This window comes from Arthrobacter sp. B2a2-09, assembly GCF_027587375.1.
Lineage (GTDB): Bacteria > Actinomycetota > Actinomycetes > Actinomycetales > Micrococcaceae > Arthrobacter.
In genome coordinates, this window is the sequence record NZ_JAMXIC010000032.1 from 1 (window position 1) to 45435 (window position 45435).

Genomic DNA, 45435 nt, shown 5'->3' on the forward strand with positions numbered 1-45435 from the left:
GCCAGCCAATGTCGAGTAAATGACACATGACTTTTAGGGTCAGGTTATTCGCAAAACGCGGGTGCGTGAACCGGGCTGGGCGCGCCGTAGGATGTCGCTATGGCGACTCTGGGTGAGATCTGGCACTACACGACGGCGACGGGTCTGTCTGGGATCCTGTCGGAGCATGTGCTCTGGGCGAGCTCCGCGGCCTTCATGAATGACCACCGGGAGCTTCGAACTGGGCCCGCCGTCTTGGCGAAGCAGCTAGATGACCTGCATGGTCTTGTCGATGACGAGAACTTTCAAGGCTTTCTCCGACTTGCTCGGGGGATGGGGACGATTGATCAAACCCTCTCGTTTGTAGCGTGTGCTTGCCATGAACGAGACAGTCTGACAATGTGGCGCAACTATACGGACGAAGTCGGATTTGCCGTTCGCCTAGATCCCGCGCGCCCGCTTTTTCTTCGTAGGCAGCGATCCATGAGCGATGTGCTCTTTCCGTCTGACGAGAAGCTCCTGGGAGACGTGGCCGGTTCGGCGGCGATTCTTGGCCTGATGGCGGACAACTTCGACGAAAGCCCCCGCGAATGGCAAGACGCCATTTACAGCAAAAGGGAGCAAGATAGTCTCGCGCGGGAGTGTTTGCAGCTAGTGCGCGCCTACGCTAAGGATCCCGGGCAGCAAACCGCCGAGGACGCCCAGACCATTACCAACGTGATGCTCGAATTCAATCGAACGCTGCAAAGGTTTAAAGATGAAGCTTTCAAGCATGAACAGGAACGGCGTGTCGTGTTTCCAGTTCCGCAGCCTCTGTCTCGATGTTTTACCAAGTTTCGAACGAGCAAATACGGCATCGTCCCGTATGTTGAACTCGGACTCCCGGCCGAGGAGCCCGAGGGAGCAGGCGCGGCACTTCCGCGACCTATGCAGAATCTCCCCATCTTGCAAATAGCCGTCGGTCCAACGCCGTACCCAGACCAGGCGGTCGCGGGTGTTAGGCAACTCCTAATCTCGTTTGGGTACGGAGACGTCGACGTTGTTTCAAGCAAAATTCCATTCCGGAGTTAGGCGCGGCGACCGAGGTTTGCCGCCAGGAAGCACCGGACGTCATGCAAAGTGTCTTCCACTGCTAGCTTGACGCGGGCCTGCGGTCCAACGTCACCAAGTAGTCAATCTCCGAGGCTTGGACAACAAGTCGGTCGAAAGGATCTAGTCCTTCCAAGCTGTTGTCATCTTTAAGGCGATAGCTAAGCGGCTTTCGAAGGATTAGCTGGCGGTCGCCGTTTTCTTCTGCGACATCGGAATGTGCGTCGTGCTCGCCTTGGACCCAGATTCCACTCTTTAGCTGGATGCCAACGATGACGTCGTCATCTAACTCCTCGGGTGTCAGTACTCTGTCCCAAGCCGTATTGTCCTGAACGTCCCCGCCGCTACCTACCCAGAGCAACCGTCTGACGCCGTCAAAGATAAATCTCGAGGCGGCGGCCCAGGCAACGACGCTACCGAGCGCTAGAAATATGACCATCCAAACGATGACGGCGCGGGGTCGGGCGTCGAACGCTTTGGCCGGATCGGCCACGAAGGCCACTAGTGAATCAATGGGCAGACGCCATACAAGACTGATACCGAGGTAGGAAAGAAGAACCACCATTGCCGCACCAACGCTTGCGAAAATGACCGTCGCAGTTTCACGAAAGACTGAGCGGCCGCGTCGCGGCAGGTGAGTTTCGACCCGACTTAGGAATATGAGCCCCGGGATGAGGAAGAAAGGATAAAGCAGAGCGGCAATGGCGGAGACTGGCATACAGTGTTTCTACCACTTGGAGAGTACCGGGGAGCGCCATGGCACGAGAACAGAAGGTATCAAAAAAGGCGTCGGACCGAAGAGGTTGGGCCCTTAAGTATAAGAAGAAGGGTGCGACACCGGAGAAGATTGTCGAGATCGAAGGGAAGCCGTCCGTTATCGGCACCATCTTGACCCAAAACGGGGTTGTCGTGATCCGCGACGCGAAGGGCCGAGAGGTTGATCCTGAGACGTTAGGGGATGATCTAAGTCGCTACGTCGTTATCAAGCGGCCTGACACGCGAGTGGAGAAAGAATATCGTCGCAAGACGGTCAGGACTGAAGAAGACCCAAAGCACCCAAACGTACCAAAGCTAAGCGGACTGAAAACGGCCAAGCCCTCGCGACGAGATCGGCAACCTGCCGAAATAGAGCCTAAGACCCCCAAGGGCAAGCCAGCCAAAAAGGGCTGGTTCAAATGACTCGAAGCACTAGAAGTATCCTGGCTACATGACCGAGAAGGATGCCCCAAAATCGGGGCGCGAGTTGTACCAGATCGTCCTGGCCGTTGAAGAGTTGCTCGGCGGCGAGCTATCGGGCGACGAGCTCGCGGAACTCGTGAACGCCGCCGACCCTCCGAGCGAGGAAAAGCGCATCCGGTAACAATAAAAAGCCGCCCTGGGTTTGTCCCAGGGCGGCTTTCCTTTGCATCGATCTAAGCGGCGTCGACGAGTTCTCGCTGTGCCACGAGCGCCTTGTGGAGGTGGCGGGCGATCGCCTGAGCCAGCGCTGTAGGAACAGCGTTGCCAATCTGTCGAGCTATCTCGATTTTGGAGCCCTCGAAGATGAAGCTATCGGGGAAGCCCTGAAGTCGGGCCGCCTCGCGGTGGGTGATGGGCCGGTGTGCCTCAGGGTGGAGGTAGCGGCCCTTCTCAGGCTTGAAGAACTCCGTCCGGATGGTCGGCGACGGGCGTTCCCACCACAGCCGCCCCATGACGTCCGTTGTGCCGGTCGGCTTCTCGGCCCAGCACCGGGGGAGTAGGTCCGGCCGGTTGCGGGCGAGGTCGAACCTGTTCCCGCCCTCGGGAATCGCCATGTACCGCTCTAGGCTCGTGGGCCTTGGGTTCCTCTTCAGGTGGAGCTCCTGCCGGTCACCCGCGAGCCCCTCGACTACTACCGGCTCGACGGCTGTCGGGTACTCGGGCAAGTCGCCTATAGCGTCGCGCACGGTCACGTAAGGCGTCCCGCTGGCGGCGTTAGGGCCGTGCGTTACGGGCGGCGGCCATTCAACCTCTTCGGCGTTGCGGACGGCCATGAAGATGCCTCGGATGCGGCGCTGAGGGGCGCCATAGTCGGCGGCGTTCAGCGGGCCGTAGTTAAATGCGTACTGTTTCAGCACGGGGTCAGTTTCCATGGCCTCTAGGAGGGCCATGAACTGCGCCGACTTCTGAAACTCGGGTACGTTCTCGATGATGAATGCCGCCGGTTGAACTTGGCGGACAGCCCGAAGGTACTGCTGCCAAAGCTCGTTGAGCTCGGCGCGGGAGGCGTCGTCACGGTCGCGGCCCAGGGGCGAGAAGCCCTGGCAGGGGGGACCGCCGATAATTACGTCGGCTTCTGGGAACGTCTTCACGTCGGTCACTGAGCCAGTTTCCATCTCGCAGCCGAAGTGGCGCTCATATGTGTTTGCGGCGGCCTTGTCGATCTCGACCGCGAAGATCGGCATGAAGCCGAGCTCGGCCTGCTCGAAGCCGAGAGATAGTCCTCCGGCGCCTGCGAATAAGTCAATTGTGCGAATGTCCATGATGTCCTTCCCGGTCGCAATCCTATCGTTACGGTGGGGTGAGACATTCCTGCTGGGCGGTGTGTCCGTTTCGGTGGATGTTCGCCTTTAATGAAATGCTCAAGCCATGCCCGCACCGTTCGCCGCCCAGCTATGCGGTTTCCGCCTCGATAAGCAAGGGAATCTGACTCGATACCCGAACACATCTGATGCGGGCGACGTTGGATCGGTGGAGCTTGGTAAGGCGCTCTTAGAAGAACTCGGAGTGCCGGATGACCAGCCGGGAGGGAATGACCCCGGCGCTAGGCTGGAAGAGGCAATTCAAGGTCATCTACAGCCGCTGCGGACTGACCTCGTTATTCGGCGGTCACGCTCGGCGCTGGAGTTTGAGCAGTACGCACATCTGCGGGTTTTTCCTGAGTTCAAGGAAGGACACATAAATGCCGGGACAACGATCGAGCAGCTGCGGAAAATCGCCGAGAAGCTTCCAGCGTCGGCGCCGACGACAAGGCTTCTAGCAAGCCTGGACTCGGCGGCGACAAAGTTCGCCGAGCAGGACAGAATCAGCGAACGGCTGAAGCTCTACATGCCGGAGGAATCGCTGCTCAAACTTGATCTGACTTGCGCCACTGAGGAGGAGGGTAAGGAGTCCGTACTTCGCCTTGGCCTTTCGTCGAAGTGGACCCTCCGCACCGACCGCGCTCAGGACTGTGTTTCTCAGGGTTCAAAGCTGGCGTCCCAGCGCCGGGGTCCGATGCCGCACTATGCCGTCATTACGATGGAGCCGCGTCCGGCCATGCTGAAGATTCTTGCTGACGGCTCGGGCTCAGTGGACTTTGTCTACCACTTGGACCTGCCAGCACTGATTCGTGCCATGGAAAAAGTCCGGAGCAAGAAGCGTGGGAAGTGGAGCCCTGGCATTACCTTCGAGCGATTGCTCAATCAGGGCAGAATCCGAGATTACGACGACTTGGTCGGCGCGGTGCAGTCGCTTCCTCTGACTGTCCCTCCTTCGGTACCGGAGGGCGCCATCGCTTCGGCCGAGGAGGAAGCCGGACGGAGCGGCGAGGTAATAGGAGACGCCGAGAGACCGTTGTTCTAGCGGTATCGCAGAAACGCAGAGAGGCCCCACTCGCGGCTTGGGAATGAGTTCCTGAGCTTAGGAGGGCCTCTCGTCTTGGACGTCTCGCGCGAGGCGCCTTACGCTTCGATCATGCGCTCTTCGTGGCAAGGGCAGATCGGGGCGCCGAAGTCGGCGAGCCACTGGCGGGTCATGCGGGCTTTGTAGCCGGAGCCATCGGCGCACTCAACTTTCATCATGCGAGTGGTCTGCTTCTTCGGGCCGTCGGCCCCCTGGGCGCCGGAGGAGATCGCCGCGTGAGGGTACTCGCCGAGCTCCGCCGCGATCTCTTCGAGCTTCGCCTTCAGGTCGTCGCCAGCGACGGTCGCCGTCATCTTGCCAGTGAGGCCGAGGGCCTTTGCGATCTTCGCGAAGCGGCCCTTGTGGCCACTCGCGCAATCGTCGATCGCGTGAATCAACTCGTGGGCCAAGACGTCCAGTACGCGGACCGCGTCGTCCAGGACCGGGGAGATAAAGAGCTGAGAGACGGAGTCGGCGGCGACCTTCGTCGACCAGCACTGGCCGATAACCGAATTCTTCCGGCCGTTGCCGCCGGGCCAGCCCACGGAGACGCGGACGGCGGGAACGGTCTCGCCGAGCTCCTCGAAGAGCGGGGTCAGGGCCTCGACGGAGGCGACGAGCCATTCTTCGCGGGTCTGGAACTTTGCGGTCACTGTGGACTCCTTCAGTAGGTCTAGCGGGCTTGTGTAAACAGTTTAAGTCACGAAAAGCGCCTTACGCAAGTCGCCATGCGTAATGACGTATGCAGCCTTGCCGAGGTCCCGTTCGAAGTGACGAAGGGCGCGCGTATGGTCGTCGCGCTGGCTCGTGGTCCAGGCCCGGCCGGGGAAGTGGCGGCGGAGGGTTTCGGGGTCGACGCCGTCCGTCCTGGAGATCTCCGCGAAGCTCCAGCCCTCCTCTAGACGGGCCTCGATCCAGGCGAGCCGCTCCGGCGCCAGGAAGTGATCGCGGGAGAGGCCGAGCTCGCGCCGGACGCGGCCGACGGTCCGCTCGTTGACGCCGAAGTGAGCAGCAAGGCGGGCTAGGGTCCAGCCCTGGCCGTCGAGCCTGGCGAACTCGTCGCGGTCGACCCGTTGCCGGGCGGCCATTATGCGGCCGCCTGGTCGGTCTGGCCGCCGTTCCGGAGGCAGTCGCAAGCCTGGAGGCCGGAGGGTGCCTTCTGCTCCCGGAGGAGCTCCAGGGCGGCCGCGTGGCGGGCTCCCGACGTGAGCTCCTGGCGCTCGTCGGCCTGGGCGGCCTTCTCGCAAGTCGCCGCGGAGTGAAGGAGTCGCTGGACGAAGGGTGCCCGCTGGCGCCCGTAGCCGGTGAATCCGAGCTTCTTCGCCGTGACGTAGCCGCCGTGGCGGACGCCCTCGACGTGACGAAGAACCGCCGCCCAGCCGTCGAAGTTCTCCAGGACGCGAGCCGGGCGCGTCGGCGTGGGCTTCTTGATCGCCAGGAAGCGGCCGCCGGCGTCGACCGCCCAGACGGAGGCCGCGAGCGGGCCGTCGCTCCAGACGGTCGCGGCGACGCCGTCGAGCTCGACGAGGGCGCCAGCCTTCCAGGGCTTCGGATCGAAGGGCATCGGATCTTTGCGGGTAGCCATTGTGGCGAGTCCTTTCAGGGAGTGAGGGGGAGGGGCCGGAGCCCCTCCCGAGGAGGGCTAGAGGCTTGCGTCAGCCGGGATCTTGTAGTGCGGGTACTTCCGGTGTTCCTTGATCTTCGCGGCGAACTTCTTTTCGAGGATCGCCTTGGCGGAGTAGCCGTCGACGGCGGCGGCGATCGCCTCGGCAATCTCGCGCGCGGCGGCCAGGTCCTTAGCGGCAAGGTCGTCCAGGTGGGCGCGGTGAGCTTCGTCCTGGGCGACCATGAAACGGCGGCCAACGTAGGTGTCGATCTCCCAGCCGATCTGATTCTCGGCGCCGCGCTGGCTCTTGTAGACCTTGCGACCGACGACGATCTGGGCGGCCTTTGCGGCTTCGCGCTTCGCGGCCTTCTCGGCGGCCTCCTGGGCGCGAGCCTCGCGCTCGGCGACGTGGATAGGGAGCATGGACTTCTTGGCGACCGGCGCGGAGGGGAAGCAGACCGTGCAAGCGGCCTCTCCGGCGAGCTCGACGATCTCGACCTCCTCCGCGCCGGAGTATTCCGGCATGAGGCCCGCCTGAGTGGTCCAGCGGAGCGTCGAGCAACCGAAGCCCTTGTGAAGGTGGCCGCCAGGGACCAGGACGAAGCGGGTCCAGTTGCCAGCGGCGGCGATAGCTTCGAGCGGAGCGGCTTCGGCCTTGGCGTTATCGAGCTCGTCCTGTGCGGCGGCGAGCTCGGCGGTGAGCCGGAAGGGGCGACCGCGCTTGGCCGTGTCCTCCTGAATTTTGACATAGGACCGGACGCGGTCCTCGGCTTTGGCGGTCTTCCACCATGCATCGACGAGGAGGGCGTCGGTCGTCTTGGCGATCTTGCGGAGGGCTTCAGCGGCGGTCAATGTGACTCCTTCAGTCGGTAAGGCTTTGTTGTGTAAACAGCCTAAGTAACGCAAGGCGACTTACGCAAGTCGGCTTGCGCGGGAGAGGGCGATTAGGAGCTCCGCGCAATAACTCAAAAGAGTTGACTAACGATTGGACTAATTGGCGGCGGCCATCGTATCCTCGATACATGAACAGCCGCCGCCTTTCGATAGTCGCTTTACGCGACGCCCAGAGCTTGACGCATTTTGCCGAGTGCTCCGGCGCGGACTCGCTGAGTCTTCGGGCGGGAGAGGCCGAGGCGGTGGCCGACTTCGGCGTCCGGAACGGGCTCGTAATCCTCGAAGCCATAGGACAGGCGGCAGACCGCGCGCTCCAGGTCATCGACCGCCATAAAGGCCAGGTCGACCAGGACGGCGTCCTCAGCGTCGGCGGCCGGGTCGCCGAAGAGCGAGCGGACCTGGATCTCGCGGCCCTGGCCGGTGGACTCGCCGACTCCGTCGTCCTGGATAGCCTCCAGGCCGTCGACGTTGCGAATCGCGGAGAGGATCGCGAGGAAGGTCTCCGACTTCATTTCCCGCGAAGGAGCCAGGAGCGCGGCCGCCTCGGTGTCGCCGTTAGCGTCGCGAAGGATCCGGAAAAAGCGCTTCATGCTCGTATCCGGGATTGTGAAGCCAGAGGCATCCTGGGCGTGAGCGGCGACGGCGTTTTTGATGTGACCGGCCGCGATCGCCGCGAGGCGGTCATGAGTCAGCGGGTCGAACTTCTGGATCGCTTCCAATAGGCCCATGACGGCGGACTGGCGGACGTCCTCCAGGTCGGACGCCTGGGCGCCCGCCGTCTGAGCTCGTACGAAGCCCTTCAGGCTATTACGGAGCGCCGGGGCGTAGGCGTAGAAGAGCTCAATCTTCGCGGCCTCGTCGCCTAGCTGGGCAGCGGCCAGGAGATCCCGCTCCTCCTCCATGGAGAAACGCTTCTCGGCGCGGCGGTCGAAGATATCGGCGATTACGGAGGTGAAAGAAGGCATGATAAGAGACCTTTCGTAAGGCGCCTTTCGTGGCGCTAAGAGGGGGATTTTTGTTGCCGATTAAAGGCAACGGGATCGACTCTATGCCGCGAAAGACGCCTTACGCAAATCCGTAAGGCGTCTTTCGTGGGTCAGGCGCGTTTATACGTCGTCGCCATTCCAGGAAGCGATCGCAAGGTCCAGCTTTTGACGGGCGGCGGCCGTGGCCTCCGTGTTGGCGGCGAGGGTCGCGTGAGCCTCCTCGACGGCTTGGCGGACGGCCAGACGGCGCTCGTCGAGAACGGTAGCCAGCGTGGGGTCGCCATGGCCGCCCTTCGCCCGCTCCGTCGTGTCCTCTCGGGGCTTTGGGACCGGCGCGGCCGTCCATTGGATCTCTTCAGCGTCAGCCAGCGAGCGGGCCAGGGAGAGGCTCGCGACGGCGAAGACGCGGACGGCGGAGGGGAGGGAGGTCGTCATATTTTTTTCGTCTTTCGTGGGGAGGGTTGTTTCAGAGGAACTAAGCCGCGTCCAGGTGAGCCGGGACGCCGTAACCGGAGCCCCAGGACTTCCCGTAAACCTCTGGATCCGAGGTAATCGGGATGCTGTAGAAGGTCGAGCCCATGATTCGGCCGATCTCCTGGATCACTTCCGCCGCCTCCTTCTCAGGAGCCGAGCCGATCAATTCGTCGTGAATCGGGAGGAGAAGGTGATCTCCCAGGCCCGCGTCGAAAATGTCGACGATCGCCTGGGCGAGGAGATCGCGGGCCGTCGACTGGACGACGTAGTTAGTCGCCGCGTAAAGCCGATCCTTGTCGAGCGGAAGGTGACGGCCGGAGACGGTGATTACTTCCTTCTTGCCGTACTCCGCCCGCTTCTGGAGCCGCTGGCCGTAACGCTTGATCCCTGGGAACGTCGCGTCATACGCTGACATAGCAGGCCGGATCGAGTCCTGGCTCGCGCCGGTCTGCCTGGACACGGTAGCGACGCCGCCGCCGTAGACCTTGCCGAAGCCGATCGACTTCGAGATCTTCCTTTGCATCTTCGTGAAGTCCGGGCCGAAGACCTTCGCCGCCGTGAAGTCGTGAAGGTCGACGCCGGACTTGATCGCCTCGACGAGCGTCGGGTCCTGGCAGAGCGCCGCGAGGACGCGCATTTCTACCTGGGAGTAGTCGCTCGCGATTATGAGCTCGCCGGGGTCGGCGATCACGGCGCGGCGGATCTTCCAGTCTCCCGAGGGGAGTTGCTGGAGCGGCGGCCGGGAGATCGACATACGCGCCGTTCGGGCCTGGAGGCCGCCGATCGAGGCGTGAAGCCGGTCGTTACCGTCCCGGAGATCCAGGAAGGCGTCGACGTAGCTCGTCTGCCACTTGCTCGCGCGCTTCGCCCGGAGGACGGCGTCGGCCAGCGGGTTAGGGTCGCGGGCCTCGATCCGCTCCCATTCGCGATCCAGGTCCGCAAGAGGCATAAGGACCTCTTTGTCGACCTTCTCCTTCCCGGACGCCGTCGTCTCCGTCAGCGTCTCGCCCATGCCCTTCAGGGCGGCCGCGACTTGGTCGGTCGAGTTGATGTTCGCCACGCCGTAGCGGGCCGATACCTTCGAGTAGTGCTCGTGCTCCTGGATCAACTCGGCGCGGAGTTGCTCGATGTAGGCGACGTCAAGCTTTAGGCCCTTGCGCTGCATGATCGCGAGGAGGCTCTGGAGGTGGTGCTCAAACTTCGAGAGGTCGCTCAGGCCGAGCTCTTTGATTAGCGGCGCGAGCTCGTAGAAGAGGCGGGTCGCAAGGATCACGTCGAGGCCCGCGTAACGGACATAGAGCTCGTGGTCGATCGGGATATTTGCGAAGCCGTAGGGCATGTGCGGCCGCTTGCCGACGCGCTGGGCGTAGGCATCGGACGTCTCCGGCGTGACGGTCTTCTTCCAGTCGTTATAGAGCTTCAGGAAGATCGCCGCGAGGCCGTTCTGAGTGTCCGGGGCTTGGTCGTCGACGTAGATCTCGCAGAGCTCTTTCAGGTGCAAGCCGGCCCCTCCTTCGGACTTCATCCGAGGGTCGAGAAGGTGGGCGAAGACGCGCGTATCGAAGACGCGGTCGGCGAGCTCCTCGATCTTCACGCCGACATGCTCGTCGACGACCAGGAGGTCGAAGGGGGCGTTATGGGCGACGAAGGCGCGAGGCTGGCGGAGGGTCCGCTCGATCACGTCGCCGAAGAGATCCTCGCGGAGGACCCAGGCTTCGCGCGTGTTGCCGAACTGAGCGAGGCGGCACTTATAGCCAGGGGAGAAGATATCGAGGCCGGTCGTCTCCGTGTCGAAGCCCAGGACCTTGTCGCCCTGGGCGAGGAAGGCGTCGAAGCCTGGGAGATCCTGGCGGCGCTCCGGGAAGAAGATCCGGCACTCGTCGCCGCCGATCGTGTGAGTGAGGGAGATCAAGGCGTGATCCTTTCGAGGGTGTGTAAACGGGAGTGGCCGGTGAGGGAGTCGAACCCTCCGCCGCGCGGAACTTGCGAATTTCATGGGGACGCGAGAAGACGCCAGCCAGGCAACAATTTGTTGTGTGGTGGTGTGGGGGTGCGCAGCGGCCTAATTACCGGCCTGGAGCCCGCCCCGCCCGGAATAGTCACGGAGGGGGCGGGCGGTCTTTCAGTTAGCGGTCGCAAGCGTCGGGCGCGCCGGTCCAGTGGACCAGGCGGCACCGATCGCAGACGTATTCGCGCGGCGCGAGCTCGACGTCGCCGATTTCGTCTTCCATAGCGTCTCCTTAGAGGACTGAGTCGAGATCCGCGCCGGAGAGGGCGGGAAGCTCTGATGATTTGTTGTCACCTTTGGAGAGGGCCAGGAAGCCGTCTCCTGCTCGCCCAGGAAGCGGAACATCTTCCGGGGCGTCGTGATCCGGGACGTTGTCCGTCTGGCGGGCGCGTCGGACGCCGTCGAAGGCGACGCCCTTATTTGTCTTCCGCTTCGTGAGCCCGCGCTCTTCCAGGGCGCCGAAGAAGGTCCGGCGAGTCCAGACTTCGCGCTGGGGGAGGTTCTCCTCGTCGGCCCAGGCCAGGTAAGCGTCGAAGAGGACCTTTCCGTCGACGCGACCGGCCTCGTCGTCGAAGACGAATTGACCAGGCAGGAAGCCCGCGAGGGCGTCGGACGTCTCGCGGTATTCCTTCGTCGAGCTCTTGATGATCTCCGGGTCCTGGAGTCCGCCCGCGTACCATTCACGAGCGCCTCGAACCGCCCAGGCGAAGATCCCTGGAGCCTCCGCCAGGAGCTTGTCGCCCAGGCGGTGATCGCGCTCTTCGGGCTTGAAGTAGCGCTCCCACGGGATCAGCTTCACGCGGCGCCAGAGGCCCTCGTCCTGGCCTTTGAAGCTGGGCTTGAAGTTGGTCGCCAGCATGAGGAGGAAGGTCGGCCGGAACTCGAAGAACTCCTTCCGCATGAAGCGGGCGGAGATCAGGTCGCGGCCGGTGACGCGCTTCAGGATCGCCTCAGACATTGGCTTACCCTGCTCACCTTCGGCGGCCATGACGAGACGGCCGCCCTTCAGGGCCGCGATATCGTTCGGGATGCCGCCCGATCCCCGATCCTCGAAGGTTGAGAAAGGAGTCGTCACGGTGAGCTCGCGGAAGACCTCCGTCAGCGTGTCCGTGAGGACCGACTTACCGTTCGCCCCAGTGCCCCAGAGGACCGCGAAGCATTGCTCCGTGGTGTGTCCGGTGATCCCGTAGCCGACGAGGCGGCGCATGTAGTCCGGGAGGGCGCGGTGAGCTGGGAAGACCTCCTTCAGGAATGCTTCCCAGCGCGGGGCCTTCGCGTTCGGGTCGTAGTCGATCTCCATCCGGCGAGTCAGGAGAAGCGCCGGATCGTGGGGGAGAAGGTCGCCCGTCCGGAGGTCGACGACGCCGTTACGGCACGCCAAAAGATCCGGATGCTTATCGAAGTCGCCGACACGAGCCGGGACGCCCTGGACGGCCTGGAGCTCGCGAAGCATGGAGTCCATCCCGCGCGAGGTCTGGACGTGGGCGGCGTAGCGGTTCAGGCGGGCCGCCCGCTTCTTGTCCTTCTGGGAGACGCCCTCGTCCTCCTGGCCGGAGACGGCGTTAGACGCCTCGCGAGCCAGGTTACGGACCAGGTCCGCGACGCCCTGGGCGTGAGTCCTAACGGCCTGTTGCTCGTCCTTCCGCCAGACGCCGTCCTCGAGGAGGAAGAAGCCCATCTCCTCCGTGTACCGGACGCCGGAGCCCAGGCTCTCGACGTAGTCGCGGAGGTAGCGGGCGCCCCCGAGGTCCGTCAGCGAGTACCGCTCTTCGTCCCAGGCCAGGAGGGCGGCCGTTCGGGACTTCACGACTTGGGCCTCGGCGATCGCCCGGATCGCTTCGGCGTAGAAGCGGGAGGGGTCGCGGTCGCGCCAGTCGGTGAGGTCCATCCCGTCCGGGAGATCCAGGACCTTCACGCGGATATCGCGGGAGACGAGGGCTTCGGCCAGGACGGCGGAGAAGCGGCGACCGGCCGGGTCTCCGTCTCCGGCGATCACGACTTCGCGGCCCTTGACCATGTCGGCGAGGGAATCAATCACGGCCGGGTTAGCGGCCAGACCGGCGCCGCGGATTCCTACCGTGTCGAAGCCCAGGGCAGCCGACGACGTCAGCGCGTCGCCGGGGCCTTCCGTAACGATGATCTCGTCGAAGCCAGCGGAGCCAGGGAAGAAGCCGATCTTCGCCCAGGAGGCGCCGTCGGGAGACTTCGGGCCGAGCCAGCGGACGGCCGCGTCCTTGTCGAGGGCGCGGGCCTGGAAGCCACGAGCGACGCCGTCCTTATCGCAGAAGGGGACGACGAGGCGGGGACCGCCGCCGAGATCCTCCGCGTAGCCGAGGCCCAGGCGTCCAGCGGCCGAAGCGTCGATCCCGAAGCGCGTAAACGCATACTCCTGTGCGGCCTTACCGGCATCCTCGTCCCAGTAAAGGGCGAAGTATCCGTCCAACTTCACGGCCAGGGCCGCGACTTCGGCAGGGGAGGCCGGGACGTCCTGGGAGGTCGCCCGCTTCTCCAGGTCGACGTCGCCCGCCGTCATGGTTGCCAGGTCCTTCATGGTCAGGCCCAGGGCCTTGACGACGGCGGTCGTCTCGCAACCGGCGCGGCACCGGAGGAGGACCTTACCGGCGTCCGAGACGGTGAGGCGGAGGCTCTGCTTCGAGTCCTTGTGGGCGGGGCAGTGGACGAGGTAGCCGTCCGGCGTAGCCTCGACGTCGTCGAGCTTCGTCAGGAGATCGGAAAGGGTCACGAGGGAGCTCCGTTTCAGTAGTGGGGAAGTGGTTCAGAAAGGGAGAGGGCCAGGAGCTCCGGCTTTGCTCAGATAACTTTTTGGAATTACCGGTCGGTAAAGTTCGGGCGTCAAGCGCTTGCCGATATCGTTGAAGGCGCAACGAAGTGAAAAAGCCCGCCCCTAGGGGCGGGCGAAGAGTTATGGGGCAAGATGGAATTTGACGAGCCAACGACAGCGGCACATCCGGTAATCGAAGCGATCGGCGCGGACGATATCTTCGCCATATCGGAGGAGGAGGCGACGTATGTCCTCCTCCCCCGACTTGGGATAGGGCTAGGCGAGTCCCACGCGGTCTTCGCTGACGGGTCTTACGCGACTTGGGTTCCCGCGCGCCTAGCGGGGATACTCCCGCCGCTCGTCTTCGGCGCTCTCCCGCTCATGGACGCTCTGGACCTCGTCGCGAGCATGTAGCGCCAGAAGCGCCTCCGCCCGACGGAGACGAAGCAGGAGCCGCGCGAAAGTCGCGACAGTCATAACGGCGTAACCGTCGCCGACAGATCGCCGGACCCGCTTCACAAAGGCCACGCCGTAGGATTCTCCGGCGCGGCCTTTCTGCTTTTCGGCGCCGTCCAGGCCGAGGCGGATCGCCTCCTCCCAGGATTTGTAATTCTTCGCCTGGGCGACGAAGGGCGAGATACCGTGAATATCGCCAGAATCCAGGAAGCCCTCTTGTGCCACGCGGCGCGGAGCCAGTCCGTAGCGCCCCTCGAAGAAGCCGCCGAGGGAGCGGACCAGGTCCGTCTCCCACTTCGTGCCCTTTTGCTTCGCCGCGCTCATGAGTCACCCCTGTAGCTCCGCAGGACACGGCCGCCCTTGGTGACGACGTCCGTGTAAACGGCCGGCTCAGGCTCCGGCCAGAGATCCTTCGAGCGGAAGGGGCTCTTCGGCTCGTCGGCCGGGATCTCCTCGACGCCGTCGGCGATAACGGGGAGCCAGAGGATCGAGAGGCCCTCGCCGAGCTCCTCCGTTCTGGGGCCTTGCTCCGCGTAGAAATAGGGGAGCTCCTCGCCGTCCAGGCTCACAGTGAGCGCCTGGCGGTCGACGATCGCGTGAGGGATGCTCTTCTGGATCATTCGCCAGCCTCCGCCTTCACGCGGGCGGCGAAGGCTTCCAGGAGATCCGGGCGGAAGCCGGTCCACTCGTCGCCGAAGGAGGTCATGACGACGGGCGCCTGGGAGTAGCCGAGGGAGCGTATCCAGTCGGCGGTCTCTTCGTTCTCGGGGAGTGCGAGGTCGATCTCGCGGAAAGGGACGCCCATCTTGCCGAGCGTCGCCTTCGTCGGGCGGCACTGGACGCAGCCGGGGGTCGTGTAAACGGTAATTTCAGCCATGATGTAAACGCTCTTTCAGGTACGGGAAAGCCCCCGCCCCTGGATCGTCGTCCAGGAGCAGGGGCTAGAGGGTGCTGCTTGCGGGAGAGGCTAGGCCGCCTTGAGGGTGACCTTCGCGGCGATGATCGCAGCGAGGATGCCCGCCAGGACGACGAGGACCAACACGAGCGCCAGCGGGACCAGCGGCAGGAGGCAGACCCAGAGAGGGACCATTGCCAGGATGCCGACGCCCTTCAGGACGACGAGCACGAGGGCGGCCAGGGACAGGAAGAGAATTGGCAAAGCGGGCATTATTCGGCGGCTCCCTTGATGATGAGGTTCGGTTTCGTGTAGGCGACTGTTTGCCCGGCGCGCGGCCCCTTCTTCACGACGAAGGAAACAGGTTCGAGCTCCAGGACGGCCTTCGTCGGGCCGTTGATCTCCGCGAGCTCGCCCTCGACGTCATACGCCGCGAGATCCGAAGCCAGGCTCCAAGAGCCGGTCTGGAACTTGAAGATGCCGAGATCGGGCTGTTCGGCCAGGCGGAAGTAAACCTCGATCTGAGGGACCGGGCCGATGCCGTCCTGGCCTTTCTTCTTCCGCTCCTGGAAGGAGAGATCCGCGTCCGGGTCCGGCGTGCCGTCTTCCATGACCTCGCCGTCAGACTTGGAGATCATCTTGCCGTTGCGGCCCCAGAGGATCATGGCCGAGCGGAGGGCCTTCGGGCCTTCCATGATGATCTCGACCTCGCGGGTCGCGGTGAAGACTTCCAAGTTGTCCTCGCCCTTCGCGTCCCATTCCTGAGGAGCGTCGCCACCCAGAATGTCGAAGACGGCGTTAGCGACCTCCGGGTCGCCGGTCGTCACGCGCCAGTCGTCCAGGGCGGCCGGGCGGCCGTTCAACTGATGCCCGGAGCGGAAGCGGCCGACGACGTCGTCCGCGAAGCGCTGGCGCGGCTTCGGCTGATTTTCGGGGTCGTTACCAAAGATTTTCAGTCCCATAATTCGGGCTCCTCGTGTGCTTGGACCGGCCGCGCTTCGGCGGCGGGTCCGGGGTGTTTCGGACAGAGGAGGAGAGGGCCGGGGGGCTTCCGCTGCTCACTTCCAGGCAAAGAAAAAGAGCCCCTCTCCCAGGACGGGAGAGAGGCTCTTCAGGTGGGGCTATGGCGCCGGGTCCGGGAGCTCCAGGACCGCGAAGCGGGACTTGTCGCCGACGCAGAAATTCCGCTCGAAAGCCGCTTGACGGTCGGCGCGAGCTTGCGCCGCCTCGCGGGTAGGGAAGTCCTCTTGATTGAGGACTATCGCCCGCTCGCCCTCCAGGGGGACGCCGCGAGGCTCGATCATGACGGCGATAAAGCCGCTCATGACGCCGTTACCGGCTTCGAGATCCCAGCGGGGCGCGAGAGCGCCGGACCAGGGAAAGAGGCCGCCTTCGAGACTTCCTTCGGCCAGCGGTAGGCCGAGAGGCACGAGGCGATCTTCCCGGAGCGGCGGGCGCCCATATGGGGGAGGATCTCCGCCATAATGGCCGCCGCCCGGACTCCGGAGATCTCCGTATGCCAGGTGGGCTGATTCGGGGCCGGACGAAGCGAGAGCCGGATCGAGGCGTCCATGAGGGAGGCCGCGCGGCCGACGACGTCGCGGTCTGTCATGCCCAGGCGGATACGCGGATACTTCCCACGATGGGCGTCGAAGGAGCCCTCGCCCTCCAGGAGTCCGGCGAGCCAGAGGAGATCCTCTCGTGAGCCGTGGACGGCCTTCGGTGTCACTTGCTTATCTCCTCGTACTTGTAGTTACGGACGTTCGTAGCCTCGCGCTCGACGTCGTCACGGCCGGGAGTGTCGTCCCAGTGTGAGAAGCCCTTCAGGGCCTCGATCGCCGCCTGGCGGTCGCCGTCCTGGAAGTCGCCCAGGGCGTAGCTACTGCCGTCGCCGAAGTACGTACACGAGCAACCGGACTCGGAGAGCCAGAAGAAGCGCCGGGCGTCGGGCTTGTAGTAGACCGCGATAGCGCCCCACTCCCAGCCGCCAGCGTGGAGGCTGGCGACCGGGACGAGGCCCTCAGATTCGATCAGGGCGTGGAGTCTCACGACTAGGCTCCCGTCCGCTGGGCGCGGGGAGTCCGGCGCTTCGGGCCGCTCTCGAAGCCTTCAGCCGGGCCGGAGAAGATCTCTCGGCCGACGATCGTCCCCTTGATCTCCTTCTCGTAGCGGAAGACCTCGCGAAGGTGAAGGAAGACGTCGAACATAGCTTCGTCGCAGCGGACAGGGACCAGCTTCCAGCCTTCGGGTCGGATGTGAAGGACGGCGCCGCCGTCGGCTTCAGGCATAGGGACTCGGCCGCCGTCCGCCCGGATAATCGAGTCCGCGAAGCGGTACGCCGCAAGCTGGATCCCGACTTCTTCGTGAATCCCAGAGCGGGTCGTCTTGTTGTCGATCCAGACTCGCTCGCCCTGGATCGTCGCGAAGGCGTCGAAGCTACCGGCGTAGCCGTGCTTGTCGCTCCAGACCGTCTCTTCCATGAAGTGGTACTCAGGCTGGGCGACGTCCAGGAACTCGCTGAAGTGCCGGACGAAAGGCTCCAGGTCCGGATGGACGCGGCCGACGGACTCATTCCGGGCGAGCTTCTCGAAGAGGTCGTGAGCGGCGGTTCCGATATCGGCGGCCTTGCGGGTCGTGCGATCCGGCGCCTTCTTCAGGTGATCGACGGCGGCCGACGGGTCGCGCAGGACCATATTGACGAGCGTTCCGGGGTCGGCGACTGCCTCTTCGGCGACCATCTTCGCGGCCCAGTAGCGGAGGAACTCCTTCGGGAGCATCCCGACTACAGAAGTAACGCCGGGGACCTTGATCGCGCCGTCTTCGGGGCTGACATAGAAGCGGGCTCCGCCGCGTTTGATTGTGTTTACTTTGGGTGTCGTCACGAGGACGGCCTCCTTCAGTCGTTCGTATGGGGACGAAGGAGGAGAGGGCCGGAGCGGCCGGTTTGCTCAGGGAATAACAAAGCCCCAGGAGGATTTCCTGGGGCTGTGACGAAGTGACGGCTCTAGCGTCACTTCGCTTTAGTTGTTAAGAGAGAGAGATCCTAGAGAGTAAATACAAAGTGACGTTCATTCCGTCACTTTGTCACTCAAAGATCACTTCCGGCGTGAGCTCGCTACGGCGTGGAGATCGTGTAAACGATCTTGAAGGCTCTCTAAAGACTCGCGGATCTTCTTCCGCGTCGCCGCGTCCTGCCCGGCGACCGCCTCTAGCGGGATACGTGCGACCGCCGCCTCCATCATTCCGACGGCGACCTGCATATCGTTGGCGTCCGTGATCTCAGCGCCCCCGTTACCGAAGAAATTGAGGACCTCGCTATGACGTCCGCGCTTCTCTACGGAGCGTTGCTTCGGGCTCGACGAGCGGAGGCCCAAGCCCTCGATCGTGTCGGCGTCCATCCGCTCGCGGACGATATTCCCGACGTGGTAGCGGATCGCCGCCTGGACAGTAGGGAGCTCCTCGGCTTGGACGCTAGCAAGGCGCATAGTCTCGCGGACCCATGTCCGGTAAGCGTGTGTCCTTCCCAGCCAGTCCGGCTCGCCCTGGGGTGTGAAGAAGTGCTCGCGGGCGTCGACAAAAGCGGTCGCGACGGCGCGGAGGTTACTGGTCCGTTCGCCTTCGGGGCCGGATCTATAGGCTCGGAGTGAATTAATAGCAACGATCTGAGCATCGTTTAGGGAAGTCATGTAGTGACAATACGCCACGCGCGGCGCCTCACGCTAGATTCTGGACAAAAAGAAAGGCCCGTCACTCTTCGAGTGTCGAAGAGCAACGGGCCTTTGAATTAGGGGGAGGTCTTTCCAGCGGAGAAATTAGCCAGAAAGACGCCGCCGAAGTGGCAGCTTAGAGCGGTGAAGTCGTCGAGGGTAGAGGCGTTATAAAACGTCATGTCCTCGCAATATTCGTCGAGCGAAGTCTCGCATTGATGGGCGGGACCGGTCGGCTCCTGGGAGGGCCGGACGATCCGGACGACGATCCCGCCGAGCTCGCGGATCTTGTCGGCTTCGTTGGGGAATCGAACGTCGGTCACGACGACGGGGCCGTCGGTCGCCTGGATCTTCTCGACGGCCATGCGGACCCAGAAGCCTTCGTCGAGCTTGCGGATCGAGTCCGTCCCGAACGCTTCCAGAATCCGTCGCACTTCGGGGACATAGTCCTTAGCGGCCTCCCAGCCGATCGTCTCGATCACGTCCGAGAGGCGGACGTCCTTCTGAGGCGCAAGCTGGCCGGGGAGCGCCGGTCGACCGACAAAGGGGTCGAGAGCGAGCGCGGCCTGGCGAAGCGGGTCGGCGAAGGCAACGCGGGTAAAGCCGTGAGCCTCGATCAAGGCGGCGCCGAAGGTGTCTTTGCCGGAGCGCTTCTTGCCGATAAGGCCGACGATAGGGGCTGAAGTCATTTGAGGATCTCCTCTTTCATTTGGGTTAGGACGAGTGAGGAGAGGACCAGGAAGCGCGGGACTGCTCAGGGCAAAAAGAAAAGCCCCTCGGCCGGAGCCGAGGGGCGTATCTAGTAATCTCGCCCTATGGACTTTCTTGCGGTCGTAGGGGGCTGGATCGGGGCGGCGCTCAGCGTTCTCAGCGCGTTTTGGCAATGGATCGCGCTAGGCGTCGTGCTGGCCGTGGTTGGGCTAGTTGTTCGCCGGGTTGAGAAGCGGTGGGACGAGCACAAAGCTGCTGAGCGGATTCGCAAGGCCGAGCGTGAGAAGGCCGCAGCGAGCGAGAAGAAGGCTCGGGACTGGAGCGACTTCCTTCGCCTGGAGACAGGGCGAAATATGACCCGCTGGCACGTCACTAAAGACGAAAGCGATCCGTATGTATGGGTGCTGACTAACGGATGGCGGGATCAGGCTAGGCACGTGTGCGTCGGCGTATATCCGGACGGCCTAAATAAGGCCGACAACCTCTCGTTTGAAGTAGGCCACGTGGAAAGCCTGGGCGAAGTCCGCGTGCGAATAAGCGATCCCGCCCAGGCCGAAAGTACCTTTTTTGCCCTCTCTTGGAGCGACACCTCGCCGACGGAACAATTCCAGACGTTGTCGCTGGCGGGCGCCGTCCAGCGTTAAGCCGTCGGCGCCCCGCGCGGCTCGACGCTATGCGGCGTGCTTCGGACCGTCGGGATTAGGGAGGACCGGATCGGCGACCGGAGTCACCTTTCCGCGACTCCAGACGACGAGAACTGCCGTCCCGACGAGATCGACCGCGCCGCCGATCGCCGTCTCCGCCTCCTGGGCGATCGGGAAGACTCCCAGGACAACCAGGGCGTGCAGTAGGGCGGTCACGGCGGCGACGATCGCGCCACGGACTAAGAGAGGCTCGCGAGTGAGCATAGGTGGCCTTTCGGTTAGAGGTTGATCCGCTGGCCTGGGAAGATCAGGTTCGGATTGATTCCGGGGTTACGCCGGAGGACGTGGTCCAGCGAGACGCCGAACTGGACAGCGATCCCGCCCAGGGTGTCGTTTGCCTCGACGATGCAATAGGGCGGCAGGCCGGACGGGGCCGCCTTCGGGAGCTCGATCCGCTGGCCGGGGAAGATCAAGTTCGGGTTGATCCCAGGGTTAGCGGCGATCAGGGCCGGGAGGGAGACGCCGAACTGGACGGCGATCCCGCCCAGGGTGTCGTTAGCCTCGACGATGCAATACGGCGGGAGCCCAGCCGGAGCCGGAGCCGGGGCGGGCTTCGGCGCTGGAGCCGGAGCGGCGGAGCCCAGGGCGCGAGCCTCACGGTCGACGCGGGCGAGATCCCAAATGCCGGGACAAGCGGTAGCGCTCCACTCGCGGTGAGCCTTCAGGGGAAGTCCGGCGCCGTAGTTGTCCCGAAGGAACTTCACGAGCCAGGCCACGGTCGCATAGTCGCCGTCCGTCGCTTCAGGGTGACACTCGATGTGGATCGAGGTTGCGTTCCCGTAGGCGTTGCCAGCCGCCCAGGCGGCGTCGGCGGGGGAGACGAGGCAGTGAATCCGGCCTTCAGAGACGACGAAATGAGCGCTCGTGTTGCGGTTGCGGTTCACGAAGAAGTCGACGACTCCGTCGTGAGTCTGGCCGAAACTTCCCCAGTGGTGAATTGTGATCGACTCGATCCGGCGAGGCGTGCCGCCGAAGGTGGCAGCGACGTCGCCCGCTGCTGTGAACTCAGTGTCATTGAGGGATTCGTCGATGTAGTACAAGCGTGCTCCTTCTGTTTTCGGGCATGAAAAAGGCCCCGCCGTGACGACGGGGCCTCCTTCGAGGGTGTTAGTTGATGATTCGGTCTAGGAACGGGATCACGGCAAGGGCCAGGAGAGCGGCGCCGGAGACGGTCGCCCAGAGACCGCGAGGCGACACAGTCGGCCGGGCCTCCAGGGCGCGGATCCGGTCCTCGTGGTCGTCGACCTCCTTCGCCGTCGCCTTGATGTCCGCGCCGTGCTGAGTCAGGGCCACGTCGACCTTGCCCTCTAGGCGTGTAAACGCGAGGAGGAGCGAAGTCTCGGCCGACGCCGAGCTCGGGGCCTCCGTGGTGTTGTGAATGATCGTCTCGGGCACTTGGGCCTTCCGGAAGTTGTAGGAGAGTATGGCGCCCGGTGAAAGGCGCCCTACGTGACTGGCTAAGTCTGGTTACGTCCCATGTCGCGCAGGACCAGGCGGCGGGTGGAGACAGCGATAGCGCCAGTTCCAACGGCTCGGGCGGCGCACGCCTTCAGGTTGTACGTTCCCGAGGTCGGCGCTTGCCACGCATAGCGGGCGGTATCGGTCTTACCGGACGCGGCGAGGGGGGCGGTCCAGTAGGTTTGAGAGTTTTCTACGTCCGTCCCGTTTGAGGATAGGTCGCCGGTAGAGCTCTGCCGCAGGGCGATTGCAATCGGGATGTTAGTAGCGGACACGCTCGAAGTGAACGTATACGTCGCTTCGTACCATCGGCCCGCTTCGAGGTCGGCGACTACATGGTCCATCATCAGCCAAGTACCGTCGCTTACGTTGTTTGCTCCGTTGTTGTAGTTGCGCTTCAGGACCCCTCGCGGCGACGGCTCAGCAAGCCTCCAGAGAGATCCCGTCCACTCTTCGAGCGTGCCGTTAGTGTCCAGGCGCTTTACCTGTGCGTCAGGAGCGGTAATCTCGTCGCGCTCCGAGGCGTTGCGGACGGGGATCGGCGCGCCGCGAAGGGCGGTGTAGCGCCACACCTGAGTGATCGTTACCTTCGCGTCGGCAGCATTGGCCGCGCCCGCCTGGACGAGGGCCTCGGCGAGGACGTAGGCCCCGGCTGGAAGGTCAGCGTAAGGCTTCGTCGGGCTAGCTGCAGCGGTGCCCTTCCAGACGGCGAGCGAGGCAGTGTTGACGGCGTCGCCCTTGTCGAGATCGCTCTGTTTTACGTAGATCAGGTCGTAACGGGAGCCAGTGCCGGGCGCCGCGTCGGTCGCGACGTTGCTCGTGCCGGTTAGGGTGAACATGTAGACGCCCTCATTCGCCGCCCGGTTGACTACCGGAGTGCAGGGCCCGACGTTGTAGCTCATGCTCGACGCCGAGCCGGTCACGAGGCTGGCGACCTTCTGGTCTAGCAGACCGTTTCGCGGGGCGCCCAGGGCATTCTCGGCGACCATTGAGGCCAGCACGAGCCGGCCCTCGATCGGGGTCGTCCCAACGTTGCCGTTGTTTCGGATAAAGAGGCCGCGGTTAGCGGTCATTCGGGGCTCCTTCTGGGAGTGCGATCGTGTACGGCGTCGGCGGAGGCGCGACGGCGGGGGCGCCGCTCGCGGAGACGCGGGGAGTCACTGGCCGGGGCGGTGGACGGTAGCTAGAGTCAAGCGCCGAAACGGCAGCTTCGAGGGCCTCGATCCTGGCGTCCTGGGCCTTGACGACGTCGAGGAGGGCAACCGAGAGGAGGTCGTACCGGATACCGTCGATCTCGCTCTCGTACCACTGGACGATCTCGGGCACGTTCTCGGCGACCTGCTCAGCGATCAGGCCGTACTCGCTCGTGGCGCCTCGAATCAGATTCGGCGGCCCGATCAGACGATCTCCGGTTTCGGATTCTGACGGATAGACGAGCTCGTCGTTTCGGTCATAGATCACGGGCTGAAGTGCCAGCACGTCGGCGGCGTCGGCGTCATGCGCCACGATGTTGCGCTTATACCGGGCCGATGAAGTGTTGCGGCCAAACTGATTGCCCGCGCCGTTGCCTACCCAGACCGCGTAAAAGCTCGTACCGGGAACGTTTTGGTTGTATGCCTGCCACGAGCCTTGCGCGAGAGTCGCTTCGGGGACCACGCCGGAGATTTGGTTGCCGGTGTGCGTGTGGCCGGACGGCGCATAGGTCGCGGGCTTGTTTGAGATATTGCCCCAGTCGACGTTTCCGCCGCCGACTTGGACCCAAGAGCCGTTGTATTTGACCTCGACGCCGTAGGACCCTGGCTTCGAGTTGCTCAGTGGGCCGAAGCGGGCCACGGCCGCGCCGGAGTCGTCATAAGCGACGACCGCGCCGTCCGTGGTGTTGATTGAGACGCGGGTCCCGCCGTCGCTATCCAGGACGCGGAGGCCGTCCCCTCCGGAGATTGAGGCGTTGCGGAGGGTCGCCCCGCGTTCGAGCGTAGCGACCTGGCCTTTCAGCGCCTTTATCTCCGCCATGAGGGCGGCCAGAGGGTCGGACTCGACCGCTCGACGTGGGATGCCGTCAAGATCCATTAGAGCCTCCCTTGAATAGGTGCGACGGTGAGTTTTACGGTTTCGGTGTGATCGCCGTCGACCGCCATAATGCGGACGCGATAGGCGCCCTTCTCGATCAGCGGGTGGCCTGGGCCGACGTTGATCTGAGCCCACTCGCCGGGAAGGTACTGCCCCAGACGGGGGCGTTGGTCGGCGCGGACTTGAAGACTCCATTGATCCCAGGGAGCCAGGGAGTCGGCGACGAGGCGATCGGCGACGGCGCCGAGAATGGTCATGTCCTCGACGTCCTTAGCGGCAATGTCCGTCTCCGTCCAGGGGAAGCCGAGGTCGACGACTGACGTGTTGGTCTGCCAGGCCAGGAACATGTTTTGCTCCTGGCCGTTACCGGGGACCCAGGCGCGGGCGGCCATGCCGGTTGCGTCGCGCTTGACGCCGAGCTTCACGACTCCGGACCCGTCGACGGCGGTATCCCATATCCAGTCGGGGCCAGGCTGGACTAGGAGAGGCTGGGCCGGGGTGCCGGTCTCCAGTACCCACTCGACGACCGTCGGGTCGTCGCCCTTGAACTGAGGCCGGAAACGAATATCCGGCCCGTTCTGGACTTCGGTCAGTTGCCGGAGCCGTTCGCCGATGTTGCCGAGGTCATAGCCCATGTAGTTGCGCTCTGAGGTTCCGGCGACAAGCGGCGGAAGAACAATGTTCAGCGCTCCGGCGTTAGATCCGTCAGGGCGTGTAAACGGGTTGTTCTGAATGCTGATTCGAACCAGTTCGCGGGCGATCGAGCCGAGCGAAAGATTCGCCAGCCGGATCTTCGAGGCCCCAGGGGCGACCCATCCGTTAGCGGCCGCCCCCGCCCAGAAGGCCGGAGCGTCTTTAGCCGCGCCGGGAGAATTGCCCTGGAGCGCCTTCCTCACGTCGAAGATGGACCATAGGCCGGACGCCGTCAGGGCCAGCTCCTCTTTGTCCGCGTCGTAGTCCTGTTGCCAGATCGGACCGCATTCAAGAATCTGCCCGTCGTAGGAGATCCCAACGCTCTGACGGAGCGCCATAGTCGCCATTCGGACGTCGAGGTTCCGGAGCTCTTTCGCCGTGATCTTTAGCGAGACTTGCAGAGGGCCAGGGCCATTTAGCCGCATTCCCCAGGAGACTTTCGAGGGCGGGAAGAACGCCGTTACCTTGCCGGTGACGGTGTTGCATAGAAAGGCTTGGTAGCCGGTGTTCTCTACCACCATGCGGGACTCATTTCTAGGGTTAGCGAGGCGTTGGCATTGCCTGGGGACTCGAAGAGGTAGGTCTGTCGGGTCCGGCCTGGGAGGCAGGTCCACTCGCGGCGAGTCAGGTACGCCGAGCGATCGGCGTAGCCGTCCAGAAGGACGGAGCCGTCGGAGGCGTCGATTACGAGGGTCTGGCCCGCCGCGACCGTTCCGGAGTAGACCAGGCGTGCGCCGGAGGTTGGCTCAGTGATCGTGAAGCCTGGGGCGTAGCCTGAGACCTTGAAGAGCGGCGCCGTATCGGCCGTACCGGCGTTTTCAAGCGTCACGGTGCCAGGCGTACCGGCCTCGCCGAAGTCGAGGACTCCGGCCGTCGCGCCCGCGAAGAGGTCGAACGCGAGCCCGCCGCCTGGGGCGGCCGCCAGGGTCGAAGCCGCAGCGGGGACGCCGTACTTACGAGGGTCAGGGGCGACCATGTCGACGACGAAGATAATGTCGACGTTGCCGTCCCAGTCGACCGTCGGCTTTCCGGTGAGGTAGACAGTCGCCGTGCGGCGGCCGAGATCCGCGTCGTCGACAACGAAAGTTCCGGCCGTCCCGTCCGCGAGAGCGGCGTTGAGGGTGTCTGTCATGTGCGCGGCTTCAGCGCGGGTCTCGCTGAAGATATGCCCGCTCACAGTGATAAGGCGCTCCTCCCGCCAGCCGCGCTCGGAAAATGAACCGTGCGCCCAGAGGCGGTCGGTCCCGTTCCGGCGCGTGCCTGGGGCGGAGTGCCAGCCCTCCAGGCCCGTAAGGACTTGGTTAGTCCCAGGCTGGAGGGCCAGCATTTCGCCGGTCGTGAGCGTCAGAGACGCCGCCGTCGTGGCGAGGGTACTTAGGGCCGTCATTATCGACCGACCCCCGCTCGAAGGAGCTTCCTAGCTGCTAGTTCTGCCACGGTCTCCTCGCTCATAGGTGTGTTGAAGTGGTTTTCTTGGTGGATCGTCGCCGGGCCAGCGTTCCGGCCAGAGCCCGCTAGGGCGCCCTGGATGCCGCCGAGGGTGACTTCCGGCGAACCGAAGGCAGCCGAGGCCGGGATATTCGCCAGGGCCGCGACGGAGTCCTCGACCTTCCCGTGCATGTCCTGGATGCCCAGGACCAGGCCCTCGCCGATGTTCACGCCGAAGCCACGGAAGACGCGGGACGGGGAGTGAATGCCCAGGAGGTCCTTGAAGACGCCGACGATCGGGCCTGGGACGAGCGAAAGGATCGCCCGGCCAATTGCGCCCATCATTGAGCCGATACCGTCGATCAAGCCCTGGATGATGTTCTGGCCGACGCTCCAGAGAGCAGACCCGGCGCCAGCGAGGGCGCCAGTGATCTTGCCCAGGAGGCCGCCGAAGACGCCGATCACGTTCCCGATCGCTCCAGAGACGCCGCCAGTGATCCCGCTCCAGACGCCGCCCAGGAAGGACAGGACGCCGGAGAAGATCGTCCGGAAAAGGGTGGAGACGATATTCAGCCCGGCGCCGATCACGGAGCCGACGAGGCCGATCGCGCCGGAGATCAGAGAGCCGATCAGATTCCAGACGCCGGAGAGGATCGTAAGGATCCCATTCCAGACCTGGCGCCAGTTCCCGGAGATCAGGCCGGTAACGACCTGGATCACTCCCTGGACGATTTGCATTGCCGCCTGGATGATCGGGACCAGGGCGCCGAAGACGGTCGAGACGACCGGCAGGAGCGCCTGGATGATCGGGATCAAGAGAGATCCGAGCATCGAGATCAGCGGGGCGACGGCCGTAAGGATCTGCCCGACGACCGGGACTACGGCCATGAAAATGGAGATCAGCGGCGGGAGGGCCGTAGTGACCATTTGGACGATGATCGGGATCAACTGGACGAAGACGTTAGCAACGGCCGTAATGATCGGGACCAGGCCAGCGGCGAGCGTCGGGATCAGGCTCGCGATAACCGTTATGAGGTTTCCGAAGAACGGCGCGAGTGAGACGACGGCGTCGCCCAGCACGGAGAGGACGCTTTGGAGTCCGCCACCGAGCGCAGACTGGAGAGCCGGGGACGTCGAGATCAAGCTCACCAGGGCACCGACAACGAGGCCGACGGGGCCGGTGATTCCGGAGAACAGTCCGCCGACCATGGGCAGCTTGGAGAGCAGAGGACCGAGCGCCCCCATTGCGCCGCCGATTGCAGGGGCAAGGAGGCTTTGCAGCTTGCCGAAGGAGTCGGCGAAGGCGTCATGAACGCGACGAGCAAAAAGCCCGACGCGCTCCAGGGCCCCGGCCAGGCCGGACGAGGTAACGTCGTCGCCGCCAGCCTTGAACGCGGCGACTAGCGCCGTGATCCCTCCGGAGACTTCCTTCATGCTCGCGGCGAAGTGGTCGCCAAACTCGACAATCTTCGGCGAGACTTTCGCGACGAAGTTCTGGCCCATTTCGGTTGCGAAGGGCTTGATGATCGCCGTAGTCGAATCGACCATTTTCTGGATGGTTCCGAAGACGGTCTTCATGATGGGGAAGAAGCCGCCGAGTAGGGCCATGCCGAAGTTGCTAAACGCCGCCTTCATGTTGGCGAGGGCGCCCTTTGTGGTGTCGCCGGACTTCAGCGCAGCGCCGCCCAGGCCGTGCTCCATAGCGTTTGCGAAGGTCTCGAAGTCGACCTTGCCGTCGGAGGCCATTTTGGAGGCTTCGGCGGCAGTGACGCCGAGCTCCTTCGCGACCATCTGAAGGATGGGCACACCCGCGTCTTGAAGCTGCGCAATGACGTCGCCCTGAAGCTTGCCGGACGCGGCGACCTTGTTAAAGATCGAGCCCATTGAGGCCATATCCGTACCGGCGATCGTCGCGGCGTCGGCGGTGAGCTTCAGGACGCGGGTAAGCTCCTGGCCTGGCTTGATGCCAGCGGCAACCGCGCCAGCGGAGACGCCAGCTGCTTCGCCTAGGCCGAAAGCCGTTCCCTTTACCGAAGCCAGGGCGTTATCCATGATGGATTTGACGGCCGTCGTGCTGTGGCCGAGGCCGGTTAGCTTGGCGGTCGCGTCTTCTAGCTGGAGGGCCTTATTGATACCGCCCTTGACGGCCATTCCGCCGACGAGCCCGCCGACGATGCCGACGGCCCCCGCAACGATTCCGCCGATCTTGCCCACGGCGCCTCCGAAGGAGGAGATCAGGCCCTTCGAGGCTTTGTCGCCGGAGCTCGCAACGGCCGGGGCTACTTCGTTATTGAGCGAGCTACTGAAACCCTTGGCCGACGGGATGATGGTTAGTGTCGCGTAGCCGACATTCGACACGCTGGGGCTCCTTACTGGTCGGGAGGTCCTCCTTTGAGCTCGCGCTGGCGCTCTAGGGCGCGACGGAGCTCGGCGTATCGAGAGGACTTCTGGGGCTTGGGACGGGCCGGGTGAGGCTCGCCCGTAAAGGCGTGAAAGAGGTCGGCCAGAAGGAAGGCTTGGACGTCCCATCCGTTATCCGGAGTCGAGTAACGGCGCACGAGAGAGGACTCGGGCGGGAGGTTCGCGACGAGGACGGAGAGACGACGGAGCGAGAGCTCGCCGCGCCAGTAGTCCGCGAGGTCGACGCGATAGAAGCGGAGGAGGTCAGCTTCTACGGCGTCGGACGCCTCACGGAGAAGGGCGACGAGCGCCGCTAGTTTCCCTGGATACCGAGGGCCTTCTGAATCGCCTCGACGAAGGCGTTCACGTCCGCGACCTTCGGCTTAGTGGCCTTGAATGCGGCGTGCTGCTCGACGCCGAGAATGAGCCGCAGGAAGGTTACGATCTTGCCGTCCTCGAAGGCTTCCAGGACTTCGTAGTCCCAATCTTCGGTAGACGTGACGAAGTAGTCGGCGCCGTTGTAGTTGAAGGCGATCTTGTCGCCCAGGGCTTCAGCGGCGATGGGGTTCTTACGTGCGGCCATAGTGGTGTGCTCCTAGCGCGGATGGAGTGAAAGAGTGAAGGGTGCGCGGGGTGTGTAAACGGGAGGGCGCCCCCGCGCGGAACGCCCTCCCGTAAGTCGCTTACGCGGTTGCCGGGTCGCTCTCTACGGTCGTGTAGAGGGTGTTGTCGGCCTCCGGGAAGATCAGGACTGTGATCTCGTAGACCGTCGGATCGCTCTCGGATTCCGTAATGTCGGCGATCTCGGAGACTTCGGCGTGCTTGACGATCCGGCGCTTGATCTTGTCGCCGTCGCGGACCTCAAAGCCGATCGCGAAGCTCTTCCGCGTGGGGATCTTAATCTTGCCCTTGCGGACGCCAGAGGTCGTCGAGCGGGTCGAGCCAGGATTGACGAGGCCGAAGGTCACGTCGTTATCCTCCAGGGCCACAAACTTGATGCTTCGCTTGTGCTTCGAGCTCGTGCGCCGGAAGAGGACGCCACCCCAGGCGTAATGCTCGCTCGTGTCCTGATCGCGAGTTTCGGTGAAGCCGCTAGCGCCATCCAGGAGGCCAGCGACCTTCCAGTCGGCGCCCCAGGCGGTCGAGACGTCGTCAGGTCCGGCCGTGTCGACCGGGGCGATAAATACGTCGGCGCCCTGCCAGAGAGCCGTGTTGTCTGCGTTTCCTGCCATGAGGTCGCGCTCCTATCTGTTAGTTCAGTTGACGAGGCCGGAGCCGCGCCGAGACGGTGAAGAATGAGAGGGGGAGGCCCGTATCCGTGTCGCCCGTCGGGAGGGGGCCGGAGATCGCCGAGCAACCGCGGATCTCCTTCGAGTTGCCCGCCAAGAGGAGGGCCTCGCAGAGTCCGGCCAGGTCCTCGCCTAGTCCCTCGTCGCGGTGCCAGACGAGGACGCGGATAGTCGCGCGGCCGTTGAGTTGCGAGTTGCGGAAGCGGCCGTCGGATCGGACCTGGATATAGGGAAGAGAGCGGCGCTCGTCGGCTCCTGGAAGATCGCGCGTGGAGACGGTCGCGCCGAGCGCGTAGGACTCAGCGCGGGTCGCCAGGGCGGCCCTCAGCAAGTCGCGGACGGCTTTTTGCGGGTCTGGGAAAGTGATGATCGCTTCCACTAGCCGACCGCCTTCCGCGACTTGAGCTCCAGGCCAGCGGCAGTCGCAGCGCGGGCTAGATAGCCGTGCTTGGCCTCCATTGCGGCGCCCATTGAGGAGCCGAGCCGAATGTCGACGGCGGGGCGAGGAGAGAGCTTGGCGCCGGAGGCCGTGCGGTGCTCGACCTCGACGCGGACAAGCGCTTGCTTCGAGGTCGTTGGAGCGCCAACGTTCGCCGCGACGGCTTCGCCCAGGGTGTGAATCGCCTGGGTTACTTCGGGGCCCTGGAGGAGAGCCCCGATGCCCTTGTGATCGAGCCGGATCTTAGCCATGCAATCCCTCCACTCGGCGGACGTATGCGGACGTGTAAACACTCATTGCCAGGCCACGGCGGACCTCGGGCTTACCGTCGATCCGCCAGACTTCGCCGTCCGCCTCGATCCGGTCCTCGGCCGTCAGAGAGACGGCGCTAGGGACGAAGAGACGCCGGACATTGCGAAGCGTGTCGCCGCTCGGGCGCTCGGTCTCCGATTCGGCAACGCCGACCGCGACGCGCTGGAGCTCCGCGCCGCGAAGGCGGAAGCGTGCCGGAGGGTCCCAGGTCTTTACGGGATCGCCGTAAGAGTCCTCGCCCTCCGTCGGCCGGAGCCGGTAGATAGCCTGTTGGCCGGGGCGTGTGATGTTCAGAAGCATCTAGCCGCCCCCAAACGCGCTAGGGGTCCGGACAGTGCCGACGAAGCCGCCCTTCCGGCCAGTCGCGGCTCGGCGCACCTGGGCGACCTCTCGGGCCGTGAGGTAGACGCCGGACGATTCCGAGATCCCGATCGTGTGCTCGCCGAGAGTCTCTTGGTTCACGCCCTGGGGATTCTCAAACTCGCGACGGGCGGCCTTCAGGACGACTAGCCGGACGACCTTCGGAGCGTCGAGCTCCCAGGTCGCCGCCTTGGTCGCGGAGACCTCGGCCAGGGCGAGAGTGGTCGCGTCGTCGAGGGCATCTTCGGCGCGTGCTTTGTCTTCGTCCTGGAGACTGCCAGCCGGGAGCCCCAGCCGGCTCTCCAGCGCGCTAATAGGCGGGGGAAGGGGTAAAGACATAGGGCCTCCTCTCAGAGACGCTCAGAGCGACGAAGGGCGCCCCGCGAAGGGCGCCCTACGTAACTGGCCGGACTAGTTTCCGGCGACGGTGTCCAGGTGCAGGATGCCGCCGTTAGCGATCTCCTCGACCTTCACTTCGCGAGTGTCGTAATCGCGCGTCACGCGGAAAGTCGGGAGGATCGCGATCCCGGAGAAGGTGCTCACGAAGGAGCGGTCGACGGTGGAGTCGATCAGGTAGTCCCGCAGGTAGCGGAGGGAGAAGCCCTTCTCAGCCACGGTCGCGCCGAACTTCGCGCCAGGAGAGGTCACAGGCGCGCGAGTCGCCAGAGTGACGGCGTCGCGGTGGAAGGCCAGGATCTCGTCGTCCGGGACGCGGAGGGACTCGACTACGTCGAAGCCGCGCACGCGACCGACGCCGCCTTCGCGGAGAGCCGCCGTGGAGCCGGACTGGCTCACGTCCTCCAGGGCCTTCGCGTCCATGAGGTTCGCGTAAACCTCAGCGCCGACCATCATCTTCAGGCCGTTCACGGCGACGCCGTTCTTCCGCAGCGCCTTCCGGACCTGGGTGAAGTAGGCCGTCGGATTGGCCTTGTCATAGACCACGCCAGCGAGGGCGGTCACAGGGACGCTCAGGAGCTTCTTCGCCAGCTTGTGCTCGATGGAGTCGACGACCGCTTCAGCCTGGGGCTTCAGGACCTGGGCGGAGAAGTCCGTCAGGTTCAGCGTGAGGTCCGCTTCGGAGAGGGACACGGCGGAGTAATCGTGGGCCTTGTCCAGGTTCAGAGTGACGCTGGATTCGGCGATCTCGTCCAAGACGATCTTGCTCGTCTTGTCGTCGATATCGCGCTCACGAGCGATCAAGGTCGTCGGGATCTTGATCGCGATCGGCGCGCCGCCCTTGCCGCCGCCCATGAGATCCTGCTCGAAGTTGCGGGATACCAGGCCGGAGAGGAAAGCCTCTTCGTTCGCCAGGTTGGCGAGGACGCGAGCGGCTTCGGCCGGAGTGTAGAAGTCGTTAGCCATAGTGCGATTACCTTTCGGTTAGTCCCAGGAGGGGACGGGGAGGGTTGGTTAGAAGGTGGAAGCGGCGCGGGCCGCCTGGGCGATCGCGGCAGGATCGAAGGGGACCTTGTCGTCGCCGCCGTGGCCGGGCGTCAGGGAGAGATCGGGCTCCGGCTTCGCGGGAAGGCCGCTCTGCTCCTGCTTCTGCTCTTCCTGCTCTTCGCCGAGCTTCTGCTCTTCCTGGCCGGGAGCGGGATCGCCTTCTGGCTTCTTCCCGCCGCCGATAGCGGCCAGGCGTTCGGCCTTCGCGCGGACGGCTTCTTCGTCGTCTCCGGTGAGGAGATCCTCGAAGCCTTCCAAGGCCGGGAAGTCGCGGAGGACCTTCGCCAGGGTGAGCTCGTGCTCAGCCTTCGCGGCTCGTGTCTCGGCGGCTTCGGCGCGGGTCCGGAGCTCCTTCAGGCCGTCGGACTCTCCAGCTTCGAGCTCCTGGCTCTTCTGCTTCAGAGTGGCGACTTCGCCCTTCAGGTCCTCCTTCTCCGTGCGGAGATTCTGGACGAGAGTCCAGGCTCGCTCAGCGTCGAAGTCGTCGCCCCAGGGCGGGGAGGCGGGCTTCTGCTCTTCGGTGCTTGCCTGGCTTGCGTCCTTGGCTGTGTCTGCCATGTGTAAACGTCCTCCTGGGACGGGTCACGCCGGAGGACCTGCCTCCAGGCGTAGTAATGGATAGGGGTTACGCGGCGAGCCGGAGAGGCTTCGCCGGGGTCATATTCAAGGCCGACTCCGGATCATTCCGGGCGGTCTTCAGGATCGAGCGCCACTCATTGAGCGTCAGCGTCGAGCCCTCCGGGCGCTCCGGGTCGTCGGTGCCTTTCCAAAGGCGATTCAGGGCGAGCGCGTCCTTACTCCAGCCGCGATCCTTCTCGCCTTTGAAGACGAGCCGGATGCCGCAGCCGCAGCGGTCATGCGATCGGAAGTAGACGGTCGCTTCGGTGTAGACCGGGCCGCGCGAGACGAGCATCGCGCAGAAGGCGCAAGTCGAGCCGTCCGAGACGCGAGCCCAGGCCGCGACGTTGGGATCTCGGCGGCCAGCCTGGACGAGCATTTCTCGTCCGGCGTCGAGCATGATCCTCTTACCGGCCGCGATCGTCGCCGCGAGGCCAGCCTGGCGCGCGAGCTCCAGCGGGACGCCCCTCGCGATCTGCTGTTTCACCAGGACCGGGCCAGTCACGCGGAGCGACGTCGCGACCGCCTCGCGATTCATAGGCGAAGCCTCGACGTCCAGGCCGACGGGCCGGAAGCCCGCCTCCGTCGCCGCTCTCATGTAATAGCGGCGGGCCAGGACGTCAGACGCCGCCCGCCCCAGGCCGAGTACCCTTTCGGCGGCGGCCAGGTAGACCGGGAAGGACTGGTCGAGGCGAGAGGGGTCGATCGTTCGGCGGTAAACCTCAGCGAGGAGACGCTGGACGTCGGCGGTTAGCTTGACCTGCTGGATTCGGTGAGTCTCCGAGAGGGCGAAACCTTCCATCCTTACGCTCCAGCCGGAACCGGGGGCGCGATCGCCGTCTGGCGCTGGAAGTCGCCGACCAGGGCGCCCAGGACGTCGCCGGAGTCGCGGAGACCCTTCCAGCGGATAACGTCCGTGTCGGTCACTCCGGGGATCTTCTCCCAGAGGGCCTCGACGGGAACCTGGAGCGTAGTGGCGATCTTGCCCAGGGCGTCGACCGTGGAAGCCAGCGAGCGGGCCTCTGTGTCGCGCCAGCGGACTTGAGCGCCAGCGTCGGCGGCGGAGAGATCTCCCGCAGCCTGGGCGGCCAGGTGGAAAGACATTTCCCACGACTCGCCGAAGAGGGTCTCGTATTCGGAGATCTTCCGCTGAGTCGAGGCTTCCATCTGGGCGAGCGCGTCGGCGGAGAGGTTCACGAGATCGCCGGTAAGGATATTCGGGCTTACCTGGGAGACGGCCGCCAGAGTCCGGACGGTCGACTCATAGGCCGACATATGCCCGGAGAGGTCCGTCTGGGCGAAGTCGCCGAAGCGGGCGCCCTCTGAGTCGGCGACCCAAAGGCGATCGACGGCGGCCTGGAATGGCTCGACGGCGTTACCCTCGTCGTCTTCAGGGACCGCGAGGCCAGTCGCCCAGCGTTGCCGGAAGCTCGCATACTGGAGCGCGATCAGTGTCGCGAAGACGACCTCGTTTACGCGGTCCTGGAGATTGATAACCGGCCTGATGATCCCGACGGCTTCGTCGTCGAGACGGTCGCGGAAGCGGACAAAAGGCGTCACGCCCAGGCCGTGATCCTCGACCTTCGAGAGGACCCATTTCCCGGAGTCCTTCGGAAGGGCGAACGTGTAACGGCTCTTCTTGTCGAAGAGCTCGACCAGGCGGGCGCCGTCGATCGTGGTCCCTCGACGGCGGAGGGCGATCTCCGGGAAGTCGTCGTCCTCGTCGCGATACCAGGCGGCAGAGCGCAGCGGGGATAGCGGCTTCATCTGGGGAACGTTCCTGGCGCCGACACGGCCAGGAAGAATCAGGTTGTAACTCGTCCCGTAGTCGAGCGCGCCACGGTGGACGATGCTCTGGCGGGCGTCGAGCTTGTTCTCCTGCCAGTAACTCCAGGCGGTGAGGTTATCGCTCGACTTCGCCGGGCGGTAGCCGTCGACGAAGAGGCCCTTCGCGTAAGTATCCGAGAGGAGCGGCGTCCAGTTTGTGATCGCGCGCTTCGCTAGGTGCTTGTACTCAGCCTTCGCGCCGCGTGGCATATAAGGGTCGTCGTGTTCGCCCTTCAGATAGCGTCGAACCTTGCCGAGGCGGCCCTGGATAGGTTCGAGATCGTGGGCGAGTAGTCCGTCGAGGCGCTCGACGAGGGCGGCGTCTACGGCCATAGGAGGCCCTCCTTCGGGCGTAGTTGGAATGGGTGAATCAGAAGCCCATGAGGCGGCCAGGGGCGCGCCGGTGCTTCTTCAAGCCGCCCTCCGCGAGGACGCGGGAGCGGGCCATGCGGGCGAGGATCAGGGAGGCGAGGGCGTCGACCTTCTTAGGCGACTCGCGCGTCTCCTTACCGAAGCTCACGCCCCAGCGGTTAGGCCGACGGCGGGCGTTCAGGACGTGGCGGGTGAGGATCTCCTCCGCCCTGGCGCCGCGAGCGGGGCCAGCGAGGAGCTCGTGAGCTCTCCAGGGGAGCGTCGAGTCCGTGATCGCGCGGTGAGTAACCTCGACGCCGCGAGTGGTGTCCATCTGATGCCCGCGCATATCCCAGCCGATCGCGTGGCGAGTCGTCGCCTTGACGATCAGCTTCTCGCCGTACTTGTCGCGCCAGTCGTCGATATCGGTCTCCCAGTAGGCGACGTCACTAAAGAACGCGACGACGTCCAGGGTCGAGAAGACGTGATCGACGAGATCCCGGACTTGCTCCTTCGGGACCGCCCAGCCGCTTCCGGCCGGGCCTTCCGGTCTCTCCCAGATACCCAGGAGGAAGACGGCGCCGTCCTCGACGCGACAAGCGACGAGCGCCGTCGAGTCGTCAGTCAGCGAGCCGTCGAAGCCCAGGGCGACGACGTCGCCCTTCTTCCTGGCGCCAGGCTCGCCGAAGCGGAGCGGGGCCAGGTCGTCGCGGCGATTCTTCATCCATTCGGGCGGAGCGATCCAGGAGTCGGCGGCGGCGACGATCTGATTGAGGTAGAAGCGCCGGGCCTCTTCGGGCGGCGTATCCGGGTCGTACACTTCGGAAAGGATGCGCTCCAGGTCGACCCAGGAGGCGTCGCCGTAGGCGGCCTTCAGGCCAGCCAGGACGGCGGCTTCGTCGGCGAGGTCGATCCCGTCCGGCGCTTGCCGCGTGTCGTAGAGGATGCCCTTCGAGCGGGTCCGGCCCTCGACGATCGCGCGCCAGGCGAGATAGGACGCCTCCGCGACCGACTCCTGGCCGGGCTCGTGAGCGTTAGTCGTCTCGATCACGCGGGCGGCGCCGTCGCGGGACTTCGCCAGGTTACGGCGAACAACTCGCGCGAGCTTCTGGCCGCCGTTGCTCTTCGTCCAGTGGTGAGTCTCGTCCATAATCGCGAAGGAAGGACGGGCGCCTTCCTGGGAAGACGACGAGGCAGTGATCGGGACGATCTTCCCGCCGCCAGGCAGGAGGATACGAGTCATACCGACGTCGAGGCCCAGGTCGTCGACTAGGGTGGAGTCCTCGCACATGGCGCGGATCGCGGCGAACGTGTTTTCGGTCTGAGTCTCAGAGACGCCAGCGATCACAATCCAGGGCATAGGGTGTGAGATCGCGCGGGGCTCGCCGAAGGAGTCCCAGCCGGAGAAGCGGACGGGGCCGCAAAGCTCAGCGAGAGCGAGGGCGCCCAGGAAGGGCGACTTTCCCCAGCCTTTCGCGCGCCGGAGGACGCCACGGCGAAACTCAAACTTGCCGCCAGCGTCCAGGGCGTACCACCAGAGAATGAAATTGCACTGCTCGCGCGTGAAGACGAAGGGCTCGCCCGCCTCGTCGCCGTCAGGCTGGAGGAGGCTGGATTCAGCCCAGGCGATCACGCCCCAGCCGAGAGTCTTCACGGAGCCGTCGAGCGGGAAAGGCTCGACGCTCACTTCGGCGGTTACGGCGGGAGCGAGGGCGGTCATTTGTCGCCTCTCATGCGGGCCATGACGTCCTCGCGGGACGTGACGGCGTGAAGTTGGACGACCTCCGCCTCGCCCTGGGCTTCGGCCTCGACCCGGATCTTCGCGCGGAGGCGATCGACGTAGGTCGCGCCGAGACGCTCTTCGTTAAGACGGATCTCGGAGAGCGCAGCGGCGGACGGCCGACGGAAGTAGGCGTCGACGATCGGCGCCAGGAGGAGGAGGCGGCGCCAGTCGGTGTTAGTGAAGAGGGACGCCTGGGGAGCGACGCGCCAGTCGAGGTACCAGGCGTGAGTCTCGTCGCTGAAGGGGCCGACGAGCTCAGGCCCGCGGATCTCGCCGTCCTGGGAGACGGAGACGACGTCGGACTGGCGGCGGCGAGTGTCTCGCTCGCGCTGATGATGTTCCTTGGGGGCGGGGCCTCGACCGGCCATAACGGCGCCTCCTTCCAGGGGCTAGAGCGTGTAAACGTCCCAGCCGTTGCGGAAGGCCAGGTCTGCCAGGTCGCCGGGAGTGACGTCCTGGGGCTGGCGACCGTCGGCGAAGGCGTCGAAGCCCGCCCGGCGCCAGGAGAGGTCGATTAGCTGGGAGCAAATGAGAGATCCGGGCCGATCGAGCTCGCGGGAGAGCCAGGGAGTCCGGAGGCCCAGTCGGGCCAGGCCGACGAGGACCAGGCCACGCCGGGAGTAGGGCGTCCCGACGAGCTCGTCGGCGATCGCCGCGATCCTGGCGCGATGGGCGTCGGTCATGGGCGGCGAGACGACGACGTCGCCCTCGAAAGTGTTCGGCTCCCAGACGGCGCCGTCAGATTCGGCGGAAAGGGAGCGGCCGGACTCGTCGACGACGAGGCGGGCGTGGTTGTAGCGGCCTCCAGAGACGGAAGCAACGACGGAGCCCCAGAGACCAGTCGGGGACTCCAGGATGAAGTCGCCTGGGCGCAAGGGAGGACCTCCTGGGGAGCGCTGACAAAAGCCAGGCGGTTTGTTGAGGGCCTCCGGCGCCCTGGGCGGGCGGGAGGCTAGCTATTTGAAAAAAGCCCCAGACTCGCGCGCACAGGGAGACGCTATGCCTCACCGGGCGAGGCCGAGTGGGGTGGGGAGGGCCTCCCCCCAGGGTCCAGAGACAGGGGAGGGGCTAGAGCATTCCGGGGTGTGCCTCGGGCTCACGAGTCTGTCGAGCTCGCGGACGACGAGCTGCGACGCCTTCAGCCGAGGACTTCCTAGCGTGATGCCAGCGGCAAAGTGCTTGAAGATTCTCCAGCGAGTGATCGTCGCCGGGCTCGATGTGATCGGCTTGATTCGCTGGCGCTCCGCACATGACGCCGAGAGAGTCACGGGCCTGGCACATGTAGCCGTCACGCCGGAGGACCCGGACGCGCCGCGTGCTCCAGTCCGCAGGTAGTCGCGCCTTGCGGTCGCTGGATTCCCAGGCCATGAGCGGCGCTCCTTCCAGGTCGTCGGCGGGCAGAGGGGAGGGGGTACAAAGAAGCCCCCTGGGGTCGACCTCGAAAGGGACCAGGGGGCTAGGCCAGGGAGCCGGGGGCTCGGAACCTGGCAGTAGGGAAGAGTGTCGAGGGCATGACAAAGCCCTCCTCTCGACGCCCGCCCCCAGCATGTATAAGGGGCTCGCGGGCGGAAGAGAGGAGGGCTCGGGTTTTTTCCCTCTGATTGAGTAGAGGACCGGAGTCGTTAACGCGAGGCCCGTCTCAGAGAGTGACACTCGCGGCACCAGGGAGAGAGGCCGTCGGGCCGCTGGCCGTCGCGTGTAAACGCGCTCAGCGGCTTCTCCTCCTGGCACTTCGAGCAAGTCTTACCGGAGTGCCGGAGGCGCCAGGAGAGACGCGCGAGGGCGGCCTCCTGGAAGCCCTGGAGCTCGGCCTCGCCGACATACTTCGAGGCGACGAGCTCCAGGCCCTCACTAATAGACCGGGTCGAAGTCACAAGATCCGGCCTCCTTGTGCGCCGCGCTCGCCGGACAGAAGGGATCGAAGACGATAATCAAGCGGAATGTCTTCGAGACCGGCACCTTCAGACACGAGCAAGGCGGACGATCGTAGTCTTCCTTCGTGGCTTGCTTAGTCACGCCGGACTCCGATCACGACGTCATTCGACGCCTTCGGGATCACGACGATCCCGACGTTGCCGTTGATGTTCAGGCCCTCCGCACAGGTCCGGACGCGGACGACGTCCTCCTCGCCGTAGCCGATACGGAACTGGATCATGCCGCCCTTCGGGAGGTTGATCGGGACGGAACCGTAAGGGTCCGCGTGAGTGTCCGTATCGGCCGGGCCGAAGACGCTCTCGCGGAGATCGTCCCGCTCGTCCTCGGCGCGGTCGAGGCGTCGTCGGAGATCCGCGAGCTCAGCTTGAGCCCACTTCGGGAGGCGTGATTCTTTCATTGCGTCGGCCATAGAGTGCCGTCCTCTCGGTAGGGGATATAGACACGAGAGGAGAGGGCCAGGAGGGGCCGGCTTGCTCACCAGGCACGACAAAGCCCCCGGAAGATCCAGGGGGCTTGACGAGCGAGGGCTACTTACGGACCGAGACTGTCGCGTCCTCGCCGTTGCGCTCGACGAGGCGGGGGCCGCCAGATCCAGCCGACCGTGATGTGCTTACCGCCGTGATCGCCGATCCGCTTGCACGAGGAGAAGCCCCCGCTGTGTACCAAAGGATATTTTCCTTGTTCAAAAGTGGCTGTTTGGCCTAATGTCATCTGCCCGCTCACGGGAATCGGAGGAACTTGGGAGAGCTAACCCGACTCGGACCACCCTTTGTCGGTAAGAGCGGCACACTCCGGAAATACGACACGAGGTCGGTTGTTCAGCCGAGGATAGTTCGTGTGGAAGAGTCAACCCATGGCAGAACTTGATTCCCAACCGAAATCCGTCCAGTCAATCTACTCGTGGTTCAGCGAAGGCAAGCTCTTTGTGAATCGTCGATACCAGCGCAAGTTGGTGTGGACGCTGGAAGAAAAACAAAAGTTGGTCGAGTCCGTTCTCAAGAAGTATCCGGTTCCGGCTATATTGCTCGCTGAGCGCGAGACGGGCGATTACGAGATCATCGACGGATTGCAACGTCTTCATTCGCTGGTGTCCTTCATTGAAACCGCATTTCCTACACTTGACGATAAGCACTTTGACGTTGCACAGTTCCCGACTGCCAAGGCTCGGTCCGATGAGGGAACTTTCGATCCCGCATCCGGAGACCTGCTCGCTGTGAAGGAGGTGACCAGCTTCCTTGACTATTCCCTCGCCATTTCGGTGATGCGCGGTGCCACCGAGGATGAGATTGACGACGTTTTTGCCCGAATAAATACGTACGGTCATCGCCTGAGTGACCAGGAGAGACGGCAAGCCGGTGTTCAAGACGACTTTTCAAATCTCATTCGTGAACTGGCGTGCGAGCTGCGTGGAGATGCATCGAGTGACATCCTGGAACTACAGCAGATGCCATCCATCAGCATCGACCTGCCCATGACCAAGCACGGCTACGATGTCGTGGCCGAAGAGGTTTTCTGGGTCGAGCAGGGCATTCTCCGGTCCACCGATCTCCGCGACAGCATGGACGAACAGTGCATTGCGGATATAACCGGTTGCATCGTCGGGGGGCGGATGCTTGATCGCTCAAAAGACGCTTTGGACAGCATCTACCAAGCGACTCATGGGGAGAACAAGAGGCTGATAGACGCCCTTGACTCTTACGGCGCTGATACGTTCTCGGCAGAATTCAAGTACTGCGTCGATGAGATCCTGAAAGTTTGTGCGGCGGGCACGCCGAAGAAGCTCCGGGAGATCATTTTCGACAAGAGGTCGACGAACGCTTTCCCGGCGGTATTCGCCGTGCTGATGGTGGCATTTCATGAATCTTTGATTCGTGGCCAGAAAATGATCGCGGACTACGAAGGCATCAAGAAGAGCCTCCTCGGGCTCTACGGCCGGATCGAGACTAGCCGGAGGGCTACTACGCCTGATGAGCGCAGGAAGAATATAGACACGGTCAAAGGCCTCATTAATCAACATCTTGTCGATAGCGAACACAAGAAGATCTACGGTAGCCACGCCTCCGTCGACATAGACGCAGAAATTCGCCGCTCGGAGATAGAGCTTCCCCACTACGAACTTAAACAGGGCATGTTGCCTGTGGGCGGGGCGCGGCACGTCAGCCAAGCATTCTTCGACAAGATCATTCGTACGATCTGTGCCATCGCGAACAACGGCAAGGGCCGGGCGGGCTCGATAATAATCGGTGTCACCGATAAGGACGCTGACGCCGAAAAAATCGCGGCTCTAGACGGAATCAGTCCGAGGAAGGTTGGCAAGCGTTACGTGGTCGGAGTGAAGCGCGAAGCTCAAGCCCTTGGAGAGAAGCCTGAAGCTTACTACGCTCGCTGGAAGCACGCGATCAGAAACTCTGCTCTAAGCAATCCGCTGCGCGACTCCGTACTCTCCAGCATGGACTTCAACGACTACTTCGGCCTGGGTGTTATCGTGATCGCCGTTCCGCCTCAGCAGGAACTTTCCTTCGTTGGAGACGATGTGTACTGGCGGGATGGCGACGAAACGACCAAGGCGAAGGACTTCAAAAAGGTCTCGGAACTTACCAAGCGGTTTATTTAGAAATCCCGACGCGGCCTCCCTACGGTGCGCCGAGCGGGTTCAGTAAAGACCCCGTCAGCTAAGTGCTGACGGGGTCTTTGTCGTTTACGCATCAGGGATGGATTCGACCGGACCTAGATGCGTACCCGCGATCGAGGAGGTCCGTATACGCCTCGCGATACTCGCGGGACGCCATGAGGAGGGCCACCGACAAGAGGACGGAGACGACGCGATCTCTCACTGGACGACGTCCTTCCAGGCGATCGTCGCCGACTGGACGCGGAGGACCTGGACGCCGAGACGCCGGTAGTCCTCGTGCTCACGGCGGAGGCGCGTCTCCTGGCCGCGAGCGGCGCCCTTCGTCATATAAGGTCCGTAGGCGTAGACATAGACACCCTTCTCCGTAGTGAGCTCCTCCAGGACGCGGAAGACGGGCTCGTCGACCGGCGCCAGGTGACGGGCCACTAGCGCGACGCCTTGCGGGCCTTGCGGGCAGCCTTGCCAGCCGCGCGACGCTTCGCCTTCACGGCCGGGTCGACCGTACCGGCGTAGATGTGCTTACCGAGGCGGTTCAGGCCGAAGAGGACGCGCTTCTGGAAGATGTTTTCAGGGATCATTTTCTGGGCTTCTTTCCGTTGTGAATCAGGGGAGCGGAACGCCGGGCGCAAGAGACAAGCCGGGCGATCGCGGAGCAAGTAGGGCAGGAGGCCCGATGGGCCAGGAGGCGGCGCCGGACCTCCTGCCAGGGCGTGCTAGGCACGGTGGAGCTCGCGGGCAGCCGTCGCAGCGGCCCGCCAGTTATCAGCGACGAAAGGGTCGAGGCCGTCGAAGCTCGCGAGCGGCGTAGTGACGCCGGTAGCGCGGCGGAACGCATTCAGAAGAGCCAGGGCCTCCTCGTCGAGCGTCCGCGCTTCGGCGCTCGCCTTCTCCGCCTCCACTCGCTCGCGCTGAGCCTGGAGAGCCTTCGCCCTCTCTTCGGCCTCCTCGCGACGCTTCGCCGACGCGCGATACTCGACGTGAGAGCGCAGCGAGACGGTCGCCTGGGCGGTGGCAGGGTCCAGGAAGGACGCGCCGGAGACGCTCATAAGCGCCAGCGCCAGAGCCGGGACGGCGTCCCTTTTGACGTAGACCGTCGCCCCCGCGTCAGTCTTGATCGCGGCGATCTTGTCGCCCTCGAAAGCGTCCTCGTCGACCCGGATCGAGTCGCCGAAGTCGTCAGTGTAGAAATAGGAACTCATGGGCGGGCCTTTCGGGCGTCGTGCTTCGTGAAGGGGACCGAGAGGAGGAAAGGAGGCTCGCTGCGCCGAACCATGCCCAGCGCGTTACGGGCCGCCTCTTCTGTCCAGAAGGGATACTTCCGGGCCTCTTTGTGGTCGAGGAGGAAGGTCGACTCCGGCGAGACGACCTGGATCTCGTAGCGGGGGAGGGCCGGGGCCTCCTGGCGCGGGAAGAGCCACGCCAGGAGGAGGGCCAGGGAGCGGCGGATCATTCGGCGCCAGCGTGAAGCTTGCGGGCGGCCTTCGCACACTGGATCCACGCTTCGCGAGCGTAGGGGCTACTGATATCCGCCAGGGAGTCGACGACGTTCAGGTCCAGGGCAGCATACGAGGCGTTCGCCAGGGTCAGGGCCTCCTCTTCGAGCTTCGCGGCCGCTTCCTTCTTCCGGAAGATGCTGTAAAGCGTCGCGGCGGCAGACTCCAGGGCCGTTCCGTGAGCGTCCGGATTGATCCCGGCCGACTGGAGGATCGCCAGGGCAGCGGCCGGGGCGTCCTCCTTCGAAACGAAGGTGCCGAGCGAGCCGGAGCCGGTGAAGTGCGTCTTCACGAGGGCGCCTTCAGCTTCGCGGGCGATACCGACCTTCGGCGCCGGTACGATAGTCAGCGAGTCGCCGTCGGCGTCGGTCACGGTCAGCGGCAGGGAGTAGGCAAGAGTAGTCATTTTCTGGGCTTCTTTCCGTTGTGGATCAGGGGTTTAGCCGACGGGTAAGACGGGAGGAGGAAGGCGGAGGCGAAGGCTTCAGCCAGGCGGGCGAACGCGCGGTTCACGCTCACCAGAGACGGCGCTACGGCCTCCGGCCGGAAGGTAGTCACCATGGGCGGCGAAGCCACGCCGCGACGCGGGGCGCGAGGGCCTCGACGAGGGCGCGGATCGCGTCGGCGAAGTAGGGCGTCACTCGAAGATGACCTCCTCGACGTCGAGGGGATGCACGACGGCCGGACGGCCCCGTCCTCCGGAGCGGATCGTGAAGAGATCCGGGTCCGTCGCGTGGCGGTGAACGGTTCCGGTAAAGATCCGGCCGTCGTACTTCGCGACGGTCACGACGCGGGCCTCGTCGGCGGCGCGCTCCAGGTAGTCGGCGGGGCTCACTTCGCGGCCTCCGTGGGGAGATCGCCGTAGGACTTGCCAGCGGCGGTTACTTCGGCCGTCGTCGCGGGGGCCTTGCGGGTCCGGCGCTTCGTGGCGGGCGGCGTGGGGACTTCAGCGACCTGGGGGTGATCGGTAACGATCAAGCGGGCCGAAGCGAGCTCTTGCATCTGCTCCGGCGTAAGCTCCATCCCGTCCGGGACATGGAGGATAGCCGGGGCCTGGGGAAAGAGGGCGAGCGTCGCATGAACCTGGGCTTCAGCGAGGATCGAGATCCGGGCAGAAGCCGGGCCTTGCGGGTAGCTCTGGGCTAGCTCGACGAGCGCGGCGGCTTTGTCGAAGTGCTGTTGAGGGGCGGCCATTTTGGGGCTCCTTCTCTGTCGATTTGTTCGGACAGAGGAGGAGAGGGCCGGAGGCCGGGGTCCTGCTCAAAAGAGCGGAAAATAAAAAAGAGTGGCGAAGTGACGGAAAGAGCGTCACTTTGTATTAGTTGTTAAGAGAGAGAGCCTCTTAACAACTAATAGAGAGTGACGCTAAAACCGTCACTTCGTCACTCAGAGAGTCACGAAGAGGGCCTAGAGGGGCGTGTAAACGTCGCCTCCGGCGTCTCGCCCGGCGTCAGTCCGCGCGGGCCGCGTCGGCGAGCTCGTAGTCGACGTCTATATCGACCCAGCGCCAGGGGATCTCCAGGCGTCGCACGTCCATCTTCTTCGAGCCACGGATCGCGGGCTTGACGACGATTGAGCCAGTCAGGGCGCCAGCGAGCAACGCGCGACGGCCTGGGAGCTCGCGGGCCTCCCAAGCTTCCGCGAAAGTCTGCCCAGTCTCGACCTGCTCGACGACGGGCTCGGCCGGGACGGTCTCCAGGAACTCACGCCGGGCGCGGAGCTTCGTCAGGCGATCGACGAGCGCGACAATGTTCGCGTCCGGGGCGGTCATTTGGGCGGCTGTCTCCGTGATCGCGTGCTCGACTTCCGCGAGCTCGCCAGTGTCGCGCGAGGTCTCGCGGTACTCGATCACTTGGAAATGCCCGGCCAGGGCCAGGAACTCCGCGACGACATGATCTTCGATCAAGTGCGCCGTGACGCTCACCTTCGCTTTACAGGCGCCAGGGGCGGCGCCGCAGACGTAGCGGTTAGTCACGGAGCCGTCGGCCAGCGTGTCGCCTTGTCCGGCGCGCATAGATCCGCCGCAGGTCGCGCAGACCAGGAGGCCGGAGAGGAGGCGCTTTCCGCGCTTGATGCCCGCTCGGGTGACGACGCCCCACTTACTGTTAGCTGAGATGCCCGCGCGGAGAGCTCGCGCCTCGTCGGGAGTAATGAGCGGCGGCCAGACTTGCTCCGGTAGGCCGTTCTCGTCTAGGAGGGGCCGGTATGTCCGGGTGTTGTCGCCTCTGATTCGATGCGTCATGTATCCCAGGAGCGAGTCGCGCCGGAGCATGTCCGCGAGAAGCGAAGCATTCCAGAGCGGCGCCGTGCGCGGGGTGAGGCCCTCCTCGTTGAGCTTCTTCGCCGTCAGGTAAGGCGAGTGTCCGGCGAGGACCATATCGACGGCCCGCCGGACGATCTTCGATTCGTGCGGGTCGATCTCCAGGCCGCGCCCCTGGCCGGAAGGGTGCGGACATGTGCGGTAGCCATAGGGCACGCGGCCGGAGTGCTTGCGCTGCTGGCGAAGGTGGGCGCGCGCCGAGGCGACGCGGGTCGCGACGTTCTCCCGCTCCATCCGGCCGACTTCGGCAATCAGCGAGACGTGCATCCTCCAGGTCTGGGCGTCGGAGCGGATTCCGTCGCCCATAGCGACGAAGAGCGCCGGACGGCCGGAGGCTTCGCGCCCGTCGATCGTTTCGACAAGGTCGGCGACGGCGCGGACGCCCTGGCGGCTCCAGCGGTCGAACTTCCAGACGGCGATTACGTCGGCGTGGCCGTCGCGAAGCATTTCCAGGGCGCGGTCGGCCTTCGCTCGACGCTTGCCTCCGGAGAGGCCGTCGTCTGTGAGGACCTGGACGACCTCCCAGCCCTCGCGGTCGGCGAGGTCGCGAAGGTCCTTTTCTTGGCGGACAATAGAGGTCGACTCGTCCGTCGTGACGGAGAGACGTAGGTAAAGAACCGCGCGAAGCGGCTTACGTGAGTCGGTCATGTGTCAATTATGCGGTATCGGCCA

General features: G+C 64.4%; 59 protein-coding genes. 8 read left to right on the forward strand and 51 right to left on the reverse strand.

Annotated elements, in window-relative coordinates; translation table 11 throughout:
• The first annotated feature begins 99 nt into the window (after positions 1 to 99).
• Complete coding sequence (locus NFJ07_RS22850; RefSeq protein ID WP_269998074.1) at positions 100 to 1050, forward strand: DUF2971 domain-containing protein; 951 nt, start codon at positions 100 to 102, stop codon at positions 1048 to 1050.
• Between the two features lie 61 nt (positions 1051 to 1111).
• On the opposite strand, the gene NFJ07_RS22855 is transcribed toward NFJ07_RS22850, so the two are convergent.
• The gene (locus tag NFJ07_RS22855) at positions 1112 to 1786 is read right to left on the reverse strand and encodes a DUF6338 family protein (protein WP_269998076.1); all 675 of its coding nucleotides are present in this window, start codon (positions 1784 to 1786) and stop codon (positions 1112 to 1114) included.
• A gap of 38 nt (positions 1787 to 1824) precedes the next feature.
• Here NFJ07_RS22855 and NFJ07_RS22860 point away from each other — a divergent pair, with 38 nt between their 5' ends.
• On the forward strand, positions 1825 to 2247 hold the full coding sequence (locus NFJ07_RS22860) for a hypothetical protein (protein WP_269998078.1): 423 nt from the start codon (positions 1825 to 1827) through the stop codon (positions 2245 to 2247).
• A gap of 28 nt (positions 2248 to 2275) precedes the next feature.
• On the forward strand, positions 2276 to 2428 hold the full coding sequence (locus NFJ07_RS22865; RefSeq protein WP_269998080.1) for a hypothetical protein: 153 nt from the start codon (positions 2276 to 2278) through the stop codon (positions 2426 to 2428).
• Between the two features lie 52 nt (positions 2429 to 2480).
• Here NFJ07_RS22865 and NFJ07_RS22870 read toward each other — a convergent pair whose 3' ends face one another.
• Positions 2481 to 3569 (reverse strand): DNA cytosine methyltransferase, encoded by a 1089-nt coding sequence (locus NFJ07_RS22870; RefSeq protein WP_269998082.1) that lies wholly within the window; start codon positions 3567 to 3569, stop codon positions 2481 to 2483.
• A gap of 106 nt (positions 3570 to 3675) precedes the next feature.
• Between NFJ07_RS22870 and NFJ07_RS22875 the strand changes: the two genes are divergently transcribed.
• The gene (locus NFJ07_RS22875; protein ID WP_269998084.1) at positions 3676 to 4650 is read left to right on the forward strand and encodes an NgoMIV family type II restriction endonuclease; all 975 of its coding nucleotides are present in this window, start codon (positions 3676 to 3678) and stop codon (positions 4648 to 4650) included.
• 98 nt (positions 4651 to 4748) lie between these two features.
• On the opposite strand, the gene NFJ07_RS22880 is transcribed toward NFJ07_RS22875, so the two are convergent.
• The 19 genes from NFJ07_RS22880 to NFJ07_RS22970 form a co-directional block, all read right to left on the reverse strand.
• On the reverse strand, positions 4749 to 5342 hold the full coding sequence (locus tag NFJ07_RS22880; protein WP_269998085.1) for a SprT-like domain-containing protein: 594 nt from the start codon (positions 5340 to 5342) through the stop codon (positions 4749 to 4751).
• A gap of 42 nt (positions 5343 to 5384) precedes the next feature.
• Positions 5385 to 5777, reverse strand: a complete 393-nt coding sequence (locus NFJ07_RS22885) for a hypothetical protein (RefSeq protein ID WP_269998086.1) — start codon at positions 5775 to 5777, stop codon at positions 5385 to 5387.
• A complete protein-coding gene (locus NFJ07_RS22890) occupies positions 5777 to 6274 on the reverse strand; it encodes a hypothetical protein (protein ID WP_269998087.1) in 498 nt (165 codons plus the stop codon). Before NFJ07_RS22890 ends, NFJ07_RS22885 begins: the two co-directional genes overlap by 1 nt.
• A 57-nt stretch (positions 6275 to 6331) precedes the next feature.
• Positions 6332 to 7147 (reverse strand): hypothetical protein, encoded by an 816-nt coding sequence (locus NFJ07_RS22895; RefSeq protein ID WP_269998089.1) that lies wholly within the window; start codon positions 7145 to 7147, stop codon positions 6332 to 6334.
• 200 nt (positions 7148 to 7347) lie between these two features.
• Positions 7348 to 8154, reverse strand: coding sequence for a hypothetical protein (locus NFJ07_RS22900; RefSeq protein ID WP_269998091.1), 807 nt, complete (start codon positions 8152 to 8154; stop codon positions 7348 to 7350).
• A gap of 141 nt (positions 8155 to 8295) precedes the next feature.
• The gene (locus NFJ07_RS22905; RefSeq protein ID WP_269998092.1) at positions 8296 to 8610 is read right to left on the reverse strand and encodes a DUF7169 domain-containing protein; all 315 of its coding nucleotides are present in this window, start codon (positions 8608 to 8610) and stop codon (positions 8296 to 8298) included.
• A 40-nt stretch (positions 8611 to 8650) separates the two neighbouring features.
• Positions 8651 to 10561, reverse strand: a complete 1911-nt coding sequence (locus NFJ07_RS22910) for a DNA polymerase (RefSeq protein WP_269998093.1) — start codon at positions 10559 to 10561, stop codon at positions 8651 to 8653.
• A gap of 328 nt (positions 10562 to 10889) precedes the next feature.
• A complete protein-coding gene (locus NFJ07_RS22915; protein WP_269998095.1) occupies positions 10890 to 13400 on the reverse strand; it encodes a phage/plasmid primase, P4 family in 2511 nt (836 codons plus the stop codon).
• A 375-nt stretch (positions 13401 to 13775) separates the two neighbouring features.
• Entirely contained in the window at positions 13776 to 14219 is a 444-nt protein-coding gene (locus tag NFJ07_RS22920) for a hypothetical protein (RefSeq protein ID WP_269998097.1), read from the reverse strand.
• Positions 14216 to 14515, reverse strand: coding sequence for a hypothetical protein (locus tag NFJ07_RS22925; protein WP_269998099.1), 300 nt, complete (start codon positions 14513 to 14515; stop codon positions 14216 to 14218). Before NFJ07_RS22925 ends, NFJ07_RS22920 begins: the two co-directional genes overlap by 4 nt.
• The gene (locus NFJ07_RS22930; protein WP_269998101.1) at positions 14512 to 14772 is read right to left on the reverse strand and encodes a glutaredoxin domain-containing protein; all 261 of its coding nucleotides are present in this window, start codon (positions 14770 to 14772) and stop codon (positions 14512 to 14514) included. Before NFJ07_RS22930 ends, NFJ07_RS22925 begins: the two co-directional genes overlap by 4 nt.
• Positions 14773 to 14862: 90 nt before the next feature.
• On the reverse strand, positions 14863 to 15063 hold the full coding sequence (locus NFJ07_RS22935; RefSeq protein WP_269998103.1) for a hypothetical protein: 201 nt from the start codon (positions 15061 to 15063) through the stop codon (positions 14863 to 14865).
• Positions 15063 to 15752: a recombination directionality factor gene (locus NFJ07_RS22940; protein WP_269998104.1), complete on the reverse strand. Its 690-nt coding sequence runs from the start codon at positions 15750 to 15752 to the stop codon at positions 15063 to 15065. Before NFJ07_RS22940 ends, NFJ07_RS22935 begins: the two co-directional genes overlap by 1 nt.
• A gap of 159 nt (positions 15753 to 15911) precedes the next feature.
• The gene (locus tag NFJ07_RS22945) at positions 15912 to 16115 is read right to left on the reverse strand and encodes a hypothetical protein (protein WP_269998106.1); all 204 of its coding nucleotides are present in this window, start codon (positions 16113 to 16115) and stop codon (positions 15912 to 15914) included.
• Positions 16112 to 16519 carry a hypothetical protein gene (locus NFJ07_RS22950; RefSeq protein ID WP_269998108.1) on the reverse strand — a complete coding sequence of 136 codons (408 nt, stop codon included), beginning with the start codon at positions 16517 to 16519 and terminating at the stop codon, positions 16112 to 16114. Before NFJ07_RS22950 ends, NFJ07_RS22945 begins: the two co-directional genes overlap by 4 nt.
• A complete protein-coding gene (locus NFJ07_RS22955) occupies positions 16516 to 16839 on the reverse strand; it encodes a DUF7574 domain-containing protein (RefSeq protein ID WP_269998110.1) in 324 nt (107 codons plus the stop codon). Before NFJ07_RS22955 ends, NFJ07_RS22950 begins: the two co-directional genes overlap by 4 nt.
• Before the next feature lie 2 nt (positions 16840 to 16841).
• Positions 16842 to 17672 (reverse strand): hypothetical protein, encoded by an 831-nt coding sequence (locus NFJ07_RS22960; RefSeq protein ID WP_269998112.1) that lies wholly within the window; start codon positions 17670 to 17672, stop codon positions 16842 to 16844.
• Between the two features lie 213 nt (positions 17673 to 17885).
• Complete coding sequence (locus NFJ07_RS22965) at positions 17886 to 18476, reverse strand: hypothetical protein (RefSeq protein ID WP_269998114.1); 591 nt, start codon at positions 18474 to 18476, stop codon at positions 17886 to 17888.
• A gap of 98 nt (positions 18477 to 18574) precedes the next feature.
• Positions 18575 to 19186, reverse strand: coding sequence for a deoxynucleotide monophosphate kinase family protein (locus NFJ07_RS22970; protein ID WP_269998116.1), 612 nt, complete (start codon positions 19184 to 19186; stop codon positions 18575 to 18577).
• Between the two features lie 126 nt (positions 19187 to 19312).
• On the opposite strand from NFJ07_RS22970, the gene NFJ07_RS22975 reads away from it, so the two are divergent.
• On the forward strand, positions 19313 to 19852 hold the full coding sequence (locus NFJ07_RS22975) for a hypothetical protein (protein ID WP_269998118.1): 540 nt from the start codon (positions 19313 to 19315) through the stop codon (positions 19850 to 19852).
• A 27-nt stretch (positions 19853 to 19879) separates the two neighbouring features.
• Here the strand turns inward: NFJ07_RS22975 and NFJ07_RS22980 are convergent, their stop codons facing one another.
• The 8 genes from NFJ07_RS22980 to NFJ07_RS23015 form a co-directional block, all read right to left on the reverse strand.
• The gene (locus NFJ07_RS22980; protein ID WP_269998120.1) at positions 19880 to 20116 is read right to left on the reverse strand and encodes a hypothetical protein; all 237 of its coding nucleotides are present in this window, start codon (positions 20114 to 20116) and stop codon (positions 19880 to 19882) included.
• Positions 20117 to 20130: 14 nt separating this feature from the next.
• Complete coding sequence (locus tag NFJ07_RS22985; protein WP_269998122.1) at positions 20131 to 20952, reverse strand: LysM peptidoglycan-binding domain-containing protein; 822 nt, start codon at positions 20950 to 20952, stop codon at positions 20131 to 20133.
• Positions 20953 to 21019: 67 nt separating this feature from the next.
• Positions 21020 to 21307, reverse strand: a complete 288-nt coding sequence (locus tag NFJ07_RS22990) for a hypothetical protein (RefSeq protein WP_269998124.1) — start codon at positions 21305 to 21307, stop codon at positions 21020 to 21022.
• A gap of 62 nt (positions 21308 to 21369) precedes the next feature.
• A complete protein-coding gene (locus NFJ07_RS22995) occupies positions 21370 to 22443 on the reverse strand; it encodes a hypothetical protein (protein WP_269998126.1) in 1074 nt (357 codons plus the stop codon).
• Positions 22433 to 23440 carry a tail fiber domain-containing protein gene (locus tag NFJ07_RS23000; protein ID WP_269998128.1) on the reverse strand — a complete coding sequence of 336 codons (1008 nt, stop codon included), beginning with the start codon at positions 23438 to 23440 and terminating at the stop codon, positions 22433 to 22435. The genes NFJ07_RS22995 and NFJ07_RS23000 overlap by 11 nt, the downstream gene beginning before the upstream one ends.
• Positions 23440 to 24654: a hypothetical protein gene (locus tag NFJ07_RS23005; RefSeq protein ID WP_269998130.1), complete on the reverse strand. Its 1215-nt coding sequence runs from the start codon at positions 24652 to 24654 to the stop codon at positions 23440 to 23442. The genes NFJ07_RS23000 and NFJ07_RS23005 overlap by 1 nt, the downstream gene beginning before the upstream one ends.
• Entirely contained in the window at positions 24645 to 25520 is an 876-nt protein-coding gene (locus NFJ07_RS23010) for a phage distal tail protein (RefSeq protein ID WP_269998132.1), read from the reverse strand. The genes NFJ07_RS23005 and NFJ07_RS23010 overlap by 10 nt, the downstream gene beginning before the upstream one ends.
• Positions 25520 to 27919: a phage tail protein gene (locus tag NFJ07_RS23015; RefSeq protein WP_269998134.1), complete on the reverse strand. Its 2400-nt coding sequence runs from the start codon at positions 27917 to 27919 to the stop codon at positions 25520 to 25522. Before NFJ07_RS23015 ends, NFJ07_RS23010 begins: the two co-directional genes overlap by 1 nt.
• A gap of 110 nt (positions 27920 to 28029) precedes the next feature.
• Between NFJ07_RS23015 and NFJ07_RS23020 the strand changes: the two genes are divergently transcribed.
• The gene (locus tag NFJ07_RS23020) at positions 28030 to 28278 is read left to right on the forward strand and encodes a hypothetical protein (protein ID WP_269998135.1); all 249 of its coding nucleotides are present in this window, start codon (positions 28030 to 28032) and stop codon (positions 28276 to 28278) included.
• On the opposite strand, the gene NFJ07_RS23025 is transcribed toward NFJ07_RS23020, so the two are convergent.
• The 13 genes from NFJ07_RS23025 to NFJ07_RS23085 all read right to left on the reverse strand — a co-directional run bounded on the left by NFJ07_RS23025 (position 28275) and on the right by NFJ07_RS23085 (position 37258).
• Entirely contained in the window at positions 28275 to 28544 is a 270-nt protein-coding gene (locus NFJ07_RS23025) for a hypothetical protein (protein WP_269998137.1), read from the reverse strand. The two genes, NFJ07_RS23020 and NFJ07_RS23025, sit on opposite strands and share 4 nt — an antisense overlap.
• A 100-nt stretch (positions 28545 to 28644) precedes the next feature.
• The gene (locus NFJ07_RS23030; protein ID WP_269998139.1) at positions 28645 to 29193 is read right to left on the reverse strand and encodes a phage tail tube protein; all 549 of its coding nucleotides are present in this window, start codon (positions 29191 to 29193) and stop codon (positions 28645 to 28647) included.
• 19 nt (positions 29194 to 29212) lie between these two features.
• Complete coding sequence (locus tag NFJ07_RS23035) at positions 29213 to 29629, reverse strand: hypothetical protein (RefSeq protein ID WP_269998141.1); 417 nt, start codon at positions 29627 to 29629, stop codon at positions 29213 to 29215.
• Complete coding sequence (locus NFJ07_RS23040) at positions 29629 to 29940, reverse strand: hypothetical protein (RefSeq protein ID WP_269998143.1); 312 nt, start codon at positions 29938 to 29940, stop codon at positions 29629 to 29631. The genes NFJ07_RS23035 and NFJ07_RS23040 overlap by 1 nt, the downstream gene beginning before the upstream one ends.
• Positions 29933 to 30301 (reverse strand): hypothetical protein, encoded by a 369-nt coding sequence (locus NFJ07_RS23045; protein ID WP_269998145.1) that lies wholly within the window; start codon positions 30299 to 30301, stop codon positions 29933 to 29935. The genes NFJ07_RS23040 and NFJ07_RS23045 overlap by 8 nt, the downstream gene beginning before the upstream one ends.
• Positions 30302 to 30700, reverse strand: coding sequence for a hypothetical protein (locus NFJ07_RS23050; RefSeq protein WP_269998147.1), 399 nt, complete (start codon positions 30698 to 30700; stop codon positions 30302 to 30304). It lies immediately after the preceding gene.
• A gap of 72 nt (positions 30701 to 30772) precedes the next feature.
• Positions 30773 to 31723 (reverse strand): P22 phage major capsid protein family protein, encoded by a 951-nt coding sequence (locus tag NFJ07_RS23055; RefSeq protein ID WP_269998149.1) that lies wholly within the window; start codon positions 31721 to 31723, stop codon positions 30773 to 30775.
• Positions 31724 to 31771: 48 nt separating this feature from the next.
• Entirely contained in the window at positions 31772 to 32362 is a 591-nt protein-coding gene (locus NFJ07_RS23060) for a hypothetical protein (RefSeq protein ID WP_269998150.1), read from the reverse strand.
• Between the two features lie 67 nt (positions 32363 to 32429).
• Positions 32430 to 33224: a VG15 protein gene (locus tag NFJ07_RS23065; RefSeq protein WP_269998151.1), complete on the reverse strand. Its 795-nt coding sequence runs from the start codon at positions 33222 to 33224 to the stop codon at positions 32430 to 32432.
• Between the two features lie 2 nt (positions 33225 to 33226).
• On the reverse strand, positions 33227 to 34582 hold the full coding sequence (locus NFJ07_RS23070; protein WP_269998152.1) for a phage portal protein: 1356 nt from the start codon (positions 34580 to 34582) through the stop codon (positions 33227 to 33229).
• A 37-nt stretch (positions 34583 to 34619) separates the two neighbouring features.
• Positions 34620 to 36320, reverse strand: a complete 1701-nt coding sequence (locus NFJ07_RS23075) for a terminase large subunit (protein WP_269998154.1) — start codon at positions 36318 to 36320, stop codon at positions 34620 to 34622.
• Positions 36317 to 36751, reverse strand: coding sequence for a phage terminase small subunit (locus tag NFJ07_RS23080; protein ID WP_269998156.1), 435 nt, complete (start codon positions 36749 to 36751; stop codon positions 36317 to 36319). Before NFJ07_RS23080 ends, NFJ07_RS23075 begins: the two co-directional genes overlap by 4 nt.
• Positions 36752 to 36772: 21 nt before the next feature.
• Positions 36773 to 37258 (reverse strand): hypothetical protein, encoded by a 486-nt coding sequence (locus NFJ07_RS23085; protein WP_269998157.1) that lies wholly within the window; start codon positions 37256 to 37258, stop codon positions 36773 to 36775.
• A gap of 286 nt (positions 37259 to 37544) precedes the next feature.
• Between NFJ07_RS23085 and NFJ07_RS23090 the strand changes: the two genes are divergently transcribed.
• Positions 37545 to 37718 (forward strand): hypothetical protein, encoded by a 174-nt coding sequence (locus tag NFJ07_RS23090; RefSeq protein WP_269998158.1) that lies wholly within the window; start codon positions 37545 to 37547, stop codon positions 37716 to 37718.
• Between the two features lie 673 nt (positions 37719 to 38391).
• Here NFJ07_RS23090 and NFJ07_RS23095 read toward each other — a convergent pair.
• Complete coding sequence (locus NFJ07_RS23095; protein WP_269998159.1) at positions 38392 to 38715, reverse strand: DUF7239 family protein; 324 nt, start codon at positions 38713 to 38715, stop codon at positions 38392 to 38394.
• Positions 38716 to 39171: 456 nt separating this feature from the next.
• On the opposite strand from NFJ07_RS23095, the gene NFJ07_RS23100 reads away from it, so the two are divergent.
• Complete coding sequence (locus tag NFJ07_RS23100; RefSeq protein ID WP_269998161.1) at positions 39172 to 40932, forward strand: GmrSD restriction endonuclease domain-containing protein; 1761 nt, start codon at positions 39172 to 39174, stop codon at positions 40930 to 40932.
• 216 nt (positions 40933 to 41148) lie between these two features.
• On the opposite strand, the gene NFJ07_RS23105 is transcribed toward NFJ07_RS23100, so the two are convergent.
• The 8 genes from NFJ07_RS23105 to NFJ07_RS23140 form a co-directional block, all read right to left on the reverse strand.
• Entirely contained in the window at positions 41149 to 41376 is a 228-nt protein-coding gene (locus NFJ07_RS23105) for a hypothetical protein (RefSeq protein WP_269998163.1), read from the reverse strand.
• A complete protein-coding gene (locus NFJ07_RS23110; RefSeq protein WP_269998166.1) occupies positions 41376 to 41528 on the reverse strand; it encodes a hypothetical protein in 153 nt (50 codons plus the stop codon). The genes NFJ07_RS23105 and NFJ07_RS23110 overlap by 1 nt, the downstream gene beginning before the upstream one ends.
• A 135-nt stretch (positions 41529 to 41663) precedes the next feature.
• Positions 41664 to 42149 carry a hypothetical protein gene (locus NFJ07_RS23115; protein WP_269998168.1) on the reverse strand — a complete coding sequence of 162 codons (486 nt, stop codon included), beginning with the start codon at positions 42147 to 42149 and terminating at the stop codon, positions 41664 to 41666.
• Positions 42146 to 42400 (reverse strand): hypothetical protein, encoded by a 255-nt coding sequence (locus NFJ07_RS23120; protein ID WP_269998170.1) that lies wholly within the window; start codon positions 42398 to 42400, stop codon positions 42146 to 42148. Before NFJ07_RS23120 ends, NFJ07_RS23115 begins: the two co-directional genes overlap by 4 nt.
• Positions 42397 to 42849 carry a hypothetical protein gene (locus tag NFJ07_RS23125; RefSeq protein WP_269998172.1) on the reverse strand — a complete coding sequence of 151 codons (453 nt, stop codon included), beginning with the start codon at positions 42847 to 42849 and terminating at the stop codon, positions 42397 to 42399. The genes NFJ07_RS23120 and NFJ07_RS23125 overlap by 4 nt, the downstream gene beginning before the upstream one ends.
• A gap of 231 nt (positions 42850 to 43080) precedes the next feature.
• On the reverse strand, positions 43081 to 43278 hold the full coding sequence (locus tag NFJ07_RS23130) for a hypothetical protein (RefSeq protein ID WP_269998174.1): 198 nt from the start codon (positions 43276 to 43278) through the stop codon (positions 43081 to 43083).
• Positions 43275 to 43637: a hypothetical protein gene (locus NFJ07_RS23135; RefSeq protein WP_269998175.1), complete on the reverse strand. Its 363-nt coding sequence runs from the start codon at positions 43635 to 43637 to the stop codon at positions 43275 to 43277. Before NFJ07_RS23135 ends, NFJ07_RS23130 begins: the two co-directional genes overlap by 4 nt.
• Positions 43638 to 43893: 256 nt before the next feature.
• On the reverse strand, positions 43894 to 45411 hold the full coding sequence (locus NFJ07_RS23140) for a recombinase family protein (RefSeq protein ID WP_269998176.1): 1518 nt from the start codon (positions 45409 to 45411) through the stop codon (positions 43894 to 43896).
• Positions 45412 to 45435 lie beyond the last annotated feature (24 nt).

Excerpts from the sequence above, each read along its gene's own strand:
- NFJ07_RS22850 (WP_269998074.1), top strand. The coding sequence starts at position 100 with ATGGCGACTCTGGGTGAGATCTGGCACTACACGACGGCGACGGGTCTG.
- NFJ07_RS22855 (WP_269998076.1), bottom strand. The coding sequence starts at position 1,786 with ATGCCAGTCTCCGCCATTGCCGCTCTGCTTTATCCTTTCTTCCTCATC.
- NFJ07_RS22860 (WP_269998078.1), top strand. The coding sequence starts at position 1,825 with ATGGCACGAGAACAGAAGGTATCAAAAAAGGCGTCGGACCGAAGAGGT.
- NFJ07_RS22865 (WP_269998080.1), top strand. The coding sequence starts at position 2,276 with ATGACCGAGAAGGATGCCCCAAAATCGGGGCGCGAGTTGTACCAGATC.
- NFJ07_RS22870 (WP_269998082.1), bottom strand. The coding sequence starts at position 3,569 with ATGGACATTCGCACAATTGACTTATTCGCAGGCGCCGGAGGACTATCT.
- NFJ07_RS22875 (WP_269998084.1), top strand. The coding sequence starts at position 3,676 with ATGCCCGCACCGTTCGCCGCCCAGCTATGCGGTTTCCGCCTCGATAAG.
- NFJ07_RS22885 (WP_269998086.1), bottom strand. The coding sequence starts at position 5,777 with ATGGCCGCCCGGCAACGGGTCGACCGCGACGAGTTCGCCAGGCTCGAC.
- NFJ07_RS22890 (WP_269998087.1), bottom strand. The coding sequence starts at position 6,274 with ATGGCTACCCGCAAAGATCCGATGCCCTTCGATCCGAAGCCCTGGAAG.
- NFJ07_RS22900 (WP_269998091.1), bottom strand. The coding sequence starts at position 8,154 with ATGCCTTCTTTCACCTCCGTAATCGCCGATATCTTCGACCGCCGCGCC.
- NFJ07_RS22905 (WP_269998092.1), bottom strand. The coding sequence starts at position 8,610 with ATGACGACCTCCCTCCCCTCCGCCGTCCGCGTCTTCGCCGTCGCGAGC.
- NFJ07_RS22920 (WP_269998097.1), bottom strand. The coding sequence starts at position 14,219 with ATGAGCGCGGCGAAGCAAAAGGGCACGAAGTGGGAGACGGACCTGGTC.
- NFJ07_RS22925 (WP_269998099.1), bottom strand. The coding sequence starts at position 14,515 with ATGATCCAGAAGAGCATCCCTCACGCGATCGTCGACCGCCAGGCGCTC.
- NFJ07_RS22930 (WP_269998101.1), bottom strand. The coding sequence starts at position 14,772 with ATGGCTGAAATTACCGTTTACACGACCCCCGGCTGCGTCCAGTGCCGC.
- NFJ07_RS22935 (WP_269998103.1), bottom strand. The coding sequence starts at position 15,063 with ATGCCCGCTTTGCCAATTCTCTTCCTGTCCCTGGCCGCCCTCGTGCTC.
- NFJ07_RS22940 (WP_269998104.1), bottom strand. The coding sequence starts at position 15,752 with ATGGGACTGAAAATCTTTGGTAACGACCCCGAAAATCAGCCGAAGCCG.
- NFJ07_RS22945 (WP_269998106.1), bottom strand. The coding sequence starts at position 16,115 with ATGAGCGGCTTTATCGCCGTCATGATCGAGCCTCGCGGCGTCCCCCTG.
- NFJ07_RS22965 (WP_269998114.1), bottom strand. The coding sequence starts at position 18,476 with ATGACTTCCCTAAACGATGCTCAGATCGTTGCTATTAATTCACTCCGA.
- NFJ07_RS22970 (WP_269998116.1), bottom strand. The coding sequence starts at position 19,186 with ATGACTTCAGCCCCTATCGTCGGCCTTATCGGCAAGAAGCGCTCCGGC.
- NFJ07_RS22975 (WP_269998118.1), top strand. The coding sequence starts at position 19,313 with ATGGACTTTCTTGCGGTCGTAGGGGGCTGGATCGGGGCGGCGCTCAGC.
- NFJ07_RS22980 (WP_269998120.1), bottom strand. The coding sequence starts at position 20,116 with ATGCTCACTCGCGAGCCTCTCTTAGTCCGTGGCGCGATCGTCGCCGCC.
- NFJ07_RS22995 (WP_269998126.1), bottom strand. The coding sequence starts at position 22,443 with ATGACCGCTAACCGCGGCCTCTTTATCCGAAACAACGGCAACGTTGGG.
- NFJ07_RS23000 (WP_269998128.1), bottom strand. The coding sequence starts at position 23,440 with ATGGATCTTGACGGCATCCCACGTCGAGCGGTCGAGTCCGACCCTCTG.
- NFJ07_RS23005 (WP_269998130.1), bottom strand. The coding sequence starts at position 24,654 with ATGGTGGTAGAGAACACCGGCTACCAAGCCTTTCTATGCAACACCGTC.
- NFJ07_RS23010 (WP_269998132.1), bottom strand. The coding sequence starts at position 25,520 with ATGACGGCCCTAAGTACCCTCGCCACGACGGCGGCGTCTCTGACGCTC.
- NFJ07_RS23025 (WP_269998137.1), bottom strand. The coding sequence starts at position 28,544 with ATGGCCGCACGTAAGAACCCCATCGCCGCTGAAGCCCTGGGCGACAAG.
- NFJ07_RS23030 (WP_269998139.1), bottom strand. The coding sequence starts at position 29,193 with ATGGCAGGAAACGCAGACAACACGGCTCTCTGGCAGGGCGCCGACGTA.
- NFJ07_RS23040 (WP_269998143.1), bottom strand. The coding sequence starts at position 29,940 with ATGGCTAAGATCCGGCTCGATCACAAGGGCATCGGGGCTCTCCTCCAG.
- NFJ07_RS23045 (WP_269998145.1), bottom strand. The coding sequence starts at position 30,301 with ATGCTTCTGAACATCACACGCCCCGGCCAACAGGCTATCTACCGGCTC.
- NFJ07_RS23050 (WP_269998147.1), bottom strand. The coding sequence starts at position 30,700 with ATGTCTTTACCCCTTCCCCCGCCTATTAGCGCGCTGGAGAGCCGGCTG.
- NFJ07_RS23055 (WP_269998149.1), bottom strand. The coding sequence starts at position 31,723 with ATGGCTAACGACTTCTACACTCCGGCCGAAGCCGCTCGCGTCCTCGCC.
- NFJ07_RS23060 (WP_269998150.1), bottom strand. The coding sequence starts at position 32,362 with ATGGCAGACACAGCCAAGGACGCAAGCCAGGCAAGCACCGAAGAGCAG.
- NFJ07_RS23065 (WP_269998151.1), bottom strand. The coding sequence starts at position 33,224 with ATGGAAGGTTTCGCCCTCTCGGAGACTCACCGAATCCAGCAGGTCAAG.
- NFJ07_RS23070 (WP_269998152.1), bottom strand. The coding sequence starts at position 34,582 with ATGGCCGTAGACGCCGCCCTCGTCGAGCGCCTCGACGGACTACTCGCC.
- NFJ07_RS23075 (WP_269998154.1), bottom strand. The coding sequence starts at position 36,320 with ATGACCGCCCTCGCTCCCGCCGTAACCGCCGAAGTGAGCGTCGAGCCT.
- NFJ07_RS23080 (WP_269998156.1), bottom strand. The coding sequence starts at position 36,751 with ATGGCCGGTCGAGGCCCCGCCCCCAAGGAACATCATCAGCGCGAGCGA.
- NFJ07_RS23090 (WP_269998158.1), top strand. The coding sequence starts at position 37,545 with ATGCCAGCGGCAAAGTGCTTGAAGATTCTCCAGCGAGTGATCGTCGCC.
- NFJ07_RS23095 (WP_269998159.1), bottom strand. The coding sequence starts at position 38,715 with ATGAAAGAATCACGCCTCCCGAAGTGGGCTCAAGCTGAGCTCGCGGAT.
- NFJ07_RS23100 (WP_269998161.1), top strand. The coding sequence starts at position 39,172 with ATGGCAGAACTTGATTCCCAACCGAAATCCGTCCAGTCAATCTACTCG.
- NFJ07_RS23110 (WP_269998166.1), bottom strand. The coding sequence starts at position 41,528 with ATGATCCCTGAAAACATCTTCCAGAAGCGCGTCCTCTTCGGCCTGAAC.
- NFJ07_RS23115 (WP_269998168.1), bottom strand. The coding sequence starts at position 42,149 with ATGAGTTCCTATTTCTACACTGACGACTTCGGCGACTCGATCCGGGTC.
- NFJ07_RS23120 (WP_269998170.1), bottom strand. The coding sequence starts at position 42,400 with ATGATCCGCCGCTCCCTGGCCCTCCTCCTGGCGTGGCTCTTCCCGCGC.
- NFJ07_RS23125 (WP_269998172.1), bottom strand. The coding sequence starts at position 42,849 with ATGACTACTCTTGCCTACTCCCTGCCGCTGACCGTGACCGACGCCGAC.
- NFJ07_RS23135 (WP_269998175.1), bottom strand. The coding sequence starts at position 43,637 with ATGGCCGCCCCTCAACAGCACTTCGACAAAGCCGCCGCGCTCGTCGAG.
- NFJ07_RS23140 (WP_269998176.1), bottom strand. The coding sequence starts at position 45,411 with ATGACCGACTCACGTAAGCCGCTTCGCGCGGTTCTTTACCTACGTCTC.